Source organism: Laribacter hongkongensis DSM 14985 (assembly GCF_000423285.1).
Taxonomy (GTDB): domain Bacteria; phylum Pseudomonadota; class Gammaproteobacteria; order Burkholderiales; family Aquaspirillaceae; genus Laribacter; species Laribacter hongkongensis.
This window is the reverse complement of the sequence record NZ_AUHR01000007.1, coordinates 111,323-167,299: the sequence shown is the minus strand read 5'-3', so window position 1 is coordinate 167,299 and position 55,977 is coordinate 111,323. Positions and strand designations below refer to the sequence as shown.

At 67.5% G+C, this 55,977-nt stretch carries 51 protein-coding genes (1 of these 51 running past the window's edge); 22 read left to right on the top strand and 29 right to left on the bottom strand.

The window, feature by feature from the left end; translation table 11 throughout:
- The 5 genes from rsmB to G542_RS0109020 form a co-directional block, all read right to left on the bottom strand.
- Positions 1 to 737, bottom strand: partial view of a 16S rRNA (cytosine(967)-C(5))-methyltransferase RsmB gene (gene rsmB / locus G542_RS0109040; RefSeq protein WP_228369902.1) — the 5' portion only. 520 nt of this gene lie to the left of the window's left edge; 737 of the gene's 1,257 nt are visible here — the first part of the coding sequence; it begins with the start codon at positions 735 to 737; its stop codon lies beyond the left edge, outside the window.
- Between the two features lie 56 nt (positions 738 to 793).
- On the bottom strand, positions 794 to 1,663 hold the full coding sequence (gene htpX / locus G542_RS0109035; RefSeq protein WP_012695553.1) for a zinc metalloprotease HtpX: 870 nt from the start codon (positions 1,661 to 1,663) through the stop codon (positions 794 to 796).
- 118 nt (positions 1,664 to 1,781) lie between these two features.
- Positions 1,782 to 2,492, bottom strand: a complete 711-nt coding sequence (locus G542_RS0109030) for a LytR/AlgR family response regulator transcription factor (RefSeq protein ID WP_027823937.1) — start codon at positions 2,490 to 2,492, stop codon at positions 1,782 to 1,784.
- Positions 2,480 to 4,177, bottom strand: coding sequence for a response regulator (locus G542_RS0109025; RefSeq protein WP_012695555.1), 1,698 nt, complete (start codon positions 4,175 to 4,177; stop codon positions 2,480 to 2,482). Before G542_RS0109025 ends, G542_RS0109030 begins: the two co-directional genes overlap by 13 nt.
- A 7-nt stretch (positions 4,178 to 4,184) precedes the next feature.
- Complete coding sequence (locus G542_RS0109020) at positions 4,185 to 6,317, bottom strand: UvrD-helicase domain-containing protein (protein ID WP_027823936.1); 2,133 nt, start codon at positions 6,315 to 6,317, stop codon at positions 4,185 to 4,187.
- A 142-nt stretch (positions 6,318 to 6,459) separates the two neighbouring features.
- Between G542_RS0109020 and G542_RS16430 the strand changes: the two genes are divergently transcribed.
- Both G542_RS16430 and G542_RS0109010 read left to right on the top strand, forming a co-directional pair.
- The gene (locus G542_RS16430; RefSeq protein WP_051189987.1) at positions 6,460 to 7,137 is read left to right on the top strand and encodes an enoyl-CoA hydratase/isomerase family protein; all 678 of its coding nucleotides are present in this window, start codon (positions 6,460 to 6,462) and stop codon (positions 7,135 to 7,137) included.
- A 78-nt stretch (positions 7,138 to 7,215) separates the two neighbouring features.
- Positions 7,216 to 7,911, top strand: a complete 696-nt coding sequence (locus tag G542_RS0109010) for a pseudouridine synthase (protein WP_012695558.1) — start codon at positions 7,216 to 7,218, stop codon at positions 7,909 to 7,911.
- A gap of 261 nt (positions 7,912 to 8,172) precedes the next feature.
- Here the strand turns inward: G542_RS0109010 and G542_RS0109005 are convergent, their stop codons facing one another.
- The 7 genes from G542_RS0109005 to crcB form a co-directional block, all read right to left on the bottom strand.
- Positions 8,173 to 9,537, bottom strand: coding sequence for a sodium-dependent transporter (locus G542_RS0109005; RefSeq protein ID WP_027823935.1), 1,365 nt, complete (start codon positions 9,535 to 9,537; stop codon positions 8,173 to 8,175).
- Positions 9,538 to 9,749: 212 nt separating this feature from the next.
- Positions 9,750 to 10,958: a heme biosynthesis HemY N-terminal domain-containing protein gene (locus G542_RS0109000; RefSeq protein WP_012695560.1), complete on the bottom strand. Its 1,209-nt coding sequence runs from the start codon at positions 10,956 to 10,958 to the stop codon at positions 9,750 to 9,752.
- Positions 10,955 to 12,025 (bottom strand): uroporphyrinogen-III C-methyltransferase, encoded by a 1,071-nt coding sequence (locus G542_RS0108995; protein WP_027823934.1) that lies wholly within the window; start codon positions 12,023 to 12,025, stop codon positions 10,955 to 10,957. The genes G542_RS0109000 and G542_RS0108995 overlap by 4 nt, the downstream gene beginning before the upstream one ends.
- Complete coding sequence (locus tag G542_RS0108990; RefSeq protein WP_012695562.1) at positions 12,018 to 12,764, bottom strand: uroporphyrinogen-III synthase; 747 nt, start codon at positions 12,762 to 12,764, stop codon at positions 12,018 to 12,020. Before G542_RS0108990 ends, G542_RS0108995 begins: the two co-directional genes overlap by 8 nt.
- Positions 12,761 to 13,606, bottom strand: coding sequence for a sulfurtransferase (locus tag G542_RS0108985; protein WP_027823933.1), 846 nt, complete (start codon positions 13,604 to 13,606; stop codon positions 12,761 to 12,763). The genes G542_RS0108990 and G542_RS0108985 overlap by 4 nt, the downstream gene beginning before the upstream one ends.
- A gap of 80 nt (positions 13,607 to 13,686) precedes the next feature.
- A complete protein-coding gene (locus G542_RS0108980; RefSeq protein WP_012695565.1) occupies positions 13,687 to 14,229 on the bottom strand; it encodes an antibiotic biosynthesis monooxygenase in 543 nt (180 codons plus the stop codon).
- Positions 14,230 to 14,346: 117 nt separating this feature from the next.
- A complete protein-coding gene (crcB, locus tag G542_RS0108975; RefSeq protein WP_012695566.1) occupies positions 14,347 to 14,727 on the bottom strand; it encodes a fluoride efflux transporter CrcB in 381 nt (126 codons plus the stop codon).
- A gap of 87 nt (positions 14,728 to 14,814) precedes the next feature.
- Between crcB and G542_RS0108970 the strand changes: the two genes are divergently transcribed.
- The 6 genes from G542_RS0108970 to G542_RS0108945 all read left to right on the top strand — a co-directional run bounded on the left by G542_RS0108970 (position 14,815) and on the right by G542_RS0108945 (position 19,986).
- Positions 14,815 to 15,423: a Maf family protein gene (locus G542_RS0108970; RefSeq protein ID WP_012695567.1), complete on the top strand. Its 609-nt coding sequence runs from the start codon at positions 14,815 to 14,817 to the stop codon at positions 15,421 to 15,423.
- Position 15,424: 1 nt separating this feature from the next.
- Positions 15,425 to 16,945: a ribonuclease G gene (gene rng, locus G542_RS0108965; RefSeq protein WP_012695568.1), complete on the top strand. Its 1,521-nt coding sequence runs from the start codon at positions 15,425 to 15,427 to the stop codon at positions 16,943 to 16,945.
- The gene (locus tag G542_RS0108960; protein ID WP_244878694.1) at positions 16,942 to 17,703 is read left to right on the top strand and encodes a pseudouridine synthase; all 762 of its coding nucleotides are present in this window, start codon (positions 16,942 to 16,944) and stop codon (positions 17,701 to 17,703) included. Before rng ends, G542_RS0108960 begins: the two co-directional genes overlap by 4 nt.
- Before the next feature lie 504 nt (positions 17,704 to 18,207).
- Entirely contained in the window at positions 18,208 to 18,525 is a 318-nt protein-coding gene (locus G542_RS0108955) for a monooxygenase (RefSeq protein WP_012695570.1), read from the top strand.
- A 95-nt stretch (positions 18,526 to 18,620) separates the two neighbouring features.
- Positions 18,621 to 19,301: a type 1 glutamine amidotransferase domain-containing protein gene (locus G542_RS0108950; protein WP_027823931.1), complete on the top strand. Its 681-nt coding sequence runs from the start codon at positions 18,621 to 18,623 to the stop codon at positions 19,299 to 19,301.
- A gap of 100 nt (positions 19,302 to 19,401) precedes the next feature.
- Positions 19,402 to 19,986 (top strand): LysE family translocator, encoded by a 585-nt coding sequence (locus G542_RS0108945; protein ID WP_027823930.1) that lies wholly within the window; start codon positions 19,402 to 19,404, stop codon positions 19,984 to 19,986.
- On the opposite strand, the gene G542_RS0108940 is transcribed toward G542_RS0108945, so the two are convergent.
- The 3 genes from G542_RS0108940 to G542_RS16425 all read right to left on the bottom strand — a co-directional run bounded on the left by G542_RS0108940 (position 19,931) and on the right by G542_RS16425 (position 25,070).
- Positions 19,931 to 20,818, bottom strand: coding sequence for a helix-turn-helix transcriptional regulator (locus G542_RS0108940; protein WP_027823929.1), 888 nt, complete (start codon positions 20,816 to 20,818; stop codon positions 19,931 to 19,933). The two genes, G542_RS0108945 and G542_RS0108940, sit on opposite strands and share 56 nt — an antisense overlap.
- A 95-nt stretch (positions 20,819 to 20,913) precedes the next feature.
- Positions 20,914 to 23,955 (bottom strand): efflux RND transporter permease subunit, encoded by a 3,042-nt coding sequence (locus G542_RS0108935; protein ID WP_027823928.1) that lies wholly within the window; start codon positions 23,953 to 23,955, stop codon positions 20,914 to 20,916.
- On the bottom strand, positions 23,952 to 25,070 hold the full coding sequence (locus G542_RS16425) for an efflux RND transporter periplasmic adaptor subunit (RefSeq protein WP_012695575.1): 1,119 nt from the start codon (positions 25,068 to 25,070) through the stop codon (positions 23,952 to 23,954). Before G542_RS16425 ends, G542_RS0108935 begins: the two co-directional genes overlap by 4 nt.
- A 107-nt stretch (positions 25,071 to 25,177) precedes the next feature.
- Here G542_RS16425 and G542_RS0108925 point away from each other — a divergent pair, with 107 nt between their 5' ends.
- On the top strand, positions 25,178 to 28,120 hold the full coding sequence (locus G542_RS0108925) for a FimL-related protein (protein WP_162142346.1): 2,943 nt from the start codon (positions 25,178 to 25,180) through the stop codon (positions 28,118 to 28,120).
- Between the two features lie 99 nt (positions 28,121 to 28,219).
- A complete protein-coding gene (ruvB, locus tag G542_RS0108920; RefSeq protein ID WP_012695577.1) occupies positions 28,220 to 29,257 on the top strand; it encodes a Holliday junction branch migration DNA helicase RuvB in 1,038 nt (345 codons plus the stop codon).
- A gap of 332 nt (positions 29,258 to 29,589) precedes the next feature.
- On the opposite strand, the gene G542_RS0108915 is transcribed toward ruvB, so the two are convergent.
- Positions 29,590 to 30,078, bottom strand: a complete 489-nt coding sequence (locus tag G542_RS0108915; RefSeq protein WP_012695578.1) for a YbhB/YbcL family Raf kinase inhibitor-like protein — start codon at positions 30,076 to 30,078, stop codon at positions 29,590 to 29,592.
- Positions 30,079 to 30,119: 41 nt separating this feature from the next.
- Positions 30,120 to 30,512 carry a hypothetical protein gene (locus G542_RS0108910; protein WP_027823925.1) on the bottom strand — a complete coding sequence of 131 codons (393 nt, stop codon included), beginning with the start codon at positions 30,510 to 30,512 and terminating at the stop codon, positions 30,120 to 30,122.
- A 296-nt stretch (positions 30,513 to 30,808) separates the two neighbouring features.
- Between G542_RS0108910 and G542_RS18505 the strand changes: the two genes are divergently transcribed.
- Positions 30,809 to 30,949, top strand: coding sequence for a hypothetical protein (locus G542_RS18505; RefSeq protein WP_155826634.1), 141 nt, complete (start codon positions 30,809 to 30,811; stop codon positions 30,947 to 30,949).
- Here the strand turns inward: G542_RS18505 and G542_RS0108900 are convergent.
- Positions 30,946 to 32,799: a ribonuclease catalytic domain-containing protein gene (locus tag G542_RS0108900; protein WP_027823924.1), complete on the bottom strand. Its 1,854-nt coding sequence runs from the start codon at positions 32,797 to 32,799 to the stop codon at positions 30,946 to 30,948. The two genes, G542_RS18505 and G542_RS0108900, sit on opposite strands and share 4 nt — an antisense overlap.
- Before the next feature lie 54 nt (positions 32,800 to 32,853).
- Here G542_RS0108900 and G542_RS0108895 point away from each other — a divergent pair, with 54 nt between their 5' ends.
- Positions 32,854 to 34,401, top strand: a complete 1,548-nt coding sequence (locus G542_RS0108895) for a diguanylate cyclase domain-containing protein (protein ID WP_155826633.1) — start codon at positions 32,854 to 32,856, stop codon at positions 34,399 to 34,401.
- Here the strand turns inward: G542_RS0108895 and G542_RS0108890 are convergent.
- Entirely contained in the window at positions 34,386 to 34,808 is a 423-nt protein-coding gene (locus G542_RS0108890) for a hypothetical protein (RefSeq protein ID WP_027823922.1), read from the bottom strand. The genes G542_RS0108895 and G542_RS0108890 overlap by 16 nt on opposite strands.
- A gap of 43 nt (positions 34,809 to 34,851) precedes the next feature.
- Positions 34,852 to 35,307: a GNAT family N-acetyltransferase gene (locus G542_RS0108885; RefSeq protein WP_012695585.1), complete on the bottom strand. Its 456-nt coding sequence runs from the start codon at positions 35,305 to 35,307 to the stop codon at positions 34,852 to 34,854.
- 123 nt (positions 35,308 to 35,430) lie between these two features.
- Here G542_RS0108885 and parC point away from each other — a divergent pair, with 123 nt between their 5' ends.
- Positions 35,431 to 37,713, top strand: a complete 2,283-nt coding sequence (parC, locus tag G542_RS0108880) for a DNA topoisomerase IV subunit A (protein ID WP_027823921.1) — start codon at positions 35,431 to 35,433, stop codon at positions 37,711 to 37,713.
- A gap of 11 nt (positions 37,714 to 37,724) precedes the next feature.
- Here parC and G542_RS0108875 read toward each other — a convergent pair whose 3' ends face one another.
- The 4 genes from G542_RS0108875 to bioB form a co-directional block, all read right to left on the bottom strand.
- Positions 37,725 to 38,360: a M24 family metallopeptidase gene (locus G542_RS0108875; RefSeq protein WP_244878693.1), complete on the bottom strand. Its 636-nt coding sequence runs from the start codon at positions 38,358 to 38,360 to the stop codon at positions 37,725 to 37,727.
- Between the two features lie 110 nt (positions 38,361 to 38,470).
- Positions 38,471 to 38,800, bottom strand: a complete 330-nt coding sequence (locus G542_RS0108870) for a DHCW motif cupin fold protein (protein ID WP_027823919.1) — start codon at positions 38,798 to 38,800, stop codon at positions 38,471 to 38,473.
- Between the two features lie 32 nt (positions 38,801 to 38,832).
- Positions 38,833 to 39,999, bottom strand: coding sequence for an 8-amino-7-oxononanoate synthase (gene bioF / locus G542_RS0108865; RefSeq protein ID WP_027823918.1), 1,167 nt, complete (start codon positions 39,997 to 39,999; stop codon positions 38,833 to 38,835).
- 2 nt (positions 40,000 to 40,001) lie between these two features.
- A complete protein-coding gene (gene bioB / locus G542_RS16420) occupies positions 40,002 to 41,039 on the bottom strand; it encodes a biotin synthase BioB (RefSeq protein ID WP_051189986.1) in 1,038 nt (345 codons plus the stop codon).
- A 108-nt stretch (positions 41,040 to 41,147) separates the two neighbouring features.
- Here bioB and G542_RS19505 point away from each other — a divergent pair, with 108 nt between their 5' ends.
- From G542_RS19505 to G542_RS19500, 3 genes are all read left to right on the top strand, one after another.
- Complete coding sequence (locus tag G542_RS19505; protein ID WP_051189985.1) at positions 41,148 to 41,795, top strand: ComF family protein; 648 nt, start codon at positions 41,148 to 41,150, stop codon at positions 41,793 to 41,795.
- 106 nt (positions 41,796 to 41,901) lie between these two features.
- Positions 41,902 to 42,366, top strand: a complete 465-nt coding sequence (locus G542_RS0108850) for a tRNA (cytidine(34)-2'-O)-methyltransferase (RefSeq protein WP_027823916.1) — start codon at positions 41,902 to 41,904, stop codon at positions 42,364 to 42,366.
- A gap of 339 nt (positions 42,367 to 42,705) precedes the next feature.
- Positions 42,706 to 43,449, top strand: coding sequence for a septal ring lytic transglycosylase RlpA family protein (locus G542_RS19500; protein ID WP_444542761.1), 744 nt, complete (start codon positions 42,706 to 42,708; stop codon positions 43,447 to 43,449).
- A gap of 239 nt (positions 43,450 to 43,688) precedes the next feature.
- Here G542_RS19500 and G542_RS0108835 read toward each other — a convergent pair whose 3' ends face one another.
- From G542_RS0108835 to G542_RS0108825, 3 genes are all read right to left on the bottom strand, one after another.
- On the bottom strand, positions 43,689 to 44,288 hold the full coding sequence (locus tag G542_RS0108835; protein ID WP_027823915.1) for a YqiA/YcfP family alpha/beta fold hydrolase: 600 nt from the start codon (positions 44,286 to 44,288) through the stop codon (positions 43,689 to 43,691).
- Positions 44,285 to 45,070 carry a serine O-acetyltransferase gene (gene cysE, locus G542_RS0108830; RefSeq protein ID WP_012695594.1) on the bottom strand — a complete coding sequence of 262 codons (786 nt, stop codon included), beginning with the start codon at positions 45,068 to 45,070 and terminating at the stop codon, positions 44,285 to 44,287. The genes G542_RS0108835 and cysE overlap by 4 nt, the downstream gene beginning before the upstream one ends.
- Before the next feature lie 125 nt (positions 45,071 to 45,195).
- The gene (locus G542_RS0108825; RefSeq protein ID WP_027823914.1) at positions 45,196 to 46,176 is read right to left on the bottom strand and encodes a quinone oxidoreductase family protein; all 981 of its coding nucleotides are present in this window, start codon (positions 46,174 to 46,176) and stop codon (positions 45,196 to 45,198) included.
- A gap of 72 nt (positions 46,177 to 46,248) precedes the next feature.
- On the opposite strand from G542_RS0108825, the gene G542_RS0108820 reads away from it, so the two are divergent.
- From G542_RS0108820 to G542_RS0108805, 4 genes are all read left to right on the top strand, one after another.
- Positions 46,249 to 46,791 (top strand): heme NO-binding domain-containing protein, encoded by a 543-nt coding sequence (locus G542_RS0108820; protein ID WP_027823913.1) that lies wholly within the window; start codon positions 46,249 to 46,251, stop codon positions 46,789 to 46,791.
- Positions 46,788 to 48,158, top strand: coding sequence for a response regulator (locus tag G542_RS16410; RefSeq protein WP_051189984.1), 1,371 nt, complete (start codon positions 46,788 to 46,790; stop codon positions 48,156 to 48,158). The genes G542_RS0108820 and G542_RS16410 overlap by 4 nt, the downstream gene beginning before the upstream one ends.
- A gap of 310 nt (positions 48,159 to 48,468) precedes the next feature.
- Positions 48,469 to 52,188: a methionine synthase gene (gene metH / locus G542_RS0108810; RefSeq protein WP_027823912.1), complete on the top strand. Its 3,720-nt coding sequence runs from the start codon at positions 48,469 to 48,471 to the stop codon at positions 52,186 to 52,188.
- Positions 52,185 to 52,784, top strand: a complete 600-nt coding sequence (locus tag G542_RS0108805; RefSeq protein WP_027823911.1) for a phosphorylase family protein — start codon at positions 52,185 to 52,187, stop codon at positions 52,782 to 52,784. The genes metH and G542_RS0108805 overlap by 4 nt, the downstream gene beginning before the upstream one ends.
- Before the next feature lie 253 nt (positions 52,785 to 53,037).
- Here the strand turns inward: G542_RS0108805 and G542_RS0108800 are convergent, their stop codons facing one another.
- Positions 53,038 to 53,430, bottom strand: a complete 393-nt coding sequence (locus G542_RS0108800; protein ID WP_012695600.1) for a DoxX family protein — start codon at positions 53,428 to 53,430, stop codon at positions 53,038 to 53,040.
- A 364-nt stretch (positions 53,431 to 53,794) separates the two neighbouring features.
- Here G542_RS0108800 and G542_RS0108795 point away from each other — a divergent pair, with 364 nt between their 5' ends.
- The gene (locus tag G542_RS0108795; protein ID WP_012695602.1) at positions 53,795 to 54,172 is read left to right on the top strand and encodes a helix-turn-helix domain-containing protein; all 378 of its coding nucleotides are present in this window, start codon (positions 53,795 to 53,797) and stop codon (positions 54,170 to 54,172) included.
- 30 nt (positions 54,173 to 54,202) lie between these two features.
- Here G542_RS0108795 and G542_RS0108790 read toward each other — a convergent pair whose 3' ends face one another.
- Entirely contained in the window at positions 54,203 to 54,748 is a 546-nt protein-coding gene (locus G542_RS0108790; protein WP_012695603.1) for a YaeQ family protein, read from the bottom strand.
- 59 nt (positions 54,749 to 54,807) lie between these two features.
- Here G542_RS0108790 and G542_RS0108785 point away from each other — a divergent pair, with 59 nt between their 5' ends.
- Entirely contained in the window at positions 54,808 to 55,731 is a 924-nt protein-coding gene (locus G542_RS0108785; protein ID WP_027823910.1) for an ROK family protein, read from the top strand.
- Positions 55,732 to 55,977 lie beyond the last annotated feature (246 nt).

Sequence of the window (55,977 nt, the reverse complement as noted above, 5' to 3'; positions counted from 1 at the left end):
ATGCCGTCGGCTACGTCAAGCAGGCCGGTTGCCAGCTGGGCACCAGCATCCTGCACCGAGCACAGGCCTTCGAAAAAGCCTGGCAGCTGGCTGACCGGGCACGGGCTGACCAGCTTGATGGCGGCGTCTTCGAGCAGGGTGGCGGCATGGCCGTGGCTGGCCAGCTCGTTGAGGTACTCGGCCGGTTCGACCCGGCGGGTGTTGACGCGCAGGGTCATCGGCGGATGCTGGTTGCTGGCACCCAGCACGGCTTTCCAGTCGCGCGGATAGGCCCGGCGCACGGCGGCAATCCACCATTCCGGGTGGTTCCAGTGCGCCACGGTATCGCGTTGCAGCAGCTGCTCCAGTTCGTCCTGCCGGCGCTGGGCATTGCGCAGCACGGCATTGACCAGTCCTTTCAGCCGCGGGGCGGCCTCGCTGGCGGCGCGGACGGCATGGTCGACGATGGCGTAGGGGGCTGCGCGGGTGGCTTCGAGCTGGTACAGCGCCACGATCAGCAGTCGGTCGACTACCGGATCGGTCAGCGGGCGTTCCAGCAGATGGTCGAGCTTGACGCGCAGGCGTCCGTAACGCCGGAGTGAGCCGTGGGTGAGATCCAGCAGCTGGGCGCGGCGGTCACCGGTGATGTGGGCGGCCTCGCTGCTCATGACGTCGGTCAGGTTGTGGCCGGACAGCGTCGCGTCGAGAATGCGGGCGGCTAGGAGCTGGTTCTGGTACATGGCAAAAGAAACAGCCACGGAGTGCCGTGGCTGTCGAAAAATCAACCGCTTGGATTATACGCTTGCGAGCCGGCTCATGACCAATCGCCGCGAGCCATGGCCTCCAGGCGGTTGATGCGTTCTTCGGTGCGCGGGTGGGTACGGAAGAGGTCACTCATGCTGCGCTGGCCCGACAGCGGGTTGATGATCATCATCTGTGCGGTTTCCGGATGGGCTTCGGCTGCCGGCAGGTAGCGTCCCTGGGCGTAGTACTCGATCTTGCGCAGGGCCGCAGCCAGCGCCAGCGGGTCGCCGGAGATTTCCGAGCCGATGCGGTCGGCACCGAATTCGCGGGTGCGCGAGATCGCCATCTGGATCAGCGAGGCCGCGATCGGGGCGAGGATCGAGACCAGTAGCATGACGATGGGGTTGGTGCCACCTTCTTCGTCGCGGTTGCTGCTGAAAATCGATGCAAACATGGCCATGTTTGCCAGTGCGGAAATGGCACCGGCCACGGTGGCCGAAAGGGTGGAGATCAGCGTGTCGCGGTTGCGTACGTGTGCCAGTTCATGCGCCATGACGCCGCGCAGTTCGCGGTAATCCAGGAGGCGCAGGATGCCGGTGGTGGCCGCCACGGCTGCATGCTGCGGATCGCGGCCGGTGGCAAAGGCGTTGGGCTGCTCTTCGTCGATGATGTAGACACGCGGCATGGGCATGCCGGCACGCTGCGCCAGCTCGGCCACCATGCCGTAAAACTCGGGCGCGATGCTGGCATCGACTTCGTGCGCGTTGTACATGCGCAGCATCATCTTGTCGGAATTCCAGTAGGCCCAGAGATTGAGCCCACCACCCAGCAGAAGGGCGATCAGCATGCCGCCCTTGCCGCCAATGGCCCCACCGACGATGCCGAACAGCGCCAGGATGCCGGCCATCAGTATGGTGGTCTTGATCCAGTTGTTGGTCATGGTGAGCCTTTCGTCAGTCGTCACAAAACGTTTGCATGACAGGTGTGCCGTGCAAAATATTTCATCATTTCAACGACTGGCGCTTAAGTCGGGCTTAGGCCCGGCCGGCCCGGGCCAATTAGCGGAAATCCTTGACGACATGCTGCTGGCGCCGGCTCACCGCCACCCGCTCGGGTGAACCGTTGAGCATGACATGCCAGACACCTTCGGTATTGCGCTCGAAACCGGCAATGGCGTGGCGCATGACGAGACAGTTGCGGTGCACGCGCACGACCAGCGGGCCGTACTCGTGTTCCAGCTGGGTCAGCGGCACGTCGAGCAGGTGCTCGCCGTCTTGCGTGCGCAGGGTGACGTACTTGAGTTCGGCCTTGAGGAACAGGGCGGATTCGACCGGGATCAGCTTGACCCGGCCGCGCTCGGTGACCGTGAAATGCGCCGGGGGATTGGGATTTTCCGGGCCGGCAACCGGAGCGATGCGGCCCAGGGCATCTGCCAGCCTTTCCGGGCGGACCGGCTTGAGCAGGAAGTCGGTGGCATGCACGTCGAAGGCGCGGACGGCGTGCTGTTCGTCGGTGGTGCAGAACACGATGGCCGGCGGATGGGGCAGGCCGGTCAGCGATTGCGCCAGGGTCAGCCCGTCCATCTGCGGCATCTGGATGTCCACGAAGGCGGCATCCGCCTCGTGGCCGGGGGTGCGGAACCAGGCCAGGGCGGCCAGTCCGTCAGGCAGGCTGGCCAGGACCCTGACCCCTGCGTCGGTAAGTAGCTGGCCCAGGCGGTCGCGGGCCAGAGTGTCGTCGTCGACAATAACTGCGGTTAGAGCATCCATTGCGTTTTGCCGTGCTTTTCGATCAGTGTTCGATAGGCAACAAGCAGACGTTGGAACTTGACGTTGGCCGGGTCGGTATGACGGACGTGCTCGAGGTAGTCGTGAGCCAGCGAAACATGGCTTTCATGCCATCCCTTGCGGTGGACGAACGCCAGGATGGCGTTGACTGCGTTGAGCATGATCTGCATGTTCGACGGCAGTTCTGCCACGGCCTTGTTGAACAGGGCCACGGCTTCGTCCAGCTGGCCTGCCTGCGCCAGCCGCACGGCTTCGTTGTTCAGATCGACTACCGACTGGACGTTTTCGGCAATGATGCGTTTTCCGTCCTCGGCACGCCCTACATCCCGGAACACCTGCTCGATGGTCTCGAGCATCAGCTCATCGTCGTGGTTGTTCTTCACGATCTGCTGTACCAGGGACACCGCCACGTCTTCGCGGCCCGAGTGATAACAGGCACGGACGAATTCGAGTTCGGTGGTTTCGTTCAGCATAGGCGATAGATCGCGATATTTTTCGATTGCGTTGTCGATCAGCTCGCGGCCGCGGTGCGGTTGCCCGGACTGGGTGGCAATCTGGCTGTCGATGACCGTGCCGACCCAGCTGGCCACCTGGTCGTGACGGAACTCGCGCCGCAGGGTGTCGCTGGTCTGCTGGGCCGCCTTGGTTTCGCCGGCCGCCAGCTGGGCCCGGGCCAGTGCCGCGTAGTCGTTGACGCTGCGGTAGGTCGAATACTTGGCCAGATCGATGGTGCGCGACAGCGCCGACTGCGCGGTGGAAAAATCCCCTGCCTTCATCGACACTTCGGCCAGCTTGCGCTGGCGGCGGACCACCACCGACGACAGCTGGGCGGCCTGCTGCAACACCTGCTTGGCGTTGACCGGGTCCTGCTGGGATTCGTAGATGCGGGCAAGCCAGTCGTAGCACTCCATCACGCGCGGATTGTCGTCGAGCACCTCCTCGAAAAGCTGCCTGGCGCGCGGATAGTCCTTTTCGCTGGTCAGCGACTTGGCCAGCCCCAGCTGGGCCCACGGCAGCGCCTTGATCGCCAGCACCTGCTCGTAGACCGACTTGCCGGTCAGGTGGTCACCGATCTTCAGTGCCAGCGAGCCCTTGAGCTTGAGGAAGTCCATCATGAATTCATCGCGCGCACCGATGCGGCGGTCGCATTCGGCAATGGCCGTCAGGTATTCCTCTTTCATCAGCGCCTGGTCGACCGTCTTGAAGGCATCGCGCTTGCGCATGGCCTTGTCGAGCCGCTGGCGCAGCTTTTCGCCGGTGAACGGCTTGAGGAGATAACCGTCCGGGGCCAGCTCCGCCGCGCTGATCACCCGCTCCACCCGTGCCTCGGCCGTGATGATCATGAACACGCTCGACGGCTTGAGCAGGTTGCGTTCCTTGGCCTCCTGAAAGAGGTAGAGGCCGTCGTAATCGTTGCCCAGGTCGTAGTCGCACAGCACCACGTCAAAGTCGAAACGGGCCAGCTTGGCCAGCGCATCCGACGCCCGGTTGGCGTATTCGACCTTGTTGGCGCCGAACGTGGCCAGCGTCATGGAAATGGCGCGCTGCATGTCCGGCACGTTGTCGATGATCAGGAACAGTTTCCTGGCGTACGGGTTGTCATCACGGGTCTGCACCCGGGCCGGACGCAGGGATAGCTGGTTGTGGGGAGCGGTCGGTTGGGACATAAATACCTCAGAGGGGCGTCAGGCGGGCATAGCGCAGGTCCAGCCATTTGCTGCCGTGGTCGGTGAAGTTCACCTCGACCCGGGCTTCATCCGGCTGGCCTTCGGCGCGCACGATGACGCCGATACCAAATTTGGGATGGGCGACAGTCTGGCCGATTCGCAGTCCGCCGGCCAGTATGACGTTAGTCTTGACCGGTCGCGGCGCGGCCGGAACCGGAGCCGCCGTCCGTGGTGCGGCCGGGCTGCCGTTGACCGGCGCCAGCAGCGGCAGCGGAATCTCGTCCAGGAAGCGCGACGGCAGCGGATAGCGCGACTGGCCGTGCAGCATGCGCGACTGGGCGCACGACAGCGTCAGCCGGCGGCGGGCGCGGGTGATGGCGACGTACATCAGCCGGCGCTCTTCCTCCAGCCCGTCCGGGTCGGAAAAACTCTGTTCGTGCGGGAACAGGCCTTCTTCCAGCCCGGTCACGAACACGCTGTCGAATTCCAGCCCCTTGGCCGCGTGCACGGTCATCAGGGTCAGCGCCGTTTCGCCGGGCGTGGCCTCGTGGTCGCCGGCTTCCAGCGCCGCGTGGGTCAGGAATTCCGTGACGGTCTGTGCCGGATCGTCGGGCTGGAAACCGACGGCGGCGTTGACGAGTTCATCGAGGTTTTCCAGCCGGTCGGCGCCGTCCTTGTCGGCCTGGTACAGGGCGCGCAGTCCGCTGGCGTCGATGATGTGGCTGACCAGTCCGGCAAAATCCAGCCGGGCGGCATCCCCTTGCAGCGATTCGATCAGCTGCACGAAGCGGCCGACGCTGGCGGCGGCCCGGCCGCCGGTACGGCAGGCCCCCTGCCACAGGCTGGTGCCGGCTTCGCGGGCGTGGGCCTGGATCGATTCGACGGTGCGGGCACCGATGCCGCGCGCCGGCACGTTGATGACGCGCAGCAGCGCATTGTCGTCGTCCGGGCTGGCCACCAGCCGCAGGTAGGCCAAGGCGTGCTTGATTTCCTGGCGCTCGAAAAAGCGCAGGCCGCCGACCACCCGGTAGGCGATGCCGGCCTGGAACAGGGCGTGTTCGAGTGCCCGGCTCTGGGCATTGCTGCGGTAGAGCACGGCCATGTCCGACAGCTCGACGCCTTCGCGCCGGCGCAGGCGCACTTCTTCGGCGACGAATTCCGCTTCGTCGGCGTCGTTCCAGCCACGGTAGACGCGGATGGCTTCGCCGGCAGCGTCGTCGGTCCACAGCGATTTGCCCAGCCGGCCGTGGTTGTGGGCAATCACGGCGTTGGCGGCATCGAGGATGGTGCCGGTGGAGCGGTAGTTCTGCTCCAGCCGGACCGGTTCGGTGATGTGGTAGTCGCGCAGGAAGTCGTGCATGTTGCCGATTTCCGCACCGCGGAAGGCGTAGATCGACTGGTCGTCGTCCCCCACGGCAAACAGGGTGGCCGCGGGGCCGGCGAGGCAGCGCAGCCACTGGTACTGCAAGCGGTTGGTGTCCTGGAATTCGTCGACCAGGATCTGGTTGAAGCGCGACTGGTAGTGGGCGCGCAGGGCTTCGTTGCCGGTCAGCAGTTCGAAGCTCGCCAGCAGCAGCTCGGCGAAATCCACCACGCCTTCGCGGCGGCACTGGCGCTCGTATTCGCGCCAGATGTCGATCAGCCGGCCGTCGAAGGCGCTGGCGGCCTGCACGCGGTCCGGGCGCAGTCCCTGTTCCTTGTGGCGGTTGATGAACTGCATCAGCTGGCGTGGCGGATAGGTGTCGTCGGACAGGTTGAGCGCCTTCAGGAGCCGCTTGATGGCAGCCAGCTGGTCCTGGCTGTCGAGGATGGTGAAGGTGGCCGGCAGGCCGGCGTCGCGGTGGTGCAGGCGCAGAAGGCGGTGCGCCAGCCCGTGGAAGGTGCCGATCCACATCATGCGCGGATTGACCGGCAGCATGGCGCCGACGCGGGTCTGCATCTCGCGGGCGGCCTTGTTGGTGAAGGTGACGGCCAGCACGCTGGCTGGCGAGGCTAGGCCTTCGCGCAGCAGCCAGGCAATGCGGCTGGTCAGCACCCGGGTCTTGCCGCTGCCGGCTCCGGCGAGCACGAGCGCGTGGCTGCGGGTCGTAACGGCGGCGAGCTGCGCCGGATTGAGGCCGGCGAGGAAATCGGAATTCATGGCGGGTTCACGGCAAGACAATCGGCTGATTCTACCAATTTCTGCCTGACGCCCGGCGACAGCGGGCGGCTTGAATTCAAACAGTCGTTTGATGCATGATGGAGGAATGTGCCCGGGCGGGCTTTACGATAAAGGGAATTCCATGCCGCAACTTCGCTGCGAGCGTACTGGCGACGTGTTCGTGATCACCCTCGACAATCCGGCGGCAGCCAATGCGCTGGACGACACCACGCTGGACGAGTTCAACGCCCATCTGGACGCCATCGAGGCCACCGAGGGCAACGTGGCGTTGCTCATCACCGCCGAGGACGACAAGTTCTTCAGCAACGGCATCAACCTTGCCGCCATGCAGGACAAGGGCGGCATCACCTATCTGGTCAGCGATTTCGTCCCGCGGCTCGACCGTCTGCTGGTGCGGCTGGCGTGGTTCGGCTGCCCGACCGTCTGCGCCATCAACGGCCACGCCTTCGGCGGCGGCGCCCTGATCGCTTCGGTCTGCGACTTCCGCACCATGCGTGCCGACCGCGGCTTCTTCTGCTTCCCCGAAGTCGACATCAAGCTGCCGTTCACGCCGGTGATGACCGATTGCGTGGGTAACCTGCCCAACGAGGCGGCCCGCCGCCGCATGGCACTGACCGGCCAGCGGGTGGGCGGCAGCGACATGCTGGCCCTCGGGCTGGTCGAGGCCGTGTGTCCGGCAGACGAACTGGCAGCCGCCTCGCTGGCGCTGGCCGCCCAGCTGGCGCAGAAACACCGGCCGACCTACACCGCCATCAAGCGCAGCCTGCTGGCGCCGCGCTGGCAGAAGTGGCTGGCCTGACCGGCTGACAGGGCTTGGTCTGCTGCGGGCGCGCGGGTATCCTCGCGCCCGTTTCCGTTTATTGCCGAAAGTCACGCCATGCAACTCGAACGCCTGCTGCACCGCGAAGGCTGGTCCTCGCGCAAGGGCTGCCGCATCCTGATCAACCAGGGGCGCGTGTGCGTGGCCGGCGAGGTGGCCGACGATCCGGGGCTGGAAGTCGAGCCCGAAGGGCTGGCCTACTCGGTGGACGACGAGGCCGCCATTGCCCGCGAACACCTGTACCTGATCCTCAACAAGCCGCTGGACCTCGAATGCTCGCGCAAGCCGACCGTGCGTACCGGCGTGCTGACCCTGTTCCCGCCGCGCTATTCCGAGCGCGGTGTCCAGCCGGTGGGGCGGCTGGATGCCGACACGTCCGGGCTGCTGCTGCTGTCGGACGACGGCCAGTTCATCCACCGCATCACCTCGCCCAAACATCTCGTCCCCAAGACCTACGTGGCCACCTGCGCCCGCCCGGTCGAACCGGAACACCTCCGGCAGCTGCTGGCCGGCGTGGTGCTCAATGACGACCCCGCTCCGGTGGTCGCCCGGTCGGCCCGGACACTGGACGAACACACGCTGGAACTGGTGGTGACCGAAGGCCGCTACCACCAGGTGCGGCGCATGATCGCCGCCGTCGGCAACCATTGCGACGCCCTGCACCGCAGCCGCATCGGCGAGCTGGTCCTCGACGGACTGGCGCCCGGCCAGTGGCGCGAACTCACCGCCGCCGAACTGGCCCTGCTGGGCTGACCTGCTCCGTGAGCAGCTGGCGGAGGCGGCCTTGTCCGCGCCGCCGGGGGCTCCTGACGTAAAGCAGCGGAACCCGGTACAGGGCGGGGCCGGCGTGTCCCGGTTGCCTGCAACGGAGGGTTCCATGGCTTCCTGCCGTTCCGGAAAGCCGTGCACCGCAGGCGGTGCACCTTCAAGTCTCGCTGCCGCCCGCTGCCAGGAGCTGCGGCAGGCAGGAAAAAAGGGCGCCATTGGCGCCCTTTTGCATGTGGCCGTACCGGCTCAGAACAGTCCCAGCCCCTTGGCCATTACGATGGCGATCAGCACCGGAGCCACCCAGCGCAGCAGGAAGCCGACCGCATTCACCACCCAGGCATTGTCCAGCTGGCCGTTGTTGGACAGCTCGCGGGCCATCGGCGACTTGCCCCAGACCCAGCCGGCAAACAGTGCAATGAAGATGCCGGTGCCGGGCATCAGCACGTTCTGGCTCAGGTAGTCGTAGAGGTCAAAGAAGTTCATGCCGAACGGCCTGACGCCGGACAGCAGGCTTTGCGACAGCGCGGCGGTCGAACCGACGGCCGCCAGCAGCAGCACGCACACGATCACCGCCAGCGGGCGCGACCAGCCAAAGCGCTCGGTCAGCACGGCAATCGGCACTTCCAGGATCGACAGCATGGCGCCGGTGGCGGCAATGGCGGTCAGGATGAAGAACAGCACCACGAACAGCGTGCCGCCGGGCATTTCGGCAAACACCGCCGGAATGGTGATGAACAGCAGCGACGGCCCGGCCGACGGGGTAAAGCCGAAGGCGAACACGGCCGGAAAGATGGCGATGCCGGCCAGCATCGACACGATCAGGTCAGCGATCATCACCCGCGTGGCGGTGGCCGGAATGTTCTGGTCGGCGCGGAAATAGCTGCCGTAGGTCACCATGGTGCCGATGCCGAGCGACAGCTTGAAAAACGCCAGCCCCAGCGCGGTCAGCACCACGCCGGCCGACAGCTTGGAAAAGTCCGGCCAGAACAGGAATTCCAGCCCGGCCGAGGCGCCCGGCAGCGTCAGGCTGCGCACGCAGATCACCAGCAGCAGGATGAACAGCACCGGCATCAGGCGCTTGGTGACGGCCTCGATGCCCTTGGAGACACCCATCAGGATGATGGCACCGATAAAGGCCAGTACCGCCCACTGCCACAGCAGCGCCTGCCACGGGTCGGTGATCATCGACTCGAACACCCGGCCGGCGACGTTCGGGTCGCTGGTCAGCACCTGGTTGGTCAGTGACTTGAACACGTAGGCAAACACCCAGCCTGCCACTTCGGAATAGAAGGCCAGCACCAGGAAGGCCGCCAGCGCGCCCGCCAGACCGACCAGCCACCAGGGGCGGCGCTTGCCCGGGGTGAGTTTTTCAAACGTGCTGACGGCGTTGGCGCGTGCGGCACGTCCGAGCATGATTTCCGCCATCATCACCGGCAGGCCGACGATCAGCGTGGCCAGCAGGTAGACCACCAGAAAGCTGGCACCGCCGTTGGCTCCGGTCAGATAGGGAAATTTCCAGATGTTGCCAAGACCGACGGCCGAACCGAGGGTGGCAGCCAGCACGCCGAAGGAGCTGGTGAAACCGTCGCGCCTGGAAGCGGGATGAGACATGGGAAGGAGTCGCCGTAAAGGAAAGTCGCGGATTGTGAATTTCCGTTATGGGCGCGACAAGGGGGAGGGGCAAGAAAAATGCTGTCAGAATGGTCTAATGTGTTGACTTGTCCGGATGGAAGGCAGTTTTTTGGCATAAATCCCTGTTTTGATGGTTTTCATGGCAAAAAAATGCCCGGCGCATGGCCGGGCCGTGGGGACGAGGCAACAGTTCAGGTACCGGCCGCCTGGGCCAGTGCCAGCTGCACGCAGGCGTCGGCATGCCGGCGGGCATCGTCCGGACGGTCGAGCTGCTCGAACAGGCGGGTCAGCTCCACCTGCGCCGCCAGCGAGTTGTGCAGGGACACGCTGGCTTCCAGATAGCCCTGCGCCTTGCCCCACAGCTGCTGGGCCAGCGCCAGCCGCCCCAGCAGCAGCAGCAGGCCGGCGTCGCGCGGTTCCTGCGTCAGCCAGACGTCGGCCCGCCGCATGAGGTCCAGCCGGGCCTCGGCATCCAGTGCCGGCACCAGCGGCTGGAGCTCCTGTGCCAGTTCGCCGGAATACTGGGCATCCAGCCGGCGCACCAGCAGGTCAACGGCCTGGGCCGTGTCGCCCAGCGAATGCGCCTGCCGGGCCACCGTGGCGCGCAGGGTATCGTTTTCCCGCTCCTGCGACGGAATGCGGCCCCACCAGCGCTTGAGTTCGGCCGGGTCGATGAAGTGCCGGGCCTGTTCCTGCCATGCGGTCTGGCGATAGCGGCGGGCCTGTTCCGGTTGCAGGGCTTCGGCCTTGAGCAGTTTTTCGGTCAGGGCCAGCACCGCTTCCGGTGCGTGCTGGGTCAGCCGCAGCCGCAACTCCAGCCGCAGGGCAGCGGTCAGGTTGGGCGACAGGCGCCGGGCCTCGGCAATGGCGCGGTCGGCTGCGGCGAGGTCACGCGCGTCCAGCGCCAGTTCGGCGTCGGTCATGTGCCGGGCCAGCTCGGCCGTGGCACCGAGGTCGGACAGCCGCGACAGGTAGGCGTCGCGCTTTTCGGCGTCCTTCATGGCGTGGCTGGCGCGTGCGGCGATCAGCAGGGCCAGCGTGCGGTTGTCTTCCAGCGGCTCGTCGTCCAGCGATTTGACCGCTTCGCGCTCGGCTTTCTGGTAACGGCCCTCGAAAAAGGCCAGCGCGCCCTGGCGCAGGGCCGTGCGGGCCGCGCCGAGCTTGCGTTCGCGCTGGTAGTGGCGCACGCGGTCAGGCAGGGCCAGCGCCACACCAAAGGCCCGCAGGATCAGGTAAAGCGCCAGCAGGGTGGCGATGGTCAGCACCACCATCAGGTTGAGCGACAGCTCCACCCGGTAGGGCGGGAACACCAGGATGGCGTAGCCCTGGCTGATGCCGGCAAACAGCGACACGCCGACCGCGACGGCAAACAGGGCGGTCAACCACAGTACCAGCTTCATGACTGGCCTCCCGTGGCAGGTGTCACCGGCGGGGCCTGGTTCAGGGCCTGGGCGGCCTTGAGGGTGGCGGTCAGTTCCGGCGGTTCCAGCGTCACCGGGCTGTTGGCGAGGTCTTCGACCTGCTTGAGCCAGGCGGCCGTGGCCGGTGTCTGGGTGTCAAAGTAGCGGCGGGCGTAGTCGGCAGCGGCGGTCAGGTCGGCGTGATAGGTGCTGCCCTCGTTGGCCAGCAGCGCCAGCCGGGCGTCCAGCAGCCGCAACTTGAGGTTTTCGCGCAGGAAGAAGCGCTGTTCCGGTGTCAGCAGCAGGGCATCGGGCTTGTCCATGCGCTGGATGCGGATCAGTGACGAGAATCCTTGCCACAGTTCGCGGCCGAACTGCTGCCACGGCGGCAGGGTTTCCAGCGCCGGCGCAGCGGCCGGGGTGGCTGCGGGCTTGCCGCCCGCCACCGGACGGGTGGTTTCGATGCGGTGGGCGTCCACCATCAGCGGCAGGTGGTCGATGCCGGCCATCAGCTGGTCCAGCCGGACGGCCAGACCGACGCGGTCGATGTGCGGCAGGGCCTTGAGCTGGATCAGGTCGGCACTGATGGCACGGCGCAGGGCGATGTACTGCGGCTTGTCGATGCTGGCCAGCCGGGCGTCGATGGCTTCCAGCCCGGAAATGGCGGCCTTGACGTTGCCGGCCAGTGCCAGCTGCTGGCTGGCGATGGTGAGGGCATGCTCGACCTCGGCCTGCTGCCAGTCCTCGCGGTTACGGGTCAGTTCCAGGTACATCGATTGCAGCGTGGCGTACTGGCCGGCCGATTCGTTGACCCGGGTTTCGGTCTGCGCCAGCCGGGCCGACAGCTGGTCCAGGGTCTGCCGGGTCTGGGCCTGGGCGGCCTTGGCCGACTGGCTCATGCCGTCGGCCGTGGCGACCTTGCGGGCCAGGTCCAGTTCGGCGGTATGCAGCAGCTGGCGGGTGTCGTACCACTGCCAGCCAGTGGCGGCGAGGGCGGCTAGCGCCACCAGCAGCGCCAGGTTCAGGCGGTGCGGGCGGGCCGGGGCGGAGGTAGGGGTATCAGTCATGCCTGAGAAACCAGTCGGTCAGCGCGTCGATAACAGCATCGTCACCGGCGCCGGTTGTCTTCACCCGCATGACGCCCAGCGCGGTCAGGCGTTCGGCAATCCGCGGGTGCGGTGCGATATGCATGATTGATTGTAACGACGGCCACAGGGCGTCGCCAGCCGCTTGCCGCCATGCTTCGGCAATTTCAGTGCTGGTGACCAGCACGGCGGCCTGCGGATGGACGGCCAGTGCCGCCTGCAGGGCGGCCGGGTCCGGTGTCAGTTTCCGGCGGCGGTAGAGTGCCAGCGGTACCACCCGGGCGCCGCGCCGGGCAAGGTTTTCAGCCAGCCAGGGACGGCCGCCGTGGCCCTTGGCGATCACTACCGTGCGCCCGTCCAGCGCGCCCCAGTCCGGCAGGGCCAGCAGGGCTTCGCTGTCGTTGCCGGTGGCCGGATACAGCACCGGCCGGCCGCTGGCCTGTTCCAGCACCTGTGCCGTGGCCCGTCCGACCGCTGCCAGCCGCAGGCCAGCCGGCAGCCGGGCCAGCGCCGGCGCAATCAGCCGGGCTGCTGACGGGCTGACCACCACCAGCCAGTCGGCGCCGGCCAGGGCAGCCGGCAGCCGGTCCAGCGCCTCCGGTTCCGGCTCCAGCGCCAGCAGTGGCCACTCGAACGGGGCGAAGCCGGCCGTCCGCAGGGCAGCGGCCAGCGGGGCACCGGCCTCGTGCGGCCGGGTGATGATGACCAGGGGTGCGCTCATGCGCCGCGGGCCACCGGCCGGGCCGGATCACGGCACCATTCGCTCCATGACCCCGGATACAGGCGGCTGCCGGGCAGGCCGGCGTGTGCCAGTGCCAGCAGGTTGTGGCAGGCGGTGACGCCGGAACCGCACTGGTTGACGACCTGTGCCGGTGTGGCATCGCCCAGCAGGGCCTGCCATTCCTGCGCCAGCTGTCCGGCCGGCTTGAAGCGGCCGTCAGCGGCCAGATTCAGGGCAAACGGCCGGTTGCGCGAGCCGGGAATGTGGCCGCCGACCGGGTCGAGCGTTTCGTTTTCGCCGCGCCAGCGGTCGGCTCCGCGGGCATCCACCAGCACGAAGCCGGGATCATCGAGGCTGGCCGCGACGGTGTTGATGTCCACCGTGGCCTCCAGCGGTGCTGCTGCGGCAAAGTCGCCGGCCTGCGGGTGCGGGGTACCGGTTTGCAGTGCACCGCCGCTGGCTTTCCAGGCGGCAATGCCGCCGTCCAGCACCGCCACCGCATCGTGCCCCAGCCAGCGCGCCAGCCACCACAGGCGGGCGGCAAACATGCCGCCGGCGTCGTCGTAGGCCACCAGCTGCTGCCCGCGCCGCAATCCGATGCGGGCCAGCGTGGCGGCCAGCGTGTCGCGCCCGGGCAGGGGGTGACGGCCGTTGCGACCGGTGGGCGTACCGGCAAGATCACGGTCCAGATGCAGGAACTGCGCACCGGGAACATGGCCGGCCAGCCAGGCTGCCCGGCCGTAGCCCGGGTCGGTCAGCTGGTGGCGGCAGTCGGCAATCACGACATCGCCGGCAGGCAGGGCGGCCAGCTCTGCGGCCTGGATCAGGGTGGTGAATTTCAACGGCGGCTCCCGGTAGCAAGCATGACAATAACAGCGTCATTAGACCGCGCACCGCCAGGCAGGGCAATGCCCGCGCCGCTTCACACCCGCAGGCGCACGTCCGGGGCCGTCGCCAGCCACGGCCGCAAAAGGCGCGTCAGCAATGGCACCAGTACGAACACCATCAGCGGGGTCAGGGCCATAGTCATCAGCAGCACCCGCGTCAGCAGCGGCAGCCGGGCCAGTGCGTCGCCAAGCCAGGCATTGACGGCCAGTGACACCGGAAAGAACGCCATCCAGATCACCACGGCCTGTTTCCAGCGCGGCGGCGGCGAGGCGGCAAACCAGCTGTCCAGACCGGTCGCGCAGCGGGCCTCGCCGGCATGCACCAGTGCGGCACCTTCGGCCAGCCATGCCAGCCGGTCGGGGCTGGACTGCCAGTGTTCAAGGCTGGCCTGGTCGTGAAAACGGAAAACGATCTGCCAGTCGTGGCTGCCGGCCGGCGGTGCGAACGTACCGCAGCCGAGAAAGCCCGGATGGCAGGCGGCCAGTGCGGTGCCGGTGTTGAGCCAGTGCAGGAAGCTGGCGTGATGGGCCGGATCGACGCGGCGGGTGACCAGTACGGTGAGGGGTGCTGTCGGCATGATGGCGTCTCTCGCTGGATGCCGGCACACGGGATGGTGTGTGCCGGACGGTCGCGGCCCGGATCGGGCCAACCGCTACGATAAAGGCATAAGCAAGAACAGCGCCAGCCGGATGTCCTAGAGCAGGCTGCGGGTCAGCAGCAGGCCGGCGATGGTCAGCACCAGCGAACCCAGTACGTGCAGCATGATCGCCAGCGCGCCGCCCAGCCACTGGCCGCTCAGCAGCATGGCGCTGATTTCGGCCGAAAAGGTGGAAAACGTGGTCAGGCCGCCGAGGAACCCGGTGGTCAGCCCCAGCTTGATCCAGGCCGGCAGGTCGGCAAAATGGCCGAACAGCGCCAGGCACACGCCCATCAGCAGTGCCCCCAGCCAGTTGGCAGCCAGCGTGCCCAGCGGCAGGCCGGCAAACCACGGGTTGAACCACAGCGACAGGCCCCAGCGGCACCAGGCGCCCAGCGCGGCCCCGCCGCCGATCACGATGAAAGTCAGGAAAGTCATGCCGGCATTCTAAGGTACGCACCGGTCACGGCGGCAGGGGGCAACGTGGTAATCTCTCCGGATTCCAATTGATGATGACGACATGCCATGAGTGCCGAATCCGTCCTCTATCTTGCGAGTGCCAGTCCCCGCCGCCGCGAACTGCTCCAGCAACTGGGCTTTGAACCCCAGCGCATCGTGGCTCCCATCGACGAAACCCGCCTCGCCGCCGAAACCCCGCGCCAGTACGTCGAGCGCCTGGCCCGCGAAAAGGCTGCCGCCGGCTGGCACATGCTGCAACAGGCCGGACTGCCGGCCCATCCGGTGCTGGCGGCCGACACCACCGTGGCGCTGGGCGACGAGATTTTCGGCAAGCCGGTCGATGCCGCCGACGCCCGGGCCATGCTGCTCAAGCTGTCCGGTACCACCCACGAGGTACTGACGGCGGTAGCCGTGCGGCTCGATGCCCGTACCGAAGTCGTGCTCAGCGTGTCGCAGGTGACGTTTGCCGCCCTGACCGACGGCTGGATCGACGCCTACATCGCCACCGGCGAGCCGTTCGACAAGGCGGGAGGTTATGGCATCCAGGGCCTGGCCGGCCTCTTTGCCCAACGGCTCGACGGCAGCTTCACCGGCGTCATGGGCCTGCCGCTGTTCGAAACCGGCCGGCTGCTGGCAGCGTTCGGGCTGGATCCGCTCACCCGGCGGGGGAACTGACATGGGCTCGCTCAAAGACCATCCCACCGCCCAGCCGATCCCCCTGCCCTCGCGTGACAGCGTCAGGCTGGCCGAGAAGATCCTCGTCAACATCACGCCGCAGGAAACACGGGTGGCCGTGCTCGAAGACAACGTGGTGCAGGAACTGCACATCGAGCGCGAAGCCAGCCGCGGCATCGTCGGCAACATCTATCTGGGCAAGGTCAAGCGCGTGCTGCCGGGCATGCAGTCGGCCTTCATCGAGATCGGCCTCGAGCGTGCCGCCTTCCTGCACATCGCCGACATCCTCGAGCAGCGCCAGCACCCGACCGAGCCGCAGCGCATCGAAAAGATGCTGTTCGAAGGCCAGACGGTGATGGTGCAGGTGATCAAGGACCCGATCGGCACCAAGGGCGCCAGGCTGTCGACGCAGATCAGCCTTGCCGGCCGTTTCCTCGTGCTGCTGCCGCAGGAAGCGCATATCGGCGTTTCGCAGAAGATCGAATCCGATACCGACCGTTCCGGCCTGCGCCAGCGGCTGGAGGCCCTGCTGCCGGAGACCGGTCCGCGTGGCTACATCATCCGTACCTCGGCCGAAAGTGCCACCGACGGTGAACTGGCGGCCGACGTGGAATACCTGTCGCGCATGTGGGAAGTGGTCAAGTCGCGTGGCGCCACCATGCCGGCGCAGTCGCTCCTGTACCAGGACCTGCAACTGGCGCTGCGGGTGCTGCGCGACATGGTCAGCGACACCACCGAAAAGGTGGTGGTCGACTCGACCGAGAACTACGGCAAGATGGTCGAATTTGCCCAGCAGTACGTCGCCCAGTCGCTGCCGAAAATCGAGCGCTACGCCGGCGAACGGCCGCTGTTCGAACTGCACGGCATCGAAACCGAAGTCGAGCGTGCGCTGGCGCGGCGGGTCAACCTCAAGTTCGGCGGCTACCTGATCCTCGACCAGACCGAGGCGATGACCACCATCGACGTCAACACCGGCGGCTTTGTCGGTGTGCGCAACTTTGACGAAACCATCTTCAAGACCAACCTGGAAGCCACGCACGCCATCGCCCGCCAGCTGCGGCTGCGCAACCTCGGCGGCATCATCATTGTCGACTTCATCGACATGGACAACGAAGACCACCGGCAGATGGTGCTGCAGGAGCTGGCGCGCAGCCTGGCGCGCGACCGTACGCGGGTCACGCTCAACGGCTTCACCAGCCTCGGGCTGGTGGAAATCACCCGCAAGCGCACGCGCGAAAGCCTGTCGCATGTGCTGTGCGAACCGTGTCCGGTCTGCCAGGGACGCGGTGAAATCAAGACCGCGCAGACGGTGTGCTACGAAATCCTGCGCGAAGTGGTGCGCGAACACCGCCAGTTCCAGGCGCGCGGCTACCGCATCCTCGCCGCCCAGCAGGTCATCGACCTCTTTCTGGACGAGGAATCGCACAGCCTCGCCATGCTGGCCGACTTTGTCGGTAAGCCGGTCACCCTGCAGGTCGAGGCCGAATACAACCAGGAACAGTTCGACGTGGTACTGCTGTGAGCGCTGAAATCCTGCCGGTGATCTACCGCGACGACTGGCTGGTGGCGGTGCACAAGCCGGCCGGCCTCCTGGTGCACCGCTCGGAGATCGACCGCCACGAAACCCGCTTCGCCCTGCAGATCGTGCGTGACCAGCTGGGGCAGAAGGTCTGGAGCAGCCACCGGCTCGACAAGCCCACCTCCGGCCTGCTGCTCCTGGGGCTGACGCCCGAAGCCGGGCGGTTGCTGTCGATGGCGTTCGAGGCGCAGGCGGTCGACAAGCAGTACCTCGCCGTCGTGCGCGGCTGGCCGGACGCCGCCGGCACCATCGACCACCCGCTGGCGCGCATCGTCGACGCCTATGCGCCCGGCGCCTCGCGCGAGGCCGAGCCGCAGCCGGCCGTCACCGGCTTTTCCACTCTGGCCACGACCGAGCTGCCGTGGGCGGTCGACCGTTACCCCACCTCACGTTATGCGCTGGTGGAGCTGACGCCGCACACCGGCCGCCGTCACCAGCTGCGCCGGCACCTCAAGCACGTCAGCCACCCGATCATCGGTGACACCAGCTACGGCAAGAGCCGCCACAACCGCGCCTTTGCCGATGCCTTTGGCGTGTCACGCCTGCTGCTGGCCTGCACCGGCATGAGCTTCATCCATCCGGTCACTGGCGAACGGCTGGCGCTGGACTGCCCGCTGGCCGACGATTTTGCCCGGGTGGTCAGTGCTCTGGGCTGGGATGCCGCCCTGCCCGCCCCGCTGGTCCGGCCGTCTGCTGCCTGACCGAGCCGCAGGATGCGCCGTCGCGGTCCGAGAGCCTGGCCGTATGCGCCGCCGCCGGGCTGCCTGCCCCGCTTCCGTTTGCGCGGGCTCATCGGTTGGCCCGGGCATGCAGCCCGAAGCAACCCGTTTCGTGAATGCCGGTACGTGACCGGCAGCAGTCCGGGCCCGTGGGTCTGGCGTGTATTCTTCACGCAGGCACAGGCACAGGCCAGACACAGGCCAGACACAGATACGGCGGGGCCGGCCTCCCTCTGCGTGTTTTTGGCCGGCTCCCGCTCCCGCTCCCGCACCAGGGCATGCGGGCTGTCAGCGTGCCCACGGGTGCAGTCCGCACCGTACGTACCGGAGCCCGTACTGCCGTTATCGCCGTGCCGGCTACCGGTATGCCTCCTCATGCTCATGTGACCGCCACATCTGCCCAAGGCTGTCGGGGCTGACAGACAGGGCAAGTCCCTATACGCTTTTGTCCTTTGTCCGGGCATTGCCCGCTACCAAGGAGTTGTCATGTCCGCACCCGTCCTGTTGCAGATCGATTTTGACTATGCCGGTCCGTGGGGGGCCGATCTGGCGGCCGCTGCCACGGCCGGCGGGCTGGCGGCCGATATTGCCGCCGAGCCGGGGCTTTTGTGGAAAATCTGGACCGAAAACCGCGACGAAGGCGTGGCCGGCGGCTGGTACGTGTTTGCCGAACGGGCCCAGGCCGAGGCCTATCTGGCCAAGCACAGCCAGCGGCTGCGCGCATTCGGGGTCGAATCGGTCCGTGCCCGCTATTTCGGCGCCAACGCCGCACTGGGCGCGCTGACCCGCAGCCCGCTGGTCTGAGCGCGGGCAGGCGGCGTTGCCGCCGGCTGCCAGGCTGACTATCTTGCGGGCACCGGGCCGGTCCGGCCCGCAGTCCTGTCAAGGAGGAAGATGGCATGCCGAACGTTCTGATGGTACTGACCAGCCACGACCGGCTGGGAAACACGGGGCACCCGACCGGCTTCTGGGTCGAGGAATTCGCTGCCCCCTATTACGTGCTGGCCGACGCCGGCGTGACGCTGACGCTGGCTTCTCCCGCCGGCGGGCAGCCGCCGGTCGATCCCAAAAGCGCACTGCCGGAATTCCAGACCGACGCCACCCGCCGGTTTGACGCTGATCCGGCGCTCAAGGCGCGACTGGCTGGAACCGTCCGGCTGGCCGGCCTGAAGGCCGATGACTTTGATGCCGTGTTCTATCCCGGTGGCCACGGGCCGCTGTGGGATCTCGCCACCGACCCCGACTCGGTGGCGCTGATCGAGGACTTTGTCCGCCAGGGCAAGCCGGTGGCCGCCGTCTGCCATGCTCCGGCCGTCCTGCTGCGGACGCGGACTGCCGAAGGCCAGCCTTTGGTGGCCGGCCGCCAGGTGACCGGTTTCAGCAACAGTGAAGAGGACGCGGTCGGGCTGTCGGCCGCCGTGCCCTTCCTGCTGGAAACCGCCCTCAGGGCCGAAGGGGCCGATTACCGCAAGGGTCCTGACTGGGGCAGTTTCGTGGTCGAGGACGGCCTGCTGATTACCGGCCAGAATCCGGCATCGTCGGCCTCTGCCGCGCAGTGCCTGCTGGCGCGGCTGGCCTAGGCCCGGCCGGCACCCTCCGCCAGGGCAGTTTCGTTCAAGACCGGCAGGCCGCTCCGGCGTAGCTTCCGCAGCATCCCGATGCTTGATGGAGGTGCCGGACATGCAGTCGTTCTGGAACATGGTGGTGTTTGCCCTGGTGATGTCGATTTCGCCCGGGCCGGTCAATCTGGTGGCGCTGGCGGCCGGCCACCGCTGCGGCTGGTATCCGGCCCAGCGCCACGTGGCCGGAGCCACGCTCGGTTTTGTGCTGCTGCTGGTGCTGACCGGCATCGGCTTGCAGTCCGTGCTGCTGCGCTGGCCGGCATTGCTGCTGGCCGTGCAGTGGGGCGGCGGACTGTATTTCTTCTGGCTGGCGTGGCAACTGGTCCGCGATGACGGGGCGCTGGCGGTGGACGAAACGCCGGTCCGTCCTTCGCTGACGGCAGCGGCCGCCATGCAGTGGCTCAATCCCAAGGCCTGGCTGGCCGCCGTGGCCGGCACCGGTGCCTATGTCGCGCCGGCCGTGCCGGCAAGCCTGTGGCTGTTTGCGGCGGTGTATGCCGTGGTTTGCTACGCCTCTATCGCCTGCTGGGCCGGGATGGGCGCCCGCCTGCGGCAGGTGCTGACGCGCCCGCAGCGGGTGCGCTGGCTCAATCGCGGACTGGCGCTGCTGCTGGCTGGCTGTGCGGTGGGCATGCTGGCGTGAGCTGGTGGTACTGGCCGGGCGTGGCGGCCACCAGCCGTTTGAACACGCGCTGGAAATGCGCCTGGTCGGCAAAGCCGGTTGCCAGTGCCACGTCGGCAATCGGCTCGCCCTGGCGCAGGAAGCGGCGGCCGACCTGGACCCGGCGGTTGAGCAGGTACTGGTGCGGCGTCATGCCGTAGCGCTGGCGAAAGGCACGGATCAGGTACGACTCGGTCAGGTCGGTGGCGGCACACAGTTCCGGCAGCGACACGGCACGGGCGTAGTCGGCATGCAGCAGTTCGGCAGCCCGGTCCAGCCGGTCCGGCGCCCGCAGGTGGCTGCGGCCGGTTTCCGGCCGGAAAAACCGTTGCAGACCTTCAAAAAAGCCGATGGCGGCACTGTGCTGCGCCAGCGGAGCGGACAGCGGGTCAAACAGCGTGGCGCCCAGCCGCACCAGTCCGGCGTGGAGCGCCGGATGGCGGCAGAGGATGGCCGGCAGCGGCTGCCAGCGCCGGCCCGTCTGCCGGCCGTTGTCCTGCCATAGCGCGGCCAGCCAGCCGGCATCGACATAGAGCATGTGGTAGGCCCACGTCTGGCCGGCCTCGAGCGGCTGGCAGGCGTGCACTTCACCCGGATTCATCAGCACCACGTCACCGGCACCGATGGCCTCGCGCCGTTTTTCGTGGTGGTACAGGTTGCGGCCGGCGGTGATGGCACCGATGGAGAAGGTTTCGTGGGCGTGCGGGGCGTAGCAGACCCGGCGACCGTCCGTGACATCGCGCGCCTCAAGGAAGGGCAGGTCAGGGTGGCGCCAGAAGCGCCAGGGTGGCGATACGGCAGGCGAGGCAGGCATGACGGGGCATCCCGGCAGGGTGACGGCACAGCCTGCAACCGGCCGGCAGTGCCGTCAAGCGCCCTGGCCGGGAACTCCGGTCAGGGCGCATCCGGTCAGCGCAGGCGGCGCTGCTCGCGCCAGCCTTCCAGCAGCGAATAGGCGGCCGGAATCACCACCAGCGTCAAGAGGGTCGAGCTGACCATGCCGCCGATCACCGCAATTGCCAGCGGGCCGTTGGTTTCGGCGCCGGCGCCAAAGCCCATGGCGGCCGGCAGCATGGCCAGCACCACGGTCAGCGAGGTCATCAGCACCGGGCGCAGGCGGCGCGGGCAGCTTTCGGCCAATGCCGAATCCACCCGCCGGCCGGCAGCCCGCGACTGGTTGGTGACGTCGATCAGCAGGATGGCGTTTTTCGCCACCAGACCGATCAGCAGGATCAGGCCGATCACCGAATACACGTTGAGCGACTGGCCGGTCAGCCACAGCAGCAGCAGGCCGCCCACCACCGCCAGCGGCTCGGCCAGCATCACCAGCGCCGGTTGCAGGAAGGAGTTGAACTGGCTGGCCAGCACCATGTAGAGCAGCAGGCTGGCAAAGGCAAAGGTGAAGACCAGCTGGCCGGCAGTGCGGTCCAGTTCGCGTGCCTCGCCCAGCCACTCGATGCGGATGTTCGGCGCCAGCACCTCGGCCGCCGTGGCCTCGGTCAGTGCCACCGCCTCGGCCAGCGGCAGGGTCGGCGAACCCTTGAGCTGCACCGCGTATTGCAGGCTCTGGCGCTGGATCTGCGACGCACCCAGCATCGGCCGCACGCGGGCCACGCTGTCCAGCCGCACCAGGTCGCCCTTGCTGCCGCGCAGGTAGACCGCGCCCAGCGATTCCGGCCGGGTCAGTGCCGATTCGGCTGCCTTGACCTCGATGTCGTAGCGTTCGCCGTTTTCCGAGAAACGGGCGGCCACCTTGCCGGCCGACAAGAGGTCGATGGCGTCGGTGATGGTCTGGGTCGACAGGCCGTAGCGGGCGGCGGCGGCGCGGTCGATGTCGATGGCCAGCTGCGGCTGTTGCAGCTCGACGTCGGTGTCGAGCCGGCCGATGCGCGGATCGTTGCCCAGCGCCTCGGTCAGGCGGGTGGCGGCGGCGCTGGTGTCGGCCAGCGTCGGGCCGATCACGGCAAACTGGAGCTTGCCGCCGCGGCTTTCGCCGATGCGCGGGAAGGGGAAGGCCGCCGCCCGCACGCCGGCAATCCGGCCCATGTCCTTGCGCGCCCGTGCCAGTACCTCGCCTTGCGAGGCGGCCCGTTCGCTGCGCGGCTTCAGGCGCACGATCAGCGTGGTCTGGTTGACCTGGCCGCCGCCAAAGCCGCCGACGATGGCCAGCGTGTTGCTGACTTCCGGATAGCGGTTGAGGATGTCCTCGACGGCGCGTGTCTTGCGGTCGGTGTAGTCGACCGACGCGCCGATCGGGGTCTTGAGGCTGACGAGGAAGCGGGCTTCGTCTTCTTCGGGCAGGAATTCGCTTTTCATCGAGGTGAAGATCAGCGCGCTCGCCGCCACGCACACCAGCGCCGCACCCATCACCCACAGCCGGTGGGCCAGCGTCCACGCCAGCAGCCGGCGGTAGCCGTTTTCCAGCGCGATGAAGCCGGACTCCATCCGGCGGTACAGCGGGCCGTGCTTCGGCATGGTTTTCAGCCAGCGGCTGGCCAGCATCGGCGTCAGCGTCACCGACACGAACAGCGACACCAGCACGCCCGAGGCCACCACCACGGCAAACGAGTTGAACAGGCGGCCGATCAGGCCGGACAGGAACACCACCGGCGCGAAAATGGCCACCAGGCTGAGGGTGGCGGCGATCACCGCGAACACCACCTGCTGGCTGCCGTCGATGGCGGCCTGCATCGGGTCGGTTTCGCCCTCTTCGCGCAGGCGCCAGATGTTTTCGATCACCACGATGGCGTCGTCCACCACCACGCCGATCAGCAGCAGCAGGGCCAGCAGGGTGATGGTGTTGAAGGTGTAGCCGAGGAAGTACATCAGCGCGACCGCCCCCAGCAGCGACACCGGAATCGCCAGCGACACGATCAGGGTCGAGCGCAGGTTGCGCAGGAACAGCCATACCACCAGGGCCGCCAGCAGGGTGCCTTCGAGCAGGTGGTCTTCCAGCGCGGCGACCATTTCCAGCACGAAGGTCGAGTCGTTCGATGCCACGGTCAGCGTCATGCCCGGCGGCAGCGCCGGCAGCACGCTGTCCCTGACCTTGGCCAGCACGTTGTCGGCCACCGACACCATGTTGCTGCCCGACACCCGAACCACGCCGATGTTGATGCCCGGCTCGCCGTTGAAGCGGGTGATGCTGCGCACTTCGCTTTCGCCGTCGACCACCTGCGCCACGTCGGCCAGCCGCACGGCGGTCTGGCCCTTGAAGCCGACCACCAGGTCCTGCAGGGCGTCGACCGTGCCGTATTCGAGGTTGAGGTTGATCTGGTATTCGCGGTCGCCCTGCTTGAGGGTGCCGCCCGGCGCCTGCCGGTGTTCGCGCTTGATGGCGTCGCTGACATCGGTCGGCGTCAGGCCGAAGCCGGCCAGCCGGACCGGATCGAGGTCAACGCGGATCACCCGCTCGCCGCGGCCGCGCACCATGATCTCGCCCACGCCGTCGAGGGTTTCCAGCTGTTTCTTGATCACGGTGTTGGCGTAGTCGTACAGCTGCTTGGGCGTGCGGTCGCCGGTGAGGCCGAGCCAGATGATCGGGCTGGCGTTGGCGTCGGTCTTGGACACCACCGGCGCGTCGGCATCGTCCGGCAGCCGGCGCTGTGCCTGGTTGACCTTGACCTGCACCTCGTTGAACGCCACGTCGACGTTCTTGTCGAGCTTGAAGTTGATGCGCACGGTCGAACGGCCGGCGCGCGAGGTCGACTCGATGTAGTCGATGCCCGGCACGCTGTTGACGGCCGATTCGATCACCTGGGTGACGGACGAATCCATCACTTCCGGCGTGGCACCGTCAAGCGAGGTGCTGACCGAAATCACCGGCTGGTCGATGTTGGGATAGCGGTCGATGCCGATGCGGTTGAAGGCCACGATGCCGAACAGCACCAGCACCGCCGACAGCATGAAGGCCAGTACGTGCCGGCGGACGGAAAACTCGGCGATTCTCACTTGGTCGCCTCCGCCCTGGCGGCCGGTCCGGCTGCTGCTGCCTTGGCCGGTGCCGGCACGCGGATCCTGGCCTTGTCGGTCAGGAAGCCGGCGCCGTCAGCCACCACCGTGTCACCGGCCTTGAGGCCTTCGAGGATTTCGATGCGGTCGTCCTGCACCGTGCCGGTCTTGACCGGCCGTGCGCTGACGCTGTTGCGGTCGGCGCTGGCAAGGTACACCACCTGTCCCTGCGGGCGGTCGACCACGGCAATGCGCGGCACGGTAATGGCTTCGCGTTGTGCCAGCACCACGTCGGCGCCGACCGACTGTCCGGCGGTCAGCGCCCGCGTGTCGGGCAGGGGGGCGATGGCCTCGATGGCGCCGCTGCCGCTGTCGACGGCAGGGCGCACTTCGCCGATCGGCACTTCCAGCGTGTCGCCGGCATCGGTCACCAGCCGCACGATCTGTCCGGGCTGCACGCTGCGCGGATCGCGGCCGGCCAGTCCGACGCGCAGGCGCAGGCCGCCTTGCCGGCCATTGACGACAAAGAGTCCCTTGCCGGCCGCGGCCCAGTCACCGACGGCCACCAGCCGGGCGTCCACCCGGCCGGCGATCGGAGCGCGCACGATGGCGCGGTCCTCGTCATTGCGGGCCTGGCCGGCCTTGGCCCGGCCAGCGGACAGCAGCTCGCTGGCCGCATGCGACTTGGCCACCAGGTCGTCCACCGCCGAGGGCGAGATGAAGCCCTGCTGCGCCAGTTCGCGACCGCGCCTGAGGTCGCGGCTGGCCTGGTCGGCCAGGGCGGTCAGGCGTGCCACCTCGGCATCGGCCGATACCCGGCTGGCACTGACGTCGCGTGCGTCCAGCCGGGCCAGCGGCTGGCCGGCCTTGACGGTGTCGCCGACGTCGGCCAGCACTTCGGTCACCCGGCCGGTGACCTCGGCTACCACCTGCGGCGCGTGGGTCGCTTCGACCATCGCCAGGGCGCGTACGCGGGTTTCCACCGGCGTGCTGGCCGCTGTGGTCAGCGACACGGTGACCGGCGGCGGTCCCTTGGTGGCAGGGCCCGTATCGGACGGGCCGGAGCAGGCAGCCAGCAGAAAGGTCAGGCAGACGAGCGGAAGGATTCGGGGCATGGCGACTCGGCAATCGGGCAAATGACATATCATTGCCGCAAATAGTGAATAAAAAATGAAAAAAGCCTGACGGATCAGCTAACCCGCCCGGAAACCAGTCCTTTATCATGGATACCCCCTTGCTTCTTCCTGCTGCGACCATGACTGCCGACGAGCTTGCCCGCCTTCTTGCCGCGCCTGCACCGCGTTTTCTGATCGAACTGGACGTGCCGATGGAAAACCGCGCCCTGCTGGCGGCCGACCAGCTGCACCACTTCGAGCGCGGCCTGTTGCTGTGGAACAAGACCGGGCACCCGCAGGCCGTCGAGCTGATGCGCGAAGCGCTGGCCGTGCTGGGCAGCCTGCAGCAGCAGGATGTCGCCCGCCAGTTCTGCTGGCTGGCCGAAGGCGCGCTGGAAACCTGCCGCGACCGTGATCCGGGGACCCGCGACCTGCTGATGCAGCTCGGGCGCGAAGTGCGGCGGCTGGCCGCCCAGACCTTTGTCCTGCCTGAGATGCTGGCCCTGTCGCTGTGGCAGCGCATCTCGGTCAGCGGTGGCGGCGAAGTGGCCGAGGCCGTGCGCCGGCACCTGACGCGCCAGCTGGAAGCGCTGGTCGCCGAAGCCGCTGCCGAACCGCCGTTGCTGGCCACCGAAGCACCGGCCACGGACGAGTTTGTCCTCGAGCTGGATCATCCCGAGCTGGAGCCGCTGCTGCACGCTACCGCACCCGAACTGCCATTGCTGGAGCCGGTCGCCGGCCTGGCCGCGCCGCCGGACATCCCCGAGCTGGCTGAAGTGGTGCCGGAGCTGACGGTCGAGCTGCCATCGCCCGGACAGCCCGCCACGCCGGCGGCGCCAGAGCAGGCAGGGCCGGCCGCAGGGGCTGCCTCCCTGGCCGATGAACCGGCTCCGGAGTTGCCGGTGCCGGACCCGCTCCCTGTACCGGAACCGGCTGCCGGGCCGGACATCGAAGCAACCCTGACGGCGTTCGAAGCTGTCAGCCAGGAAGATTTTCCGTCGCTGGCAGACGAGGTCGTGCCTGACCTGCACGAGCCGGCCGGGCAGGCGCCGGTCGCGGCACCGTCTCCGGAGGCAGTGGCTGAGGCCATGACTGGCTGGCAGCCGGAATCCGGCGCCATGCCGCTGGAGGATGAACCGGCTCCCGGGCTGCCGGTGCCGGACCCGCTTCCTGTACCGGAACCGGCTGCCGGGCCGGGCATCGAAGACCTCCTGACGGCGTTCGAGACTGTCAGCCCGGAAGATTTCCCGTCGCTGGCAGACGAGGTCGTACCTGACCTGCACGAGCCGGCCGGGCAGGCGCCGGTCGCGACACCGGCTGCGACGCCGCTTGCCGACTGGACGGAGCCGGAATTACCGGTCCTCGAAGAGGTTCCGGTCCTGGACATGGCTGCCGAGCCGGGCAGCGGGCCCATGCCGGGCACGTTCGAACCGGTCGATCCGGAGTCTTTCCCGTCCCTGATGGATGAGGCCGATGCCGTTGCCGATGAGCCGGGATCGCCTCCGGAGGCGCTGCACCCGGCAAACCTGCCCGATTTTCCCGAACTGGCGCTGGACATGCTGGTGGAACCGGAGCCTGCCGGCATGACACCGGAGATTCCGGAGCTGGTGTTGCCCATGGACGACGCGGCCGGCGACATGCCGCCGGCAGCTCCGGCCGGTGACAGCGTGCCGGACATGCTGGACATTCCGGACCTGGTGCTGGCCGACATGCTGCCAGAGTCCGTGGTGGCCGCGGCCGAAGAAGTGACGGTGCCGGAGCTGGACCTGACATTTGAAGCCCTGCCCGCCGGCCCGGCTGCCGCGGCGATGCCGGAGGCCGGTCAGGCCGTGGCTGAGTCCGTGCAGGCGGAGGCTGATGACCTGCTGCCGTTGCTGTCGGATTTTGACCTGCCGGAGCTGGTTACCGAGGCCGAACCGGCCCTGCCGCCCGGCGGAGCCGGCGTGGAGTCCGCCTTGCCGTCCGGGATGCCGGACGACATGGAGTGGCCGGTCGTCGAGGATAGCCTGCCGGCCGTGGCTACACCGGCTACGCCGCCTTTGCCGGAACCGGAACCGGAACCGGAACCGGAACCGGAACCGGAACCGGAACCGGAACCGGAACCGGAACCCGAACCCGAACCCGAACCCGTCCTGCCGGTTTCTGAACGGGTTTCCGTGCTGCCATCTGCCTTGCCGCGTCAGGCACTGGTGCAGGAGCCGCATCCGGATGTAGCCGTCTTTGCCGCGCTGACCGGTGCGCTGCAATCAAACTGGCAGCGTATTGCCAACGGCAGCGCCTTGCAGTTCGGCCTGTTCCACGATGCGTTGACGACCCTGACCGAGGGCCTGCCGGTGCTGGGCGAGCCCGAACTGACCCGCCTGGCGCAGGTGCTGCTGCAACGGGCGGAAGACCTGCCGGTCAGCGGTCCGACTCCGGCCGAGGCCGGGCTGACTGCTGCGGCGCTGGCAACGCTGGACCGCTGCCTGCTGGGCTGGCCGCGTCTGGGCGAGGCCGAACGGGCGGCCTTGCAGGCGCACAGCGAGGCGCTGGCGCCCGAGGTACCGGAGGCTGAAGCCGTACCGGAAGCCGGGATGCCGCTGGTGGCGCCGGTCAGTCCGCCGGTGGCGGAGGCACCCATTCCGGTCGATGCACTGCCGTCTGCCGCCGGCAGCCCGCTGCGACAGGCTGATTCTCCCAGCAACGAAGCCGTCGAACGGGCGGCGCTGGCCATGCTGGCACCGGCCAGTCTTGAACGCCTGACCCAGGGCCGGGCCCGGGCGTTGCAGGCCGGCATTGACGCCGGCCTGGTGGAGGATGCGCGCGAGCTGGCGCGGACGGCACGCGAGGCGCACGAGGCGGAGCTGGCCGGGCTGGCGCAGGCATTTGCCGACGCACTGGATGCCAGTGCGCATGACCCGGCCCCGGTGCTGGAAATCGGCGCCGACGTGCTGGCCGTGCTGGCCGACATGGTGCACTCGCTCCAGCAGGGCGAAGCTCCGGAAGGCGCGCCGGACCTGGTCGAGGTCTTGCAGGCGCTGACCCCGGCCGTACGGCACGGCACGCTGTAGCCATCCGGCAAATATGCCCAGCGCGAACGCGCGAGCCGCTACACTCAGCCCCGGCGGACGGAAGACCCCGTTCGCCGGTGACGCAGGATATTGCCCTTCATGATCGAAACCGACGCCCTTTCCGGCGGCACGCCACGCCGCCTGGTGACCCAGCAACCGCTCTCCAGCCAGGAAGAAGCACTGGAGCGCGCCCTGCGCCCCAAGGCGCTGGACGACTACGTGGGCCAGAAAAAGGCGCGCGAGCAGCTGGAAATCTTCATCGAGGCGGCCAAAAAGCGCGGCGAGGCGCTCGACCACGTGTTGCTGTTCGGCCCGCCGGGGCTGGGCAAGACCACGCTGGCGCACATCATCTCGCGCGAGCTGGGGGTCAACCTGCGCCAGACTTCCGGCCCGGTGCTGGAACGTGCCGGTGACCTGGCCGCCCTGCTGACCAACCTCGAGCCGCACGACGTGCTGTTCATCGACGAAATCCACCGCCTGAGCCCGGTGGTGGAGGAAATCCTCTACCCGGCGCTGGAGGATTACCAGATCGACATCATGATCGGCGAAGGGCCGGCGGCGCGTTCGGTCAAGATCGACCTGCCGCCGTTCACCCTGGTCGGGGCCACCACCCGCGCCGGCATGCTCACCAACCCGCTGCGCGACCGCTTCGGCATCGTGGCGCGGCTGGAGTTTTACACCCCGGAAGAGCTGACCCGCATCGTGCGGCGCTCGGCCGGCCTGCTGGAAGTGCAGCTGGGCGAAGAGGGTGCCTTCGAGGTGGCGCGGCGCAGCCGTGGTACGCCGCGGATTGCCAACCGCCTGCTGCGGCGGGTGCGCGACTTTGCCGAAGTGCGCGCCGACGGCGTGGTGACGGCGGCGGTGGCCGATGCGGCGCTGTCGATGCTCGACGTCGACCCGGCCGGGCTGGACGTGATGGACCGCAAGCTCCTGGCGGCGGTGCTGGAAAAGTTCGGTGGCGGCCCGGTCGGACTCGACAACGTGGCGGCGGCGATCGGCGAATCGACCGATACCATCGAGGACGTGATCGAACCCTACCTGATCCAGCAGGGCTATCTGCAACGCACGCCGCGCGGCCGCATGGCCACGGCACTGGCGTGGACGCACTTCGGTTTCGTGCCGCCGGAGCGGGTCTGACGGAAAGGGTGAATGCCGTGCGTGCGCGGCCAGCCGGCGGCGGCAGTCTGGCTGGCTAGATCAGGGCGTGACGGCGAGGCCCGGAACAGGGCCGGATGCACGCTGACGGCAGACGGCCTTCGGGATGCGGTGTCAGCGAGGATGATCCTGCCGGTCGCAAGCCGCCTGGCGGCATCTGCTGCTGAGACAGAGGAGGCTTCTGCGCACGAAAACGTCCGGCAAGGCTGCGCCCGTGCGGCGGACGCCGCAGGGACAAATCAGAAACAAGGGAGGCCGTGGCCTCCCTTTTTACTTTTTTACTTGTCGGCCGGGCCGGCAGGCACGATCAGGCGTCAGCGTTCGTAGAGGCCGGTCAGCGTGGCCTTGGCCAGCGCATGGGCGTTGAGGTTGAAGCCGACCACGGCGGCCGAGACTTCGGCCGGCAGGTCCAGCGCCGGCACGTCGAGCGCGAATACGGTGAACTGGTAGCGGTGCGGCCCGTGGCCGGCCGGCGGATGCGGGCCACCCCAGGCGTACTGGCCGTAGTCGGTGCGCATGTGGCGCGCTCCGGCGGGCAGGGTGGCATCGCTTTCGCCGGCGCCGGCGGCCAGCTGCTGCACGCTGGCGGGCAGGTTGATCACCAGCCAGTGCCACCAGCCGCTGCCGGTCGGTGCATCCGGGTCAAAGCAGGTCAGGGCGTAGCTGAGGGTGCCGGCCGGCGCTCCTTGCCAGACCAGCGTGGGTGAAATGTTGGCGCCGGGAGCCTCGAAGGCCACGGGATCGGGCAGCCGGGCACCATCGGCGAAATCGGGACTGGAGAGGGTGAAACCACTGGTCGGCATCGGCAGGACTCCTGACAGGGGGCTGCCGGACGCGGCAGCCGTCAGCACGGCCGGCTGGCCGTGCGCTGGTAAATATAGCCGGGATAAATGCAGATGCAGTCGTCGGGCAGCTGCTCGAAATCCTCGCGCCGACCGGCGTAGCACCAGACGCTGTCACGGTCGTCGAGCGTGCGGAATACCGGCTGGCCGCCGTGGTAGAACATCAGGCCACGGCCGCGGAAACCGTCGAGCGGCAGCATGGCCGTACCGGGACGGTCGAGTAGCTGGCGGGCACAGTCTTCGTCCAGCTCGCGGGCACGCTCGAGGTCGTGGCGGGCAATACCGGCGATCATCAGCAGGATCGGCACGATCAGCAGCGCCCAGTCGCCGTGGACGAAAAAGAGCACGGCCAGCACCGAGGCGCCGGCAAGGAAAAACTGGCTGTCGAATTTCATCGGAGGGATCTTCCGGTTGACGGGCGCGGCAGGCGTCCGGATTTCCCTTTGCAAGAGTCAGTCGGTGCCCGGAAGCACCAAGCGCCGCTCGTGGGCGGCGCTATTGGTATAGCGGCATTGTCGTGGTGCAGACAATCACGCTCATGAAGCGTAGCAGCGGCAGGCGCCGGCGGACCAGCCGCGACGCCGGGCGGTCGCGGGGACGGCCGCAGCGGTCAGCACGTCGGCCGCCTTAAGCTGTGGCTGATGCTGGTGTGTTCAGATGGCGGTTCCACATCCCTGTTCCGGCCCTGCCCATGAAACCGAAAAAACTGTTCAAGTCGATGTTCAAGCCCCTGCTGCTGGCCATCATGGCCCTGGTCGGCTGGAAGCTCTGGCAGCGCTATCGCGGCAGCGACAGCCAGCAGCAGTCGCTGCCGGCCCGGCGCCGCCGTTAGGCCGTTTCGGCCTTGCCCAGCACGCGGAACTCGATTTCCAGCGCCAGTTCGTCGATGCGCGCCACTTGCAGGCGCACCCGCTCGCCGGGCTGCATCTCCGGCAGGCCGGCCACGCGTACCGCCAGCGGCAGGCCGTCGATGCGCACCAGGTCGTCCTTCACCCACAGCGCGGTCACGTCGCTGACGTTTTCCTGGGTAAACCAGCGCAGGCACCAGAAGCGTTCCATCTGGTACTGGAAGTCGGCATAGGCGTTGTAGGCCTGGTCGAAGTCGCGCAGACGGGCAAAGAGGTCGGCGTCCCCGCGCTTGTAGCGCGGCGTTTCGCCCCGGATCATCGCCACGATCTGCTGCTGGTTCACGAAATCGGCGGCCCGGCGCAGCGGCGAGGTGGCCCAGGCATACTGCGCCACGCCAAGGCCGACGTGAGGTTCGGCGGCGGTGGTCATGCGTACCTTGCCGGCGGTCTGGGCGCGGTACATGGCCGGAATGCCGGCGGCGGCCAGGTCACCGCCCCAGGTCGAGTTGGCGAGGATCATCAGTTCGCTCACCAGCTTGTCCATCGGCGCCCCGCGCCGCCGGGTGGTCAGCACGACCTTGCCGTCGACGATGGCAAAGTTGTAGTCCAGCCGCACGGTGGCATTGGTGTCGGCCTTGCCGCGGCGCACTTCCAGCGCATTGGCAAACTGCCACAGGGTGGTGAGTTCGGCCTTGTACGGATAATCGCGGCCGGTGTCGCTGGCCAGCGTTTCTTCGTTGAACACGGTTTCCAGCCAGTCGTGGCGCAGGTTGGCGGCAATGTTGACCCGCTCGACCCGGCTTTCGTGGCCGATGATCTCGAATTCCGGCGTCACCTCGAAATACACGCTCACCGCCGGGCAGTACTGCCCCTCGTTGAGCGAAAACACCCCCACCACCTCGTCGGGCAGCATGGTGATCTTGTCGCCGGGGAAATACACGGTGGAAAGGCGCTGGAACACCAGCTGCTCCAGCCCACCGTCACGCGGCGCGTCCAGCGTCGGCGCGGCAATGTGCACGCCCACCTGCCAGTTGCCGTTGGCGAGCCGGGTCAGCGACAGTGCATCGTCGATCTCAGTGGTGGCCGAGTCGTCGATCGAGAAGGCCTCGACGCTGGCCGCCGGCAGCTCGGCCGGTGCCACCGGCAGGTCGAGGGCCGGGAAGCCGCGTCCGCGCGGGAAGTGTTCCATGATGAAGCCTGCCAGCAGGTAGTCCGGCACCGAGCCGATGCCGCCGCGTTCGGCCACCAGCTTGAGCGGCGACAGCGCCAGCGCCTTGCAGGCGGCTTCCAGTCCTTTCCATTCCAGCGTGTTCTTGTCCGGTTTCCACAGGAGCGACATCAGGTGCGGGCGCCACGCTTCCGGCAGCCGGCCGGCGCGGCATTCTTCCACCCAGGCATCGATCTGCAACTGTTGCAGGCGCTTTTTTTCCTGTCCGGCCAGCGCCGCTTTCAGCGATTCTTCCGGCGCGGCCTTGTAACGGCCCCGGCCCTTCTTGTAGAAGTACATCGGCGCTTCGTGCAGGCGCAGGCTGATGGCAGCGGTTTCGATGGCCGACGGCGTCTGGCCGAAGTAGTCGGCCGCCAGGCCGGCGGCGTCGAATTCGTCCTCGCCGCAGCACTCCCACAGGAAGTCGAGGTCAAGGTCGGCTGCCAGTGCTTCGACCGCCGGCATGAAGTCGGCCAGCGCCGAATTAAAGCGCAGCAGCACCGTGGCCGATTTGATCTTGGAGCGCTTGCCGTGCGGGGCCTCGACTTGAAGACTGGCATCAGTCTCGCTCATGATCGCCCCTACCTTGAAGCTGCCGCTTTCTTCATAAAATACATTCGTCGCCATGATTCGGGGCCTGCCGGAACTCGAAAAGGCGGCGATTATACCCCGGAGGCCGCCATGCCCGAGATTGTGGAAGCCCTAATGGCCATCGACCGCGACAGCACCCTGCTGGCCCGCCAGTGGGACACGCCGCTGGCCGCGCACCTGGCGTATCTGGCGCTCAACCTCAAGTGCCAGGCCGAGCGCACGCAGGCCGACGAGCTGGCACGCGGCGCACAGGGCTTTGCCCGGTTCCTGCACGACGCCGTGCGCCAGGCGCGCGAACAGGGCGAGGTGCCGGCTGCCTTCGTGCCGGCCCTGCGGGCCCGGCTGGCCACCCTGCACGAGCTGGGCCGTCCCGTACCGCCCCCCGCGCTGGTGGCCGCCAGCGACCGGGTGGTGCTGTGGCTGCCGCCCGAACTGGATGCCAGCCGGCTGTTGCGCGAGCTGGGCCGGGCCGGCGTGCATCCGCTGCGGGTCGGCTCGTCGGCCGAACTGGTCAGCCTGCTCGACACCCGGCCGCCGGCCGTGCTGGCCGTCCTGCGGCTGGACGCCGGCATCGACGGCGCCCTCACGGCACTGATGCAGACCCGGCTGGCCGACGTGCCGCTGCTGCTGCTGGCACCCGAACTCGATTACGCCACCCGGCTGAACGCCGTGCGGCTGGGCGCGCGTGCCTTTCTGCCGTGGCCGCTGGCCGGCGACGAACTGGCCGATGCCCTGGCCCGGCTGGCGCCGCGGCTGGACCCGGCACCCCTGCGGGCGCTGGTGGTCGAGGCCGCGCCCGAGCTGGCCGACTGGTATGCCGGCACGCTGGCGCAGCACGGCATGGATACCCGCGTGGCAGACAGCGGCAGCACCGGCTTTGAGGCGCTGATCCGCTTTTCGCCGGATGTGCTGGTGGTGGACCAGCGCCTGCCGGAAGGACCAGGACTGGAGTTTGTCCACGTCGTGCGCCAGGCGCGGGTGGACGACCCGGTGCCGGTGGTGATGCTGGCGGCCGATGCCCGCCATCCGGTCCGCCCCAATCCGGAGGCGCCGGTAGCGGCGTGGCTCGACAAGCCGGTACAGGCCGAGGCGCTGGCGGCCGCGGCCCTGAATGCGGCACGCCTGCACCGCGTGCGACGGGCACGGGCGGCGACCGATCCGCTCACCGGCGTACTGGCCGAACGGGCGCTGGCCGACCGGCTGGACGCCGAGCTGGCCCGCGCGGCCCGCCAGCACCAGCCGCTGACGCTGGCGGTGCTCGACATTGTCGGACTGGGCGACATCAACCGGCAGCAGGGCTATGCGGTGGGCGACCGGGTGTTGCTGGCGCTGGCCCGGCTGCTGCGCGAGCGCCTGCGCCGGCATGACGTGGTGGGCCGCATGGCCGGCGACCGTTTCGTGCTGGTGCTGCCGGATGCCGGTGAGGAAACGGCCGACGCGCTGCTGGCCAGCCTGGCGCTGGCCTTTGCCGCCCGGCAGTCCGAGGACGGGCTGCGGACGACGGCAGCCCGCTTCACCGCTGCGGTGTGCCGGGCCGAACCGGGCGACACGGCCGCCGTGTGGCTGCCGCGCCTGCGGGACTGGCCGCTGCCGGCCGTGGACGGGCCGGCAGACGGGGCCGGTCAGAGTGCCAGCTGACCGCTGGCGATCATGTAGAGCGCGACCAGTGCCAGCGTCACGATCAGGCCGGCAAAGCCTTTTTCCACGCCGGTGACGAAGGCCGGCAGGCCGCGTTCGCGCCGGGCGTAGACAAAGAAGGCAATGCCCGGGGCGTACAGGATCATCGACATCAGCAGGAAGCTCAGGCCGCCGGCGTAGATCAGCCAGGCGCCGTAGAGGGTGGCGACGGCGCTGGTGACGAGGAAAGCGCCCGCCTGCGCTCCCGGCCGGGTGGCGGTCTTCAGGCCGAAGGCGGCGCACAGGAAGTACGGGATCAGGCACAGCGATGAGGCGAGCTGGATCAGCAGGTTGTAGCCGGGCGGGGCAGCAAATGCCTGCGTTGCGGCCTGGTACACTTGACGGGCCGGAACCGGTCCTTGCCGCATGACCGGTCGCCGGCGCCAGGAGCCGGTTCCGGTCGTGGCTGCGTCAGCCCGGTGCGCGCATGTCGCGGTGCAGGATGCCGCCATCGTCGTAGGCCTCGCCTTCGGCGACAAAGCCGAAGCAGGCGTACAGGCCCAGCTTGTCGACCTGCGCCGACAGCCACAGCGGCACGCCTGGCCAGCGGCTGCGGGCTGCGGCCACGGCTTCGGCCAGCAGCACCTTGCCCAGGCCGCAGCCACGGGCGGCCGGCGTGATCACCACGCGGCCGATGGCGACCTCGGTGGCGCGCTTGCTGCCCGGTGGCAGCAGGCGGGCGTAGGCAACCAGCTCGCCCGCGTCGTTGCGGCCGAGCAGGTGCAGGGCGACACGGTCGAGGCCATCGACATCGCCGTAGACCGAATCCTGTTCGACCACGAATACCGCGTCGCGCAGGGCAAGGCAGTCATAAAGGGCATCGACGCCCAGATCGGCAAACGGCAGGCAGGTCCAGCTGATTGGCATACGGCTTCTCCGGCAAAACGGTCGGTCAACAGCCGCCAGCATACGGCCTGGCAGCGCCGGCGGCGACAAGCACGCCGGCAGGCTTATAATCCGGCGCCATCTGTTATCCGACGCGTGCCCTGCATGACCGACCTGACCGCTGCCCCCGACTCCCTGCCGCTTGACCTGTACGCCGAGCGCGCCTACCTCGAATACGCCATGAGCGTGGTCAAGGGCCGCGCCCTGCCGGAAGTGGCCGACGGCCAGAAGCCGGTGCAGCGCCGCATCCTCTACGCCATGAAGGAAATGGGGCTGGCTGCTGGAGCCAAGCCGGTGAAATCGGCGCGCGTGGTCGGGGAAATCCTCGGCAAATACCACCCGCACGGCGACAGCTCGGCCTACGAGGCACTGGTGCGCATGGCGCAGGACTTCACCCTGCGCTACCCGCTGATCGACGGCCAGGGCAACTTCGGCAGCCGCGACGGCGACGGGGCGGCGGCCATGCGCTACACCGAGGCGCGGCTGACCCCGATCGCCGACCTCCTGCTGGCGGAAATCGACCAGGGTACGGTGGATTTCGTCCCCAACTACGACGGCGCCTTTGACGAACCCCGGCTGCTGCCGGCGCGGCTGCCGATGGTGCTGCTCAACGGCGCCTCCGGCATTGCCGTCGGCATGGCCACCGAAATCCCGCCGCACAACCTGACCGAAGTCGCCGCGGCGGCGGTGGCGCTGCTCAAGGATCCGGCACTGGATACCGCCGGGCTGATGACCTACCTGCCCGGCCCCGATTTCCCCGGCGGCGGCCGCATCATCACCGCCAGCGACGACATCCGCGCCGCGTATGAATCCGGCCGCGGCTCGGTGCGGGTACGTGCGCAGTGGGAAGTGGAGAAGCTGGCGCGCGGCCAATGGCGCGTCATCGTGTCCGAACTGCCGCCCGGCTCCAGCGCGCAGAAGGTGCTGGCCGAGATCGAGGACGCCACCAACCCCAAGCCCCGCGCCGGCAAAAAGGCGCTGTCGCAGGAGCAGCAGAACCTCAAGAACCTGATGCTGTCGCAGCTTGACCGCGTGCGCGACGAATCGGACGGCGAGCATCCGGTGCGGTTGGTGTTCGAGCCCAAGTCGAGCCGGCTGAATCCGGACGAATTCATGACCCTCCTGCTGGCACAGACCAGCATGGAGCAGAACGTGTCCATGAACCTGGTCATGGTCGGCATGGACGGCCGCCCGCAGCAGAAGGGGCTGAAAGCCATCCTGTCCGAGTGGCTCGGTTTCCGCGAAACCACCGTCACCCGCCGGCTGGCGCACCGTCTGGACAAGGTCGAGCAGCGCATCCACATCCTCGAAGGCCGCCAGCTGGTGTTCCTGAGCCTGGATGCGGTGATCCGGGTCATCCGCGAATCGGACGAACCCAAGCCGGAACTGATGGCGGCCTTTGGCCTGTCGGAGATCCAGGCCGAGGACATTCTGGAAATCCGCCTGCGCCAGCTCGCCCGCCTTGAGGGCTTCAGGCTGGAAAAGGAGCTGGGCGAGCTGCGTGACGAAGCCGGCGGCCTGCGGCACCTGCTGGCCAGCGACCATGCCCGGCAGAAGCTCATCATCAAGGAAATCGAGGCCGATGCCGCCAAATACGGCGACCGCCGCCGCAGCGAGCTGAAACCGGCCGAAAAGGCCACCCTGACCCAGACCGTGGCCGACGAGCCGGTGACGCTGATCCTGTCGAAAAAGGGCTGGCTGCGCGCGCGCGTGGGGCACCACGTCGATCTGGCCACGCTGGCCTTCAAGGACGGCGACGCGCTGGCCGCGGTGCTGGAAACCCGCACCGTGTGGCCGGTGGTGGTGCTCGACAGCCACGGGCGCGCCTATACCGTCGATGCTGCCGACGTGCCGACCGGGCGCGGCGACGGCGTGCCGGTCACGTCGTTGATCGACGTGCAGGAGCAGGCGCGGGTCTGCCACATGCTGGCCGCTCCCGAGGATGCCCGCTTCGTGGTGGCCGGCAGCGGCGGTTACGGTTTTGTGGTGGAAATGAAGGACATGGTCAGCCGGGTCAAGGCCGGCAAGGCCTTCCTGACGCTGGAAGCCCACGAAATCCCGCTGGCACCGGTGCCGGTGACGGCAGCCGGACTGGCCGCCGGCCAGCTGGTCGCCATCAGCCAGCAGGCCCGCGCGCTGGTGTTCCCGGCCGGTGAACTCAAGGCGCTGGCCAAGGGGCGCGGACTGATGCTGATGCAGCTGGACGACGGCGACACGCTGGAGACACTGGCGGTGGTCGAAGGCAGCGCCGCCCGCATCTGCGGCACCCTGCGCACCGGCCGCGAAGACAGCTTCCGGCTGGAGTTTGCCGATTACGCCGGCAAGCGCGCCAAAAAGGGAAAACTGCTGCCCAAGCGTTGGGTGATTACGGCGGTGGAGCCGGTGTGATCATGCCCTGATCATGCGGCAGGCGGACTCTGGTCATGGCGGGAGAGCAGGTCTTCATAGAAGGCGCCACAGGTTCCCGCCGGATCGGAAATCTGGATTTCGAGAATCCAGAGCCCGGTGTCCGGACAGGCGGAAAAATCACCCAGGCTGCCGGCCTTGTAAATGGCGTGCGGGAAATCGGAGACCCGGTGTCCCTGGATGTCCATGTTGAGCTTCCACCCCATGGCCTGGGCCCGCGCTTGGGCAAACTGGTAGAGCGCCGGACCGCCCGGTCCTTCTGCGCGCCACTTGGCCGCCACCTCGAACCAGAGCTGGCGCGCCGCCCGGGCACAGGCCAGCTTGCCCGCGTGGTCACCCGTGACGAACGTGTCACCCGCGTCGCCTTCATGGCCGTCCCAGACCACACCCAGGTCGATAAAGAAAATGTCATCTTCAAGCAGGACGTTGTCCGGATCGATCGGCTGGCTGAAGGTCTTGAGCGTCGAGGCACCGAAACGGATGATGATGCCGTGCCAGAGTCGGTCCATCCCCATTTTATCCAGCTCGTCCTTTGCCAGCACTTTGGCCTGCTGCTCGGTCATGCCGGGCCTGATCAGGCTGGCGATGCGTTGCACCGCTTCCATGGTCTTGTCGCGGGCGACAAGCATTTTGTCCGGAGAAAACCGGGGACCGACTGCTTCTGGATGACAGGTTTGCGACATGGTTGCGTGCTCCGGAAAATACCTGGTTGGTTCGTAGGCCCCTGGCGGGGGGAGCCTCAATCCACAATGAACAGTGTGGCGCCGGTCGGGGAGGACGAGCGGTGCGGTTCGGCATTGTCCGCCACCTGGTAGCTCATGCCCGGACGCAGCACGAACCGGCGGCCGTCGGCCAGCCCGGTATGCAGTTCGCCGTCCAGGCACAGCAGGATGTGGCCCTTGCTGCACCAGTGGTCGGCCACATAGCCGGGCGAATACACCACCCGGCGTACCCGCAGCGGCCCGAACTGGCGGGTGCGCCAGCAGGCCGTGCCGTGGGTACCCGGATGCAGGGTGTCGGGCAGGCTGTTCCAGTCGGTCAGGCCAAACGGCAGGTCGGTAATCTGCATGCTGCGGCTTTCGGTGAGGGAAAGCCGGCAGGTTATCTTTTTGTCATGATTTGCGACAGCTGCGTGGCTAGTTGTGCCACATCCGTTTCCGTGTGGGCCGCCGACAGCGACACCCGCAGGCGGGCGGTACCGGGCGGGACGGTGGGCGGGCGGATGGCCGGCACCCACAGCCCGGCCTCGCGCAGGGCCAGACTGGCCGCCACGGCATCGGCATCGCTGCCGATCAGGATGGGCTGGATGGCGGTACGGGACGGCAGCAGCTGCAATCCGGCCGCGGCACAGCCGGCGCGCAGGGTGGCGACATGGCCGGCGAGCCGGGCGCGGGCGGCGTCGGCCGGTTCGACCAGCGCCAGCATGGCGGTCAGCGCGTGGGCCAGCGCCGGCGGCATGGCAGTGGTGAAGATGGCAGTGCGGGCAGTGTTGACCAGCCAGTCGATGACCATCGCGTCGGCGGTCACGGCGGCACCGGCGAGGCCTGCGGCCTTGCCGAAGGTGGCGAGCTGCACCAGCCGCGGGTGCGGCGCCACGCCATGGGCGGCCAGCGTGCCGCGCCCTTGCGGGCCGAGCACGCCAAAGCCGTGGGCATCGTCGACATAGAGCCAGGCGTCAAAGCGTTCGGCCAGCGCCAGCAGGGCGGCCAGCGGCGCTTCGTCGCCGTCCATGCTGTAGACCGCGTCCACCGCGATCAGTTTGGCGGGAGCGGTGCTGGCGGCCAGCCGGCGTTCGAGGTCGGCCAGGTCGTTGTGACGGAAACGCTGGAACTCCGCCCGCGACAGCAGGCAGCCGTCGAGCAGCGAGGCATGCGCCAGCCGGTCGGCAAACACCGCGTCGCCGCGCCCGACCAGTGCGCCGATCACCCCGACGTTGGCCTGGTAACCGCTGGAAAACAGCAGCGCCGCCTCGCGGCCGAGAAACGCGGCCAGCGCGGTTTCGGCGGCCTCGTGGGGCGCGAGATGCCCGCTGACCAGATGCGACGCGCCGGCGCCGGCACCAAAGCGGGCCGCACCCTCCTGCAGGGCAGCGACCAGCGCCGGGTGATTGGCCAGGCCGAGGTAGTCGTTGCTGGCAAAGGCGAGGTAGTCGCGGCCGTCCACCGTCAGGCGCGGTCCCTGCGGGGTGCTGACCAGCGGGCGGCGCCGGCGGCGGCTGGCGGCATCAAGGGCCGCCAGTCCGGCGGCCAGGTCGGCAGGGCGCGGCATGTTCAGTCGTGGTGATGGTGGTGGTGCAGGTCCGGACGCGGCTCGGGCGCCTGGCCCTCCGGGTAGAGGTCGAGCTTGGCCAGCAGCTCGGCGTCGTGGTCGGCTTCCGGGTTGCCGGTGGTGAGGAGCTTGTCGCCGTAGAAGATCGAGTTGGCACCGGCCATGAAGGCCAGGGCCTGCATGGCTTCCGGCATGGCCTGACGGCCGGCGGACAGGCGCACGTAGCTGGTCGGCATGGTGATGCGGGCCACGGCGATGGTGCGGATGAATTCGCTCCAGTCGAGCTCGGCGGCATCGGCCAGCGGGGTGCCTTCGACCTTGACCAGCTGGTTGATCGGCACGGATTCCGGCTGCGGGTCGAGGTTGGCGAGGCTGGCGATCAGGCCGGCGCGCTCCTTGCGCGATTCGTTGAGGCCGATAATGCCGCCGCAGCAGACCTTGAGGCCAGCCTGGCGCACCTTGCCGAGCGTGTCGAGGCGGTCGTCGAAGTCGCGGGTGTGGATCACCTCGCCGTAGTGTTCCGGCGCGGTGTCGAGGTTGTGGTTGTAGTAGTCGAGTCCGGCGTCCTTGAGCTGTTCGGCCATGCCGTCCTTCAAGAGACCGAAGGTGCCACAGGTTTCCATGCCGAGGTCCTTGACCGCGCGGATGATGGCGCTGACCTTGTCCACGTCCTTGGGCTTGGGGCCGCGCCAGGCCGCACCCATGCAGAAGCGGCTGGCGCCACGGGCCTTGGCCAGCCGGGCTTTTTCCACCACTTCTTCCACGTCCAGCAGTTTCTGGCTGGTGACGCCGGTATCAAAGCGTGCCGACTGCGGGCAGTAGCCGCAGTCTTCCGGACAGCCGCCGGTCTTGATCGACAGCAGGGTGGAAAGCTGGACGGCGCGCGGGTCGAAATGCTCGCGGTGCACCTGGGCGGCGCGGTAGACGAGGTCGAGGAACGGGGTTTCGAACAGGGCCTCGACCTTGCACACGCTCCAGTACTCAAGCTGCGGGTGCGGGGTGGGGCGGCGGAGTTCGACAGGCTGGACGCTGGAATTCATTTTGGGTAAACCGTGGCAGGTCGGACTGGAAGAATGGCGGAATCGTCGATCATGCCCCTGCCTCTGTCAAACCGGATGCGTCGTTTTATAAACAGTTGTGCATTTTTTGTGCACGACTGCGGCCTGTGCGGCCAGCCGGCAGACCGGCCCGTGTGCGCGGCGTGCCTGGCTGCTCTGCCGCAACTGGCCGGTTCGGCCTGTCCGCGTTGCGGCGTGCGGCATCCGGCCGGCGGGGTGTGTCACCGTTGCCGCCTGCGGCCGCCGGCCTTTGATGCGCTGCATGCCGGTCATGCCTACCAGTGGCCGCTGTCGGCGGTGCTGCACCGCTGCAAGTACGGTGGTGACCTGCAACAGGCCGGCCTGATGGCGTACCTGATGCTGGCGGCCGCGCCGGTCCTGCCGGCCGGTGCGGTGCTGGTGCCGGTGCCCCTGCCGCGGCGGGCGCATCCCGGGCGGGATTTCAACCACAGCGCCGAGCTGGCCGGCCTGCTGGCGCGGGCAACCGGACTGCCGGTCTGCGACGTGCTGTCCCGGGTGCGGGACACGCCGCCACAGGCCGGTCTGGGCCGGAGGCAGCGGCTGCGCAACATGGCCGGTGCCTTTGCTTCGGCCGCGTTGCCGGCGGGGCAGTCTTGCGTGCTGGTCGACGATGTCCTGACCACCGGCGCGACGCTGTCGGCCGCTGCCAGGGCCCTGAAACGGGCCGGTGCCGGCCGGGTCGAAGGCTGGGTCTGGCTGCGGGCGCAACCGGGCTGAGCCGGCGCCAGCCGGGCGATTGCCGCCAGATCGGTGCTGTTGGACGACGATGCTGTACATGCCGTTTCTTGACCAAGTCATTGATGAGCTTGCACAATCCGCCGCTATGTTTGCCGTCGTCCTGTTTGAACCCGAGATCCCGCCCAATACCGGGAACATCATTCGCCTGTGTGCCAACACGGGTTGCGAGCTCCATCTGGTCGAGCCGCTCGGGTTTCCGCTGGAGGATGCGCGACTGCGCCGGGCCGGTCTGGACTACCACGAATACGCCGCGCTGACGGTGCACAAGAACTGGGCCGCCTGTCGGCAGGCTTTGGTGGGCCGGCGCATGCTGGCCATGACGACCAGGTCGAGCCGTCCGGCGTTTGCACTGGCTTTCGCTCCGGGCGACGTGCTGGTGTTCGGGCCCGAATCGCGAGGGCTGCCGGCCGAAGTGCTGGCGGATTTCGCGGATTCCGAGCGCCTGCGGCTGCCTATGCTGCCGGGGCAGCGGAGCATGAATCTCTCCAACGCGGTGGCCGTCACCGTGTTCGAGGCATGGCGCCAGCAAGGCTTTGCCGGCGCCATCTGAAGCGGACAGGATGCAACGCAGGCAGCGATTGTTCCTTGTCCAACATTGTTTGATCGCTTATCAAACAATCTGTTTGTTTTTGAAAGGAAAGGTTTTCACAAAACCAATCTGAACGCCAACCCGCGCACTTCGCGCAACAGCATAAGGAAAGTGCCGATGAAGCCTTTGCGATGGCTGTGGCTTGCGATAGTCACGTCACTCCTGGCCGCCTGTGGCAGTACCCAGCCGGCCGCCAAGTTTTCACAATCCGCTTCTGCCCAGTCCGTCCGCGCCCAGCAGGCTGCGGTCAAGCCGGTCAGGAATTCCCCGCTGCACCAGGACCCGCTGGCCCTGTTGTCGATGGCCACCGAGCCGTCGCTGGTTGATGCGCTGGCTGATGAGCCGCTGCACCCCAGTGCCAACCGCCCCTACAGCGTCATGGGCGTCAGCTACACCCCGGAAGTCGAGCGCAAGGCCTATCGTGCCCGCGGCAAGGCTTCGTGGTACGGCAACAAGTTTCATGGCCGCCGCACCGCCAGCGGTGAGCGCTACGACATGAACGAACTGACTGCTGCGCATCCGACGCTGCCGATCCCGAGCTTTGCCCGGGTCACCAACGTCAAGAACGGCAAGTCGGTCATCGTGCGCATCAACGACCGCGGTCCGTTCCACAAGGGACGCCTGATCGACCTCTCGTACGCCGCTGCGCACGAGCTGGGCTACGTCAAGCGTGGCAGTACCGACGTGGTGGTCGAGCGTGTCTGGCCGAACGACGGCGTCAAGCCGGCAATCGACGTGGCCAAGGCCGGCAACAAGGGCATCATGCCGGTGGCCGCCACCGGCAACGATCTGGCCTTGCCGGCGTCAGCCGTACCCGCCAAGGGCAGCTGGCTGCAACTGGGTGCCTACGGTTCGCCCAGCAATGCCGAAGCCATGCGCCAGCGTCTGGCCGAGCAGATGGCCGGCAGCGGCAGTTCGGCCCGGCTGGAAGTCGTCAACCATGACGGCCTCTACAAGCTGCGTCTGGGCCCGTTTGTCACGCCGGCCCGTGCCCGTGAAGTGGCCGACCAGCTCAAGCTCGGCACCGCACTGGTGATGAGCTGATCCGCAGGCGCGGTCTTGCAGCAATGAAAAAAGCCGGCACTGCCGGCTTTTTTCCTGTTTGATGTTCCGCTTTCCGCTTTCCGCTTTCCGCTTTCCGCTTTCCGCTTTCCGCTTTCCGCTTTCCGCTTTCCGCTTTCCGGAGGTTCGTCTGGCGTACGCACCGGATGGTGCACTCCGGGCCGGGAGCATGCCGTCCGTACCGTACGGCCAGGCCTTCCGGGGCCATACCGCCGGATAGGCTAGAGGTCTTGTGCGCGGGGCTGCGTGGCGGCAACGGCAAACGCCACGATGTCGTCAAGATAGTCGGCAAACCACGGAAAACCGTGGTCGCCGCCTTCTCGCACCGTTTGCCGGCAGCCGGCAAACCGGCTGGCCGCCGCCTGCCAGTCCAGCACTTCGTCCCCGGTGCAGGCCAGCAGCCAGTAAAGCGCGGGCGTGATGCGGGCAGGCTCGGCTTCGGCCAGCGTGGCCAGATGGGCCGGCGTCACTTCCACCTCTTCGCCGCTGTGGTAGTGCGTGTGTTTGCCGACCAGCAAGCCGGCGTGGCGCCAGGGATGGACGGCCGGATTGACCAGCACGGCCGGAGCCTGCCAGCGCTCGGCCATCACTTCGGCGTAAAAGCCGCCAAGGCTGGAGCCCACCAGTACGAACGGCGCACCGTCGAGGTTGACCAGCGTGGCTTCGGTTTCCAGCAGTGCCAGCAGCGGGTCCACCGGCAGCACCGGGGCGTGGAAGCGGTCGGCCAGTCCGGCGGCGGCCAGATGGTGGCGCAGGCATTCGGCCTTGGCCGAGGCCGGGCTCGACAAAAAGCCGTGCAGGTAGACGAAATGCGGTATCACGGGTAATCGATGCGGTGGTTCATTTCCAGGGCGGGCATCGATTCGGCCGTCTGGCCGACGATGCGCGCCGGTACGCCGGCCACGGTCACGTGTGGCGGCACGTCGCTCAGCACCACGCTGCCGGCACCGACCTTGACGCCTTCGCCGAGGCTGATGTTGCCGAGGATCTTGGCACCGGCGCCCAGCAGCACACCGGCACCGATCTTCGGATGGCGGTCGCCCGACTGCTTGCCGGTGCCGCCCAGCGTCACGCCTTGCAGGATCGACACGTTGTCGCCGACCACCGCAGTTTCGCCGGCGACAAAGCCGGTGGCATGGTCGAGCAGGATGCCTTCGCCGAACCGGGCGGCCGGATGGATGTCGACGCCCATGGATTCGGAAATGCGGTTTTGCAGGAACAGCGCCAGCGCATCGCGCCCGGCGCCCCACAGCCAGTGGGTGACGCGGTAGCACTGCAGGGCGTGGTAGCCCTTGTAGTACAGCAGCGGCGTCGAGTAGGCCTCGCAGGCCGGGTCGCGGTCGTAGCAGGCGGTCAGGTCGGCGCGCGCGGCTTCGACGATGTGCGGGTCTTCGGTAAAGGCCTCGTGCAGCAGCTCGACCAGTGCGCGGCCGTCCATCACGTTGCAGACCAGCTTGCTGGACAGGTGGAAGGCCAGCATGTCCTCAAACGAGGCGTGCCGCAGCACGGTCATGTGCAGGAAGCTGGCAAGCAGGGGTTCGCGCTCGGCCGATCGCACGACTTCGTCGCGGATCGCCTGCCAAAGGGGGTCGGTGGTCAACACGGAAACTCCGGACTCAACTACTGGAAAGACTGGCACCCTTGCGGGGCAAGGCCCGACTCTAGCGCCCGGCTGACGGCGGCACAACCCGCTGTCTGCGCGGACAGGCAGCGGAGCGGGCCCGGTTTTCAGGGTAGCAGAACGGTGGAACCGGTCGTGCGCCGCGCTTCCAGGTCGCGGTGGGCCTGTGCGGCATCCTGCAGGGCGTAGCGCTGGCCGATGCTGATGCGGACCTGGCCGCTGCTGATCACGGCAAAGAGATCGGCAGCGGTTTCCAGAAGTTCCGCACGGGTGGCGGTGTAGTCGGCCAGCCGCGGACGGGTCAGGTACAGCGAGCCCTTGGCGGCCAGCACGTTGGGCGACACCGGCGGCACCGCACCCGAAGCATTGCCGAAGCTGACCAGCATGCCGCGCGGGGCGAGGCTGTCGAGCGAGCCTTCGAAGGTGGCGGCACCGACCGAATCAAACACCACCGGCACGCCGCGGCCCTGCGTCAGCTCGCGCACGCGCGGCGCAAATGCTTCTTCGCGGTAGTTGATCACGTGGTCGCAGCCAAGCGAGCGGGCGATGGCGGCCTTGTCTTCCGACCCGACCGTGCCGATCACGGTGGCGCCCAGTGCCCTGGCCCACTGCACGGCAATCTGGCCGACCCCGCCGGCTGCAGCGTGCCACAGCAGGGTGTCGCCGGTGCCGACCGGACGGGTGCGCTTGAGCAGGTACTGCGCGGTCATGCCGGCCAGCATGCTGGCCGCTGCCGTTTCGTCGCTGACCGTATCCGGCAGCGGCACCAGCACGTCAGCGGCGAGGTTGCGGCGTTCGCTGTAGGCACCGCAAATGCCTCCGGCATAGGCGACGCGATCACCTATCCTGAATTCTGTCACGCCGGCACCGACGGCCTCGACCACGCCGGCAGCCTCCAGCCCGATCCCGGAAGGCAACGGCAGCGCGTACAGGCCACTGCGGTGGTAGGTGTCGATGTAGTTGAGGCCGATGGCGGTGTGGCGCAGCGTCACTTCGCCGGCTGCCGGAGCCGGCAGCCCGACGGCCTGCCAGTCCAGCACGTCCGGGCCGCCTGTCTGGGCAAAGCGGATGGCACGGGTCGTGGTCATGATGGTTTCTCCTGGAAAAAGCGGTTTCTCTATGGGTGTGCAGACCTCGGAACGAGGCGTGAAGGGGTGCAGATGAAGGGCATTGTATTTACCGAATTTCTGGACATGGTCGAAACACGCTGGTCAGCCGGTTTTGCCGATGCGCTGCTGGATGCCACCGAGCTCAAGAGCGGTGGCGCCTACACCACGGTCGGCACCTACGATTTCGGCGAGATGGTCGCCCTGCTGGGAGAGCTGTCCCGGCGCACCGGCATCGCGGCCAGTGAATTGCTGCACGTGTTCGGCCAGCATTTTTTTGCCCGCCTGACCGTACTGTATCCGGATTTCATCGCGGCGGCGCCCGATGCTTTCAGCCTGCTGGCCGGCATCGAGGACGTGATCCACACCGAAGTGCGCAAGCTCTACCCCGATGCCGAGCTGCCGGTGTTCGAGATTGCCTGCCATACCCCGGAGCGGCTGGAACTGCTGTACCAGTCGCCTCGCTGCCTGTCGCGGCTGGCGCACGGGCTGATTGACGGCGCCTTGCAGCATTACGGCGAACAGGTCGCGGTACGGCTGGAGCCGCTGGAGCCGTCCGGGCAACGGGTCAGGATCGTGCTGGAGCGCAGCGCATGAGCCGCCCCGTGCCGGACCCGGACGCGCTGGCCCGTCTGGAGCGGCGTGCCGAGCGCGAACGGCGGGCGCGGCACGAAGCCGAACGGCTGCTGGAACAGAAAAGCCTCGAGCTTTACAGCGCCAACCGGCTGCTGGAAGCGCGGGTGGCCGAACGCACGGCCGAACTGGAAGTGGCGCTGGCGCGGGCCGAGCAGGCCGGGCGGGCCCGCAGCGCATTCCTCGCCATGATGAGCCACGAAATCCGCACGCCGATGAATGGCGTGATCGGCACGGCAGACCTGCTGGCACAGACCGGCCTCAGCGCCGAACAGTTGCAGTACGTCAACACCATCCGCGAGTGCGGGCAGGCACTGACCACGCTGATCGACGACATTCTCGACTTTTCACGCATTGATGCCGGCAAACTGGTGCTGGAAAACCAGCCGCTCGACCTGATGGCACTGCTGGCGAGCGTATGCCGGCTGTTTGCCGGCGCCGCCCGGGACAAGGGGCTGACGCTGGAGTTCGTGCCCGGCCTTGCCGGGCCGTGCGGCTGGATCATGGGCGACGCCCACCGCATCCGCCAGATCGCGGTCAACCTCGTCGGCAATGCCATCAAGTTCACCGGACGCGGCCGGGTATCGGTGCGGCTCCTGCAGGCACCGGCCGCGGAGGCTGGCGTCTGTGAACTCCGGCTGGCGGTCAGCGACACCGGCATCGGGCTGACGCCGGAAGCGCAGACGCGCATTTTTGTCCCGTTTGAACAGGCCGACCTGTCCACCACCCGCCGCTTCGGCGGCAGCGGGCTGGGGCTGGCCATCTGCCGGCAACTGGCGCAGCTGATGCACGGGCAGCTGGAAGTCGTCAGCCAGCCCGGAGCCGGCAGCACGTTCAGCCTGGTCTGGCAGGCACCGGTCGCCACCCCGCCGGCAGTCACCCCGGCCGGTCCGGTGGCACCGGACGGGATGCCGGCCGGCCTGCGCGTACTGCTGGCCGAGGACAATCCGGTCAACCAGCGGCTGGCGCTGAAAATGCTGGAAAAACTCGGCATCCACGCCGTACTGGCAGCCAACGGCCGGCAGGCAGTCACCGAAGCACGGCGGATGCAGCCGGACCTGATCCTGATGGATTTGCAGATGCCGGAGTGCGACGGGCTGGATGCCACCCGCGCCATCCGCCGGCTGGAGCAGCCGCAGCCGGTAATCGTGGCGCTGACGGCCAATGCGCTGGCCGAAGACCGCGAGGCATGCCTGGCTGCCGGCATGGACGATTATCTGGCCAAGCCCTTCACCCTCGCCGAACTGCGCCACATGCTGGCGAGCCAGCAGGACCGCCTGCGCGCGCGGAGCAGGGCGGTCTTGCCGGCAGGTCCGTCCTGCCCGGTCTGACCCGCTGGCGGACCGGCTCGCTGCGTGCTTGTCCGGCCGGAGCCCGGAAAAGCCTGCCGGACATTGAAGTTCCGGGCGGCTTCCGGAGTGCCCTGCCTGCGGCAGAACAGCCTGTCCGTGCGTACGGCTGCCGGATGGCGGGCGGTTGCGCGAACCGTTGCCATGCGCCTGTGCCGGGAGCACCAGAAGTACCGCGTCGGTAGACACGACTCCGGAACGGCCATGTTGCAGTGCGGTCGGCCGGCCTGCGGCCAGGGCAAAACTGCATGGTAGTATGCATGCCATTTGCTTTTCGCCATTCGTTGCCGCCATGACCACCCGCCACGCCCTGCTGACCGACCTTCTGCAATCTCGCATCCTGATCCTCGACGGCGGGATGGGCACCATGATCCAGCGCCACCAGTTGCAGGAGGCCGATTACCGCGGCAGCCGCTTTGCCGGCTGGCCGCACGACGTCAAGGGCAACAACGACCTCCTGGTGCTGACGCGGCCGGACGTGATCGGCGGCATTCACCAGGCGTATCTGGACGCCGGCGCCGACATCATCGAAACCAACACCTTCAACGCCACCTCCATCGCCATGGCCGACTACGGCATGGAAGGGCTGGTGCACGAAATGAACGTCGCTGCCGCCCGGCTGGTGAAAGAGCTGTGCGAGGCGGAAACCGTCCGCAATCCGGCCAAGCCGCGCTTCTGCGCCGGGGTGCTCGGGCCGACCAACCGCACCTGTTCGATCAGCCCGGACGTCAACGACCCCGGCTACCGCAACATCAGCTTTGACGAACTGGTCTCGAGCTACACCGAAGCCATCGACGGGCTGGTAGCCGGCGGCGCCGACCTCCTCTTGGTCGAAACCATTTTCGACACCCTCAACGCCAAGGCGGCGGTGTTTGCCATCCAGCGTTATTTCGACCTGCGCCCGGAGCTGGAGCGGTTGCCGATCATGATTTCCGGCACCATCACCGACCAGTCCGGCCGTACGCTCACCGGCCAGACCACCGAAGCGTTCTACAACTCGCTTTCCCACGCCGACGCCCTGAGCTTCGGCCTCAACTGCGCGCTCGGCCCCGACCTGTTGCGCCCGTATGTCGAGGAAATGTCGCGCGTGTCGGCCGGCTTCGTATCGGTACACGCCAACGCCGGCCTGCCCAACGCCTTTGGCGGCTACGACCTGGCGCCGGCTGACATGGGCCGCGCCGTGCGCGAATGGGCCGAAGCCGGCCTGATCAACATCGTCGGCGGCTGCTGCGGCACCACGCCTGAACATATTGCCGCCATTGCCGAGGCGGTGGCCGGCGTGGCCCCGCGTCCGCGCCCGGTGATTACGCCGAAGTGCCGGCTGGCCGGGCTGGAGCCGTTCAACATCGGCGACAAGGATCTGTTCGTCAACGTGGGCGAACGCACAAACGTCACCGGCAGCCGCGCCTTCGCCAGGCTCATCCTTAACGGCGACTACGCCACCGCGCTCGACGTGGCGCGCCAGCAGGTGGAAAACGGCGCCCAGATCATCGACATCAACATGGACGAGGGCATGCTCGACGCCCATGCGGCCATGGTGCGCTTCCTCAACCTGATCGCCGCCGAGCCGGACATTGCCCGCGTGCCGGTGATGATCGACAGCTCCAAGTGGGAGGTGATCGAGGCCGGCCTGAAATGCATCCAGGGCAAGGGCATCGTCAACTCGATCTCGATGAAGGAAGGCAAGGACAAGTTCATCGAGCAGGCGCGGCTGGTGCGCCGCTATGGTGCCGCCGTCATCGTGATGGCTTTCGACGAGCAAGGGCAGGCCGACACCTTTGCCCGCAAGGTGGAAATCTGCGAAAAGAGCTACCGCATTCTGGTCGACGAAGTGGGCTTCCCGCCGGAAGACATCATCTTCGACCCCAACGTCTTCGCCGTCGCCACCGGCATCGAAGAACACGCCCGCTACGGGCTGGATTTCATCGAGGCCACCGGCTGGATCAAGCAAAACCTGCCACACGCCAAGATTTCCGGCGGGGTGTCCAACGTGTCGTTCTCGTTCCGTGGCAACAACAAGGTGCGCGAAGCCATCCACGCGGTCTTCCTCTACCACGCCATCCAGCGTGGCATGACCATGGGCATCGTCAACGCCGGTGCGCTGGAGGTGTACAACGAGGTCGACCCGGAACTGCGCGACCGCATCGAGGACGTGGTGCTGATGCGCACGCCGAAGGACGGTGGCGACGCCACCGAGCACCTGATCGCGCTGGCGGAAAAGTTCAAGGGCGAAGCCGTTGCCGGCAAGCAGGGCGAGGATCTGGCCTGGCGTGACTGGCCGGTGGAAAAACGCCTCGAGCACGCGCTGGTGAAGGGCATTACCACCTATATCGAGCAGGACACCGAAGAAGTGCGCGCCAAGAGCGAGCGCCCGATCCATGTGATCGAAGGTCCGCTGATGGACGGCATGAACGTGGTCGGCGACCTCTTTGGCGCTGGCAAGATGTTCCTGCCGCAGGTGGTGAAATCCGCCCGCGTGATGAAGGCCGCGGTGGCCTACCTTGAGCCTTTCATCGACGAAGAAAAGATCCGCCTCGGCCTGCAGGACGCGCCGGCCAAGGGCGTGATCATCATGGCCACGGTCAAGGGCGACGTGCACGACATTGGCAAGAACATCGTCGGCGTGGTGCTGCGCTGCAACAACTACAAGGTGATTGATCTGGGCGTGATGGTGCCGTGCCAGACCATCCTCGACGCGGCACGCGAGCACAAGGCCGACATCATCGGCCTGTCTGGACTCATTACGCCGAGTCTGGAGGAGATGGCGTATGTGGCGAAGGAAATGCAGCGCCAGGGTTTCGACATTCCGCTGCTGATCGGCGGCGCCACCACCAGCCGCGTGCATACCGCGGTGAAGATTGCCCCGCATTACCGCGGCCCGGTGATCTACGTGCCGGACGCCAGCCGCGCGGTGGGGGTGTGCTCGAACCTGCTGTCCGACACCCTGCGCGACGGTTTCGTGCAGGAAGTGGCGGATGATTACGCCAAGGCGCGTGCCATTTTCGAAGGACGCGGCGAGGCGCGCCTGCTGCCGCTGGCCGAGGCGCGCGCGCACCGCTTTGCCGGCGAGTGGGCGCTGTACACACCGCCGGTGCCGCGCTGGCTGGGCGTGCGCCGGTTCGAGGTGGAACTGGCCGACATCGTGCCGTTCATCGACTGGACGCCGTTCTTCCAGAGCTGGGAGCTGGCCGGCCGTTTCCCGGCCATCCTGGACGATGCCGTGGTGGGCGAATCGGCCCGCCAGCTGTTTGCCGATGCCCAGGCCATGCTGGGGCAGGTGGTGGAAGGCCGCTGGCTGGAAGCGCGCGCCGTGATCGGCCTTTTCCCGGCCAACAGCGTCAACGACGACGACATCGAGCTGTACGACCCCGAAACCGGTGAGCGCCGCCTGAGCTGGACCGGCCTGCGACAGCAGATCGTCAAGACCGACAAGCAGGGTGGCGGCCAGCCGGACTGGGCACTGGCCGACTTTGTCGCTCCCAAGGGCAGCGGCGTGCGCGACTATCTGGGCGCGTTTGCCGTGACGGCGGGACTGGGCATCGAGCCGCATGTGGCGCGCTTTGAAGCCGCCAACGATGACTATTCGGCCATCCTGCTCAAGGCGCTGGCCGACCGGCTGGCCGAGGGCCTTGCCGAGTTGATGCACGCACGGGTGCGGCGCGAGTTCTGGGGCTATGCCGATAGCGAGGCACTCGACAACGAGGCGCTGATCGACGAGCGCTACGTCGGCATCCGGCCGGCGCCGGGCTATCCGGCCTGCCCGGACCACACCGTCAAGCGCGGGCTGTTTGACCTGCTGGATGCGCCGGCCATCGGCATGACGCTGACCGAGGGCTACGCCATGCTACCGACCGCTGCCGTGTCGGGTTTTTACTTCAGCCATCCGGACAGCCGCTACTTCGGAGTCGGCAAGATCGGCCGTGACCAGGTGCAGAGTTACGCCGCCCGCCGCGGTGTCAGCGTGGAGCAGGCCGAGCGCGACCTGGCGCCGAACCTGGGGTATTCCGCATGAAGATCGAAATCCTGTTTCCCACGCCGACCGAAGCCCGTGACTTCCACCGCTTCGGCGTCGGCACGCATGTCAGCGGCGTGGGCATTGCCGCCACGGCCTATTCCACCCTCAAGATCATCCAGTCACGCCAGCCGGACTGGCTGATTCTTGCCGGTGTGGCCGGGGTCTATCCGCATGCCGGCCTGAAGGTGGGCGAGGTGGTGCTGGTGGAAAGCGAAGTCGAGGGTGATCTCGGCTTTTTCACGCCGGACGGCTTCACCCATCTGGCGCACCTGCCGATCGACATGGAGTTCGAGCGGCGCCATACGCTGGCCTGTCCGCACCTGCCGGCAGCCGCCCCGTTTGCCACGGCGCGCAGCATGACGCTCAACGCCGCACTGGCACCGTTCGTGGACGCCAGCCAGGTCGAGATCGAAAACATGGAGGGCGGGGCATTCTTCCATGTCTGCCAGCAGGAGCGCATCCGGTTCCTGGAGTTGCGGGCGATTTCCAACGTGGTCCGCCTCGGACATGACGACTGGGACGTGGACGGTGCCGTACAGGCTCTGACCCGGGGGCTGCACCAGCTGGTCGATCATCTGCAAGATACGCAATAAGGCGTTTGTATTGACCCATAAAAAGGACGGATTTCCGTCCTTTTTTGTTGTGCCGCAAGGCTGGCTGCTGCGGGTGCGACAGGGTTCCGGGCTAGTGCAGGTGCCGGGCCGGTACGGCCCGATGGCCTGCCGGGGGCGGTGGCCCGCTGGCACGTTACGGACCGGGGACAAAAAAAACCCTGTCACGGCAGGGGGAGAGCCCGTGACAGGGTTGAAACGGGCGACGGGGGAGTCGCCCGGAGCGCATGCCTCGTCAGAAGCGGCCGGCGCGGCGCTGGCGGCGGGCATCCAGACTCAGGCCGGGGGTTCCGGCCTGCGCCAGCACCAGCAGGCCACCGGCCACGGCTACGTCGCTGATGAACAGCAGGTATTCGCTGGTCTGGCTCCAGTCGTGGTGAAACACCAGCGCGGCCAGCAGCGAAAAGCCGGCCAGCAGGAAGGCGAACAGGCGGACATGCCAGCCCAGCAGCAGCGCGAGCGCCCCGCCGGTTTCCAGCGCGATCACCAGTGGCAGCAGCATGGCACTGACGTGCTGGGTGGCCATGTAGGCAATCGTGCCGTCGTAGCTGAAGATCTTGTTGAGGCCCGCCTGCATGAAGAGTTGCGCCAGCAGGATGCGGCCCAGCAGGTTGGCGAGACTGGCCATGTGTGGATTCCTTGTACGCGCGTTTGACGACTGTTATAGCGCGTGCCGGCAGGCATGCCAGCGTGGGCTTCCAGGCGGTGGTCCTGCCGGTTGGCCGGAAGCCGGGCATGAAGGCATTTGTATGTATTGTGTGGTTTGTGTGTGTTTTTTCGGAATGGCCGAGTGTGTGAATGTATGTTTGTATGTATTTTTGTGTTTATTTATCCAGATGATTTGACTAGATAAATTTGTTTATATGGTCGTTTGTGTTGTTTTGTGTTTGTTTTTTGATTTGATCATACACGTTGTATGTATTTCTCTTGTATGATCGGGTTTGCGTGTATGATGTTGGCTGCATCAATTCATACAGCCGATGGAGCCTTGCGTGCCAATCCTGCCCGCCTTTGAGCATCCGGACTTTCCGGTGGCCCTGAAAACCCTGCGCAAACAGCTGGGCCTGTCGCGTACTGCACTGGCCGGCAAGGTAGGGTTGTCGACCGCAGCCATCCAGCGTTATGAGGCGCAGGATGCCAGTCATATCAAGCCCAGCCGCGAAGCCTACGAGCGCCTGTGTGCCGTGCTGGCCGAGCTGGCGCCGGCCACGCTGCCGGCCGGCCCGGAACAGGCCGGTATCGGCCACGCACCCGCGCTGGCCGGGAGTGTGCCGGAGCCGCTGTCCATCCCGCTGGCCGAGGCAGGCATCGAGCAGCTGATTGCCCGCGCCAAGGCCTTGGGCGCCAGGAAGGTCACCATCGAGTTCTGAGCGGTCCGGCCGCCCAGGCATGCCGGCGGCTCAGCGGCCGCGCTGGAGGTACTCCGGTTCCAGCAGGACGGTCTGGTTGCCGTCCGACAGCCACAGCTGGCCGTCCTGCAAGGTGGCGTTGAGCTGCATGCTGCGCTGGGTCAGCCCGGCCAGGCCGGCCAGGGTGTCCGGCGAAATGCTGGCCACGGTCAGGTTGTCCAGCCGCGAGAGCTTGCCCTGGTTGTTCTGCCACCAGATGTCGGTGGCCCGGCCGCCATAGCTGTAGAGCCAGACCGATTCTGCGCGGCTGCAGGCTTTTTTCAGGCGCTTGTCGTCCGGTTCGCCCAGTTCGATCCACAGGGTGTATTCGCCGGCATCGTTCTGCTGCCACAGTGCCGGCTCGTCGTCGGCACACAGTCCGCGGGTGAAGGCCAGTTTTTCGTCAGCGTGGCAGATGAAGGCTGCAAGGCGCAGCATCATGCGCTCGTCGGTTTCCGACGGGTGGCGGGCGAGGGTCAGCTGGTGACGGGCGTAATAGCCGCGATCCAGATCACTGATCTGCACGTCGGCTTTGAAAATGGTGGCTTTGAGCGCCATGACAGTCCTGGAGGGCGAAAAACCGTTAGTGTAAGCGTTTTGACCCACGGACTATCGGCATGACGCATGAAGGCATGGCACTCGGGCTGGACCTGGGAGGCAGCAAGATTTCCGCCGTGGTGCTGGATGCACGCGGACAGGAGCACTGGCGCCAGCGGGTGGCCACCCCGGCGGGGGATTACGCCGCGACGCTGGCCGCACTGGTGAAACTGGTGACTGCGGCCGAGGCAGCGCTGGGCCCGACGCTGGCGGTCGGGCTTGGTCATCCAGGAGCCGAGCGCCCGGACGGACGCATCAAGAATGCCAACTCCACCTGCCTGATCGGCCAGTGCCTGCGGGCCGACCTGGAACAACGGTTGGAGCGGCGCGTGGCGCTGGCCAACGATGCCGACTGCTTTGCGCTGTCGGAATCGCGTGACGGCACGGCGGCCGGAGCACGTTCGGTGTTCGGCGTCATCCTCGGCACCGGCGTGGGCGGCGGCATCGTGATTGACGGCCGGCTGCTGGCCGGCCCCAACCGCATTGCCGGCGAGTGGGGTCACAACCCGCTGGCGCCGGATCCTGCCGACATGCCGGGGGCTGCGCCACCCTGTTATTGCGGCCGGAGCGGTTGCGTCGAGGCCTGGCTGTCCGGTCCGGCGCTGGCCGCTGATCATGCCCGCCAGACCGGTGAATGCCTGAGTGCCGAAGCCGTTGCCGCACGGGCGGCTGCCGGTGACGCCGCCGCGCACTCGACGCTGGAGCGGCATGCCTTGCGCCTGGCGCAGGCGCTGGCCGGCGTGATCAATGTGCTGGACCCGGAGGTGATCGTGCTGGGCGGCGGCCTGTCCCGGCTGCCCGGTCTGGCCGGCCGCGTCAGCGCCGCGTGGGGAGCGTTCGTGTTTACCGACGAGCCGGTGAGTACCCGCCTGTTGCTGCCGCGTTTTGGTGACGACTCCGGCGTGCGTGGGGCGGCATGGCTGGCGCTGGGGCAGCGGGTCTGAGCCGGGGCATGACGTGACCGTGGTGCCGGTTGGCTGTTCCGGCAGGGGGGCAGTGGCCTGGCAAGGGGGCTTGCCAGGAGCATGAAAAGTGGAATGTCCGGGGTGGATCGCAGGCCATCCGGATGTTGGTCAGCATGCCTGGTGAATATGCAGACCGGGAATCCTGCCGGTTTTAAATGCGGGCTGATCGGATTCCACAGGTTGGTCATGGAGATTTACTTAATAAAAGCAAATGGTTGATGGAAC

What these genes read in the sequence shown, in the direction of transcription:
- htpX (WP_012695553.1), bottom strand. Translation starts at nt 1,663, where the DNA reads ATGACCAACAACTGGATCAAGACCACCATACTGATGGCCGGCATCCTG.
- G542_RS0109030 (WP_027823937.1), bottom strand. Translation starts at nt 2,492, where the DNA reads ATGGATGCTCTAACCGCAGTTATTGTCGACGACGACACTCTGGCCCGC.
- G542_RS0109025 (WP_012695555.1), bottom strand. Translation starts at nt 4,177, where the DNA reads ATGTCCCAACCGACCGCTCCCCACAACCAGCTATCCCTGCGTCCGGCC.
- G542_RS0109020 (WP_027823936.1), bottom strand. Translation starts at nt 6,317, where the DNA reads ATGAATTCCGATTTCCTCGCCGGCCTCAATCCGGCGCAGCTCGCCGCC.
- G542_RS16430 (WP_051189987.1), top strand. Translation starts at nt 6,460, where the DNA reads ATGCCGCAACTTCGCTGCGAGCGTACTGGCGACGTGTTCGTGATCACC.
- G542_RS0109010 (WP_012695558.1), top strand. Translation starts at nt 7,216, where the DNA reads ATGCAACTCGAACGCCTGCTGCACCGCGAAGGCTGGTCCTCGCGCAAG.
- G542_RS0109005 (WP_027823935.1), bottom strand. Translation starts at nt 9,537, where the DNA reads ATGTCTCATCCCGCTTCCAGGCGCGACGGTTTCACCAGCTCCTTCGGC.
- G542_RS0109000 (WP_012695560.1), bottom strand. Translation starts at nt 10,958, where the DNA reads ATGAAGCTGGTACTGTGGTTGACCGCCCTGTTTGCCGTCGCGGTCGGC.
- G542_RS0108995 (WP_027823934.1), bottom strand. Translation starts at nt 12,025, where the DNA reads ATGACTGATACCCCTACCTCCGCCCCGGCCCGCCCGCACCGCCTGAAC.
- G542_RS0108990 (WP_012695562.1), bottom strand. Translation starts at nt 12,764, where the DNA reads ATGAGCGCACCCCTGGTCATCATCACCCGGCCGCACGAGGCCGGTGCC.
- G542_RS0108980 (WP_012695565.1), bottom strand. Translation starts at nt 14,229, where the DNA reads ATGCCGACAGCACCCCTCACCGTACTGGTCACCCGCCGCGTCGATCCG.
- crcB (WP_012695566.1), bottom strand. Translation starts at nt 14,727, where the DNA reads ATGACTTTCCTGACTTTCATCGTGATCGGCGGCGGGGCCGCGCTGGGC.
- G542_RS0108970 (WP_012695567.1), top strand. Translation starts at nt 14,815, where the DNA reads ATGAGTGCCGAATCCGTCCTCTATCTTGCGAGTGCCAGTCCCCGCCGC.
- rng (WP_012695568.1), top strand. Translation starts at nt 15,425, where the DNA reads ATGGGCTCGCTCAAAGACCATCCCACCGCCCAGCCGATCCCCCTGCCC.
- G542_RS0108955 (WP_012695570.1), top strand. Translation starts at nt 18,208, where the DNA reads ATGTCCGCACCCGTCCTGTTGCAGATCGATTTTGACTATGCCGGTCCG.
- G542_RS0108950 (WP_027823931.1), top strand. Translation starts at nt 18,621, where the DNA reads ATGCCGAACGTTCTGATGGTACTGACCAGCCACGACCGGCTGGGAAAC.
- G542_RS0108945 (WP_027823930.1), top strand. Translation starts at nt 19,402, where the DNA reads ATGCAGTCGTTCTGGAACATGGTGGTGTTTGCCCTGGTGATGTCGATT.
- G542_RS0108940 (WP_027823929.1), bottom strand. Translation starts at nt 20,818, where the DNA reads ATGCCTGCCTCGCCTGCCGTATCGCCACCCTGGCGCTTCTGGCGCCAC.
- G542_RS16425 (WP_012695575.1), bottom strand. Translation starts at nt 25,070, where the DNA reads ATGCCCCGAATCCTTCCGCTCGTCTGCCTGACCTTTCTGCTGGCTGCC.
- G542_RS0108925 (WP_162142346.1), top strand. Translation starts at nt 25,178, where the DNA reads ATGGATACCCCCTTGCTTCTTCCTGCTGCGACCATGACTGCCGACGAG.
- ruvB (WP_012695577.1), top strand. Translation starts at nt 28,220, where the DNA reads ATGATCGAAACCGACGCCCTTTCCGGCGGCACGCCACGCCGCCTGGTG.
- G542_RS0108915 (WP_012695578.1), bottom strand. Translation starts at nt 30,078, where the DNA reads ATGCCGACCAGTGGTTTCACCCTCTCCAGTCCCGATTTCGCCGATGGT.
- G542_RS0108910 (WP_027823925.1), bottom strand. Translation starts at nt 30,512, where the DNA reads ATGAAATTCGACAGCCAGTTTTTCCTTGCCGGCGCCTCGGTGCTGGCC.
- G542_RS18505 (WP_155826634.1), top strand. Translation starts at nt 30,809, where the DNA reads ATGAAACCGAAAAAACTGTTCAAGTCGATGTTCAAGCCCCTGCTGCTG.
- G542_RS0108900 (WP_027823924.1), bottom strand. Translation starts at nt 32,799, where the DNA reads ATGGCGACGAATGTATTTTATGAAGAAAGCGGCAGCTTCAAGGTAGGG.
- G542_RS0108895 (WP_155826633.1), top strand. Translation starts at nt 32,854, where the DNA reads ATGCCCGAGATTGTGGAAGCCCTAATGGCCATCGACCGCGACAGCACC.
- G542_RS0108890 (WP_027823922.1), bottom strand. Translation starts at nt 34,808, where the DNA reads ATGCGGCAAGGACCGGTTCCGGCCCGTCAAGTGTACCAGGCCGCAACG.
- G542_RS0108885 (WP_012695585.1), bottom strand. Translation starts at nt 35,307, where the DNA reads ATGCCAATCAGCTGGACCTGCCTGCCGTTTGCCGATCTGGGCGTCGAT.
- parC (WP_027823921.1), top strand. Translation starts at nt 35,431, where the DNA reads ATGACCGACCTGACCGCTGCCCCCGACTCCCTGCCGCTTGACCTGTAC.
- G542_RS0108875 (WP_244878693.1), bottom strand. Translation starts at nt 38,360, where the DNA reads ATGCTTGTCGCCCGCGACAAGACCATGGAAGCGGTGCAACGCATCGCC.
- G542_RS0108870 (WP_027823919.1), bottom strand. Translation starts at nt 38,800, where the DNA reads ATGCAGATTACCGACCTGCCGTTTGGCCTGACCGACTGGAACAGCCTG.
- bioF (WP_027823918.1), bottom strand. Translation starts at nt 39,999, where the DNA reads ATGCCGCGCCCTGCCGACCTGGCCGCCGGACTGGCGGCCCTTGATGCC.
- bioB (WP_051189986.1), bottom strand. Translation starts at nt 41,039, where the DNA reads ATGAATTCCAGCGTCCAGCCTGTCGAACTCCGCCGCCCCACCCCGCAC.
- G542_RS0108850 (WP_027823916.1), top strand. Translation starts at nt 41,902, where the DNA reads ATGTTTGCCGTCGTCCTGTTTGAACCCGAGATCCCGCCCAATACCGGG.
- G542_RS19500 (WP_444542761.1), top strand. Translation starts at nt 42,706, where the DNA reads ATGGCCACCGAGCCGTCGCTGGTTGATGCGCTGGCTGATGAGCCGCTG.
- G542_RS0108825 (WP_027823914.1), bottom strand. Translation starts at nt 46,176, where the DNA reads ATGACCACGACCCGTGCCATCCGCTTTGCCCAGACAGGCGGCCCGGAC.
- G542_RS0108820 (WP_027823913.1), top strand. Translation starts at nt 46,249, where the DNA reads ATGAAGGGCATTGTATTTACCGAATTTCTGGACATGGTCGAAACACGC.
- G542_RS16410 (WP_051189984.1), top strand. Translation starts at nt 46,788, where the DNA reads ATGAGCCGCCCCGTGCCGGACCCGGACGCGCTGGCCCGTCTGGAGCGG.
- metH (WP_027823912.1), top strand. Translation starts at nt 48,469, where the DNA reads ATGACCACCCGCCACGCCCTGCTGACCGACCTTCTGCAATCTCGCATC.
- G542_RS0108805 (WP_027823911.1), top strand. Translation starts at nt 52,185, where the DNA reads ATGAAGATCGAAATCCTGTTTCCCACGCCGACCGAAGCCCGTGACTTC.
- G542_RS0108800 (WP_012695600.1), bottom strand. Translation starts at nt 53,430, where the DNA reads ATGGCCAGTCTCGCCAACCTGCTGGGCCGCATCCTGCTGGCGCAACTC.
- G542_RS0108790 (WP_012695603.1), bottom strand. Translation starts at nt 54,748, where the DNA reads ATGGCGCTCAAAGCCACCATTTTCAAAGCCGACGTGCAGATCAGTGAT.
- G542_RS0108785 (WP_027823910.1), top strand. Translation starts at nt 54,808, where the DNA reads ATGACGCATGAAGGCATGGCACTCGGGCTGGACCTGGGAGGCAGCAAG.